Raw genomic sequence first — 56,349 nt, forward strand, 5'->3', positions numbered from 1 at the left:
TCTTTTGCCTTCAGCTTCCTGCCCGTGATGTTCGCCATTGCTATTCCATTGGGCATGGCGCGTGAAAACAAGGGCGTCGCCGCCTTCTCCGGTTTTGTCGGGTTCGCCGTATTGAACCTGGCTACCAACTTCTACCTGACCACGACCGGCATTTTGCCTACGACCGATCCGTTAGTGTTGAAAGCCAACAATATCCAGAACATCCTCGGCATTCAGTCGATCGATACCGGGATCCTGGGCGCAGTGATCGTCGGGATTATCGTTTATCTGTTGCATGAGCGCTTCAATACCATTCGCTTGCCGGATGCGCTGGCGTTCTTCGGAGGCACTCGCTTTGTGCCGATCGTCACGACCGTTGTGCTGGGCCTGTGTGGGCTGATTATTCCGTTGATCTGGCCGTGGTTTGCTGCGGGTATCAACGGCCTGGGCTGGGTGATTAACGGGGCCGGCGCTTTTGGACCGATGATCTTCGGCACTGGCGAGCGGCTGCTGTTGCCATTTGGGCTGCATCATATTCTGGTGGCGCTGATCCGCTTTACCGAAGCAGGCGGCACGCTGGATGTCTGCGGTCATACCGTTAGCGGCGCACTGACGATCTTCCAGGCACAGCTGTCCTGCCCAACCACGACCGGCTTTGCCGAAAGCGCGACGCGCTTCCTGTCACAAGGCAAAATGCCGGCCTTCCTCGGCGGGCTACCAGGCGCGGCACTGGCGATGTACCACTGTGCCAAACCTGAAAACCGCCATAAAATTAAAGGGCTGCTGATTTCTGGTGTGGTGGCCTGCGTGGTCGGCGGTACGACTGAACCGATCGAGTTCTTGTTCCTGTTTGTCGCGCCTTTCCTGTATCTCATCCACGCCATTCTCACCGGGCTGGGCTTTACCGTAATGGCACTGCTGGGGGTAACCATCGGCAATACTGACGGCAATATTATCGACTTTGTCGTCTTCGGCATCCTGCACGGCACCGCCACCAAGTGGTATCTGGTGCCGATCGTCGCCGCCATTTGGTTCGCCGCCTATTACGCCATTTTCCGCTTCTCCATCCAGCGCTTTAACATCAAGACGCCGGGCCGTGAGAGCGAGTCTGCCGGCAGCCAGAGCGCACCTGTCGGCGCGGTCGGCAAATCAGGCTATAACGTGCCGGCTATCCTGGCAGCGCTGGGTGGCAGTGAGAATATTATTTCACTGGATAACTGCATCACCCGTTTGCGCCTGTCGGTTGACGACATGAGCAAAGTGGATGACGCCGCGTTAAAAGCCAATCGCGCCATTGGTGTGGTGCACCTTAACGAGCACAATCTGCAGGTGGTGATCGGGCCACAGGTGCAATCAGTGAAAGATGAATTAGACTCACTGATAGCTGCAGCACAACCTGCTGCACCCTTGCAGGGAGCATCACATGTTTGATTTTTCTACCCCGGTTGACCGGCACGGCACATGGTGCACGCAATGGGATTACATCGCCGACCGTTTTGGCCGCGATGATCTCCTGCCGTTCACCATCTCCGATATGGATTTTGCCACCGCCCCCTGCATTATCGAGGCGCTGCAACAGCGCCTGCAGCATGGCGTACTTGGCTACAGCCGCTGGCAGCATGAGGATTTCCTTGGTGCAGTACGCCACTGGTATCAACAGCGGTTTAATACCGCCATTGACACCCGCATGGCGGTCTATGGGCCATCGGTGATTTACATGGTGGCGCAATTGATCCGCCAGTGGTCAGCACCGGGTGAATGCGTGGTCACTCATACCCCCGCTTATGACGCTTTTTATAAAGTGATCCTCGGCAATCAGCGCCAACTGCTGGCCTGTCCCCTGCATAAGGACGGCAATGATTGGCGGTGTGACATGGCACACCTGGAAGCCTTGTTGGCACGGCCGCAAACCAAAGTTTTGTTGCTGTGCAGCCCGCATAACCCTACCGGAAAAGTGTGGCGCGTAGAGGAACTGCAACAGATGGCCGAGCTGTGTGAACGCCACGGTGTGCGCGTGATCAGCGATGAGATCCATATGGATATGGTATGGGGAGAACAGCGCCATACGCCATGGAGCCAGGTTGCCACCACCCCCTGGGCCTTGCTGACGTCGGGTTCCAAAACCTTCAATATACCGGCATTGACCGGCGCCTACGGTTTTATCAGTGAGGACGCTGCACGCGACGCTTACACGCAACAGTTAAAAGCCCGCGATGGATTGTCTTCACCCGCGGTGTTAGCCGTGGCGGCGCATGTTGCCGCTTATCGCCACAGTGAACCCTGGTTGGACGCATTGCGCGATTACCTGCAGGATAACCTGACCTACGTTGCCGAACGGTTGAATCAGGCATTCCCTGCACTGGGGTGGCAACCGCCACAGGCAACCTATCTGGCCTGGATCGATCTGCGGCCATTGGGCATTGACGATCGTCAGTTGCAACAGGTACTGATTGAGCGCGAGAAGGTCGCCATCATGCCCGGTTTCACCTACGGTGAGGAAGGCCGTGGTTTCCTGCGCTTAAACGTTGGCTGTCCGCGCAGTAAGGTCGAGGCCGGAATGGACAAGTTGATCGATGGGCTCACGTTTGTGTTGGACGAGGCATGATCTGACCGACCGGAAGGCAGGTAGTAAGCCGAATGTCGATCGGTAAGGTCCGATTGGCATTTTTTTATTCGGCCTCTGTAGGCTCAGTGACCCAAGGCCGTGAACATGATGAGATAAGCAGGGTCTTGGGCGCCCTTGAAGACGTCGAACGCAAGAACAACGCATAGGCGAAACCGCCATGGACGGCGGTTTCAGGCGAGACAGGCAGGGACGCCTGTCGTAGCCGGCCGTGATGCGGCGTGATGAAGTGAGAGCCGTTGGCGCAGCCAACCGTCTGAGTGGGCAAAGGCGCGGGTTGCAAGGGACCCCGCCTTGGGTCCCTTACTCGGTCGAGGCGCATGAGCTGCATAGTGCGCTGTTTGTTTATCGACCGAAAAGAACGGTGAGCTCGCTAAAAATCACCTTACGTGACCAGCATCAGGTATAAGCCTGCCTTTTCTCCTACTTACTGCGCCAACTGCGGGATATCGTCCAAACGGTAATACACCGACAATCCCCGCTCATTTGCCAGGCGCACGTCGTTATCCGCACCCGCTGAGGCACCTTCGATGCGGTAAATGGCCTGGCACTGGGCAATCAGCCGGTGGGCCACCGGATACAGATATTCTTCGCAAATAGCGTCACCATGCTGCGTGGAACCGGCCGCTGCGGCCAAGGGTAATGCCAACCACTCACCGATCACTGGCACGTGACCACGCCGGTAGACCGCAAGCGCAGCTTGTTCCAACCGCTGCAAATTCGCGGCAATTCGCTGCGGTTCGCCCTCCGTGCCGCTACGATAAGGACCGGCAATCAAAATCAGTTGAGACTTCATCGTGTATTATCCAACGTGTGATGTAGAGCAACGAACTGCAATAGCATGATGGTTTTGGCATCAACGATTATCCCCTGCCGAATGGCCTGCAACGCTTCCGTTAACGGCAGTTCCAGCACTTCAAGATCCTCGCCTTCGGCTTCCACGCCCCCCCCGTCACTGACCCGGCTGTTTGCGTGGTATTCACCGACAAAGAAATGTAATTTCTCAGTGACCGAACCGGGGCTCATATAAGCCTCGAAGACCTTCTGCACGTGTTGCACGAAATAGCCGGTTTCCTCTTCTGCTTCGGCACGGATGCGTTCTTCCGGTGACGCATTGTCCAGCAGACCGGCAGCGGCTTCGATCAACATCCCATCATGACCGTTGACGAACACCGGAAAACGGAACTGGCGTGTTAACACCACGGTTTGCGCTTGCCGGTTAAACAGCAAAATGGTCGCACCGTCACCGCGATCGTAGGTTTCACGGCTCTGTCTTTGCCATACGCCATCACGTCGTAAAAAATCGAAGGTGGTTTTTTTCAGCAGATACCAGTCATCGGACAGCACTCGGGTTTCGACAATACGAACCCGATCTTGGGTAGCAGTCATGTTGGTTAACTCCACAACCAGGAAAGGAAATTGATACTATCGTGCACTTTCGTGTATGATCAAGATATTTCGTGCAGTGCAAATTTAACGGGAAAAACCATGCTCACCAGCCAACGTAAAAAAATCATTCTGGAAAAACTGGCCCAAGACGGACAGGTGCTGGCCAAACAGCTCAGCGAGATGTTTGGGCTATCTGAAGACACGCTACGACGCGATCTGCGTGAATTGGACAGCGAAGGTTTGCTGCAACGGGTACATGGCGGCGCACTGCCCGTTTCCCCGGCCATTGCCCCCTTTGCCGAAAGGAATGGGCAGGAGTCTGCCGCCAAACGGGCCATTGCCAAAGCAGCAGCAGCGATGATATCCCCCGGGCAAGTCGTGATCCTGGATGGCGGCACCACCTCCGCCGAATTGGTGAAGCAACTGCCCCCCACGCTGGAGGCCACCATTGTCACCCACAGTCCCAGCGTGGCCGTTGGCCTGGTCGAACACCCCAAGGTTGAGGTGATACTGATCGGCGGGCGGCTGTACAAACATTCGATCGTCAGCGTGGGAGCCGCGGCCGTGGAGGCGATGTCGCATATCCGCGCTGACATCTACTTTATGGGTGTGACCGGCGTACACCCCACCGCGGGCTTGAGCACCGGCGATCTTGAAGAAGCCTATATAAAACGCGCGTTGGCGGCACGAGCGGCAGAAACCGTCGTGTTGGCTTCTGCGGCTAAACTCAATGCCGCCTCACAATATGCCATTGGCGATATCACGCTGGCGCAAAGCGTTATCGTCGAACGTTCAACCGACACTGCACTGACAGGTCCGTTGGAACAGGCCGGATTGACGGTGATAAGAGCATGAATAAACGTCACCCTTAAAGGACTTAATAAATACGTGGTTATTCAGGCTCGCCACGTATTTATTCGCGTTATTCTCTGCACGTCGGATAAAAATGCGAGAGTTATCACATTTCATTAAACTTATTTTTTGCTGCATCGTCGTTGATGATGAAATAAACCGCTTTAGAGAAAAACAAACATAACGCATTGATTCTTAATTAATAGTAATCACGCACTCGCTAAAAGCGCCAAATACAAATGAGACCTCCCTCTCAAAACCATCCCCCTCACTCTACCTGTCAAGCCTAATGACAAAAATATTTGTGATTGTTTTGTGATATCCATTGCAAATTTTACCGATGCCAAAAATGACAATGAGTTCCACAGAACAGGCTGGGGACGGATATATGAAAATTGGTGTAGTAATAAGCGGCGGCGATGTGACAGGTATCAATAGTTTTATTTTTCAGGTCGCAAGGCTAGCGCAGGCCGATATTATTCTGTTTGACGGCGGCATACCCGGATTATTGGCCAACCAGCATCATCCTATTGCCCAGCGTGACTTGGTTGACTTCTCGATTTCATCGATGCCAATAATGTCTTCCGGCCGTACGGCCAAGAAATTGGCTGCTGACGAATATGAAACCATTCATAAGCAGCTTAAGGCTTTGCACATAGACGTGCTTATTATGGCCGGTGGCGATGGATCGCTGCAGTTTTTGAATACACTCAGCGAGTTTGGCGTTAACTGTTTCGGCGTAGGGATGACTATCGACAATGACGTTTTCGGCAGTCATTACAGCATTGGTTTTTCTACTGCCTGCGAACAGGTGATAAAAGAAGTCGCCAAACTGAGGAACACCGGGCGTGCCCTGCCTGGGCGGGTGTTTATGATAGAGCTGCTGGGCGGTTATTGCGGGGAATTGACACTGCAATCGGCGATCAAGTCCAATGCGGACTTTGCCCTTATCCCGGAATGCCAATATGCCTTAAATCAGCTGGCAGAAAAAATAACTCAGCGGTTGGAACAACAAAACAGCGTCATTATTTTGTGTTCCGAGGGTTATACCAAAGAATACTCACCCGGTTTTCAAGGCGCCATCGATACCATGATTAAGCAGCTGGAACCCAAGATTGGTGTGCGCATTCGTAAAACTATTATGGGCTACGGTCTGCGCAATGGAGACCCGACCGGTGAAGAAATTTACCAGGGCACTATTATGGCCAGTGAAGTGGTCAGGTGCATTAATTCAGGCATGAAGAACAAGGCAATCATTATTAATGCCAGCAATCAACCCATTCCCATTGATCTAATCAGTATGCAAAAACGTTTGGTTGATACAGAAGGACACCATTACAAACTCGCCAGGCAATTAAATATAATCTGAGGAGATACCCATGCTTAAAATACTGTGCGTATGTGGCTGTGGCCTCGGCTCCAGCTTTGCCATCGAAATGAGCGCAAGAGCGGTGCTGAAAAAATTAGAGATTGAGGCGGATATTGATCACACCACTATCTCCGAGGCCAGTGCCTTTAAATCAGATATTATTCTTACCCAAAAAACCTTCGCCGATATTTTAAATGCCGATGCCAGCGAAGAAGAAAAGAAACGCGTTATTATTCTGCACCGGCTCACCGATAAGGCAGAAATTGAGCAAAAGATTGTGGCCTTCCTGAAAGAACGCGACATGAAGGAAGCCCACCATGAATAGCCTGATTGACTTTATCGTCAAAGACTTATTGGGCCAGGCGTCTATCTTGGTGGCCTTTATCGCCATGCTGGGGCTATTGCTGCAGAAGAAGTCCGTCGGCAAAGTGGCCGAAGGCACCTTCAAAACCCTGCTGGGCTTCCTGATCATGATGGCAGGCATCAACATTATTGTCGGCGCTCTGACCTATTTGAACAGCATCTTCACTCAGGGTTTCGGCATGACCGGCTATATCACCGACGTCGCCGCCATCGCCGGCCTGGCCAACCGCGAGTTGGGCTCAGAGGTCGCGTTAACCCTGATGGTGATTTTCGCGGTGAATATCATCATTGCGCGCATTACCCCGTTCAAATACATCTTTCTGACCGGACAAGCATTGCTGTGGATGGCCACCATTGGTGCGGTAATCGGCTACAAGGCCGGGCTCACCGGCTTGCCGCTGGTTTTGACCGGCGGCATATTTGGTGGCGTGATGGCCGTGTTGATGCCTGCGCTGGCCCAGCCGGTGGTACGCAAAATCACCGGTTCAGACGACGTGGCGTTGGGGCATTTTTGCACCATCGGCTACCTGGTACAGGCCGCCGTCGCCAAGGTGGTCGGTAAGGGCTCCCGCTCAACCGAGGACTTGGAGCTGCCCGATAACTTCAAATTCCTGCAGGACACCTACCTGTCGATGGCAGTGGTGATGATCCCGATGTATCTGATCCCGGCGCTGGCTGCCGGTCCGCAGTATATCGCTCAGTATGCCGGCGGCATGAACTACTTGATGTATTCCTTTATGCAGGCCATCCAGTTTGTCGCCGGCGTATTTATCCTCTACAGCGGCGTACGCCTGCTGCTCAATGAGCTGGTACCCGCCTTCCGGGGCATCGCCCTACGGGTTGTGCCGGATGCCAAACCGGCGCTGGACTGCCCGGTGTTGTTCCCCTACGCACCCAATGCGGTGATCGTCGGCTTTCTGGCCACCACCCTTGGCTCAATCATCGGCATGATCGTTTTCCCGATGTTCGGCCTGGCGATGATCCTCCCAGGCCTGCTGACCAACTTCTTCGCCGGCGGCACCGCAGGCATCTTCGGCAATGCGCTGGGGGGGCGTCGTGGCGCCATGATTGGTGGCGTGGTTCACGGTCTGTTTATCACCTTCCTGCCGGCCATTCTGGTACCGATGCTGGAAAGTTATGGCTTTGTCGGCGTGACCTTCAGCGACTCCGACGTCATCAGCAGTGGGCTGGTGATGGGACATGCTTTCCAGGGCAATTGGTTGTTCATCGCCCTGTTCATCGTCTTCGTCACGCTGATTGCGTGGTTTGTTAACGGTAAATCAACCAAGCACCATGAGGAAAAAATCCATGAAACTCTATAATTTCAACGAGCTGTTGTCCGTGGCCAAAGCCCGTGATTTTAAGGCGATAGGTTCATTTAATCTCCACTGCCTGGAGATGTTACCGGCCTTTTTCAAAGCGGCCAAAAACATGCACAGCCCGTTGATGATCCAGATTTCGACCGGTACCGCCGAGTATTTAGGCTATAAATTGCTGGTTGATTCAGTACGCTCACTGGCTCAAAGCGAGGATGTTCCCACCTGTCTGCATTTGGATCACTGCTCTGACATTGCCTCCATCGAGACGGCGATTGACGCCGGTTTCAGTTCGGTAATGTATGACGGTTCGCACCTGGAAATGGATGAGAATATCGCCAATACCCGTCGCGTGATCGACATTGCACGTCAGCGCAACGTGTCGGTGGAGGCCGAGTTGGGTGCCATAGGCGGCTCTGAAGACGGCAAAGCCGTGGCAGAAGAAGACATTTGTTTTACCACGGTGGAGGATGCCAAACGCTTTGTTGATGAAACCGGGGTCGATATGCTGGCGGTGTCGGTAGGTACCGTTCACGGGCTCTATACCGGCAAAGCACATATTCAGCATCAGCGTCTGGCGGAAATCACCGCGGCCACCGGTACCCCTCTGGTGTTGCACGGCGGCACCGGCGTCAGCGATGAAGATATGCGGCGCGCAGTGGCCGGGGGCATAGAGAAAGTTAATGTGGGTACCGAGATGAACGTGCAATGGGTCGATCGATGCAAACACACATTTGAAAAAGGCAAGGTCAATGACAGCGTGCGAAAATTCCTGATCCCCGCCAATAATGCCGTTACCCAGGTATTAACGGAAAAGATCGGTCTGTTTAAATAATCACTGCCCCGCTTTCTTTTTTATAAAACCCACAACCCTGGTGCCCCGGCGCCCGTCGGGGCTGGAATCTTTATGCCTAATTTCTGGAGATGGTTATGTTTAATTTTATGAAAAGCCGGCGGGATAAAGAACCTAATCCCCATCAACAAGATCATGAAGCCAATGAAATATCAGCCGAAATTGACGCATTGGAGCGGCGACTGGCAACAACACCGGCGGACAGCGAAATTCATAAGACGTTAATGCTGACCTATAATCGCGCGCTAAAGATTTATGCCAAAAATAAAAACCATCGCCAACATATCGATGCTGTTTTTATTAAAATGGATGAGCTGCGCAATATTATCAGGAAGTCTCTCTGAGGGAACATGATGACGATTAAACAACTGTTGATAGAGGCCGGTGCGATACAGGTCGGTGTGCAGGAAACCGACTGGAAAAAGGTCATAGCGTTGGCGGCACGCCCCTTGATCGATAACGGCTATATCCACGCATCCTATTATCAGGCGGTGATCAGTAATACGCTGGCCCATGGTGCGTATTACGTGTTCGACGAAGGCATTGCCATTCCTCATGCGCGGCCAGAGTGCGGCGTGATAAAGAATTGTTTCAGCATGGTGTTGCTCGAGCAACCTATCACCTTCCAGGACAGCGAGGAGGCCGACATTGTCATCTTGTTCGGCGCGACCGACAGTAACAGCCATATCGAAGAAGGCCTGCGCGCAATCGTGGACTTGCTGGATAACAAGCAGCGTCTCGACCAGCTACGCGCCGCAAAACTTTGGCAAGACGTGGTGGAGATATTATGACTTCGACAACAGTGACCGGCGGCAAAACCGTTATTTTGGTCAATGGGGTTCCGGCTTCCGGGAAAAGCACCCTTGCCCACGCGTTGGCACAGCATTTTACTTTGCCTTATCTCTCCCTCGACGGTATCAAAGAGCCTTTTATGGCACGGTTGGGTGACGTTGACCGCGAGCTTAACCGGCAACTGGGTTACGCCGCTTATCAGGCCATCTGGTCGATGGTGGCGCAGGCGCCACTGCGCTGCATCTATGTTATTGATGCCTGGTTCGGCTTTCAGCCCAGAGAACAGCTGAACCAGTACCTGCGCGAGGCGGGCGTGGCCCAGGTATTGGAGGTGTGGAACCAAATATCCGGTGAATTGGCAGCCGAACGCTATGCAGCACGTGCCGGGCAGCGCCCTAAAGGCCACCCCGGAGTGGAATACCTGCCCGAACTGCGTGCGCTGGCCGATCGCGCCATGCCGTTGGCCCTGGGACCGGTGCTCCGTATTGATCAGGCGCAGCCGTTGGATATCAGTCGGGTTAAGCATTGGTTGGCACAGCATGGCATCGGCGAGCATCATGATGAACGCCTCTCAGCATTGAAGGTGGGCTGAAATCTGTTACCTCTATCAACGCGGGGGCTTTTTCTTCAACCTCAGCGCAGAAAAATGGCAATCACTCTCATTAATGTGATTGCCGTCACTTTTTTATGCAACGATATGGAAATTTTCATCAATTTGTTTTTATACTGATCTGCACTTTACCTACAACAAAATAACGAGTGCACATCATGATTGACTCCCGCTTACCGCTGACCGACATCCACCGTCACCTTGACGGTAACATCCGCGCGCAAACCATTCTCGACCTGGGGCGTCAATTTAACCTTGCTCTGCCCGCCAACGAACTTGACGCACTGCGCCCACACGTGCAAATCACCCATGCAGAACCGGATCTGATCAGCTTTTTGCAAAAGCTGGACTGGGGCGTAGCGGTCTTGGGCGATGTAGACGCCTGTCGTCGCGTCGCTTACGAAAACGTTGAAGATGCAGCAAATGCCGGCCTGCACTATGCCGAGCTGCGCTTTTCGCCGTATTACATGGCGATGAAGCACCAGTTGCCCGTGGCTGGCGTAGTCGAGGCCGTCATTGATGGCATTCGTTCAGGAACACGAGATTTTGGCATTGATGTGCGTCTGATCGGCATCATGAGCCGCACCTTTGGCGAAGCCGCCTGCTTGCAAGAGTTGGACGGTTTATTGGCACATCGCGACGGCATCACAGCGCTGGATCTGGCCGGTGACGAGCTGGGTTTCCCTGGCAGTCTGTTCCTCAATCACTTCAACCGCGCCCGTGATGCGGGTCTACGCATCACCGTGCACGCAGGCGAAGCCGCCGGCCCGGAAAGCATCTGGCAGGCGATCCGTGAGCTGGGTGCCGAGCGTATCGGCCACGGGGTAAAAGCGATTGAAGATCCGGCGTTGATGGACTTTCTGGCGGAACACGGCATTGGGATCGAATCCTGCCTGACGTCCAACATTCAGACCAGCACCGTGCATTCTCTGGCGCAACATCCGCTGGCCAAATTCTTGCGTCACGGCGTCATGGCGTCGATCAATACCGACGATCCGGCGGTTCAGGGCATCGAAATTGAACACGAGTACCTTGTGGCGGCGCCACAAGCGGGCCTGACCCCGGCTGAAATCCGTACCGCTCAGGAAAACGGCCTGAAAATGGCGTTCCTCAGCGAGCAGGAAAAACAAGCGCTGCGCGATAAAGTTCGGGCTAATTGAATTGAGCGATGGGCGCTATTTCGCGCCCATTGTGGCTGCTGATAAACCCGCTTAAGGGCTAAACCGGTAGGGGTCGAACATGTTCGACCCGATTTAACCCATTGATTATACAAATGGGCCCAGCATGCAGCGCCACTTCAATGAAACAACGGAGCATTTTACCCACGTCCTCATTTTTTATTTCGCCGTCAGCACGTCCGCCCGCTGCTTGGCGGTTTTGCGCGCATAGCGCTGCGCTAACACGGCGCACACCATCAATTGCACCTGATGGAAAATCATCAGCGGCAACACCATTGCCCCCACTGCCGCCGCCGGGAACAACACGTTGGCCATCGGGATGCCGTTTGCCAGGCTCTTTTTCGAACCGCAGAACACAATAGTGATCTCGTCAGCCGTACTGAAGCCTAACCAGCGCGCAGCATAGGTATTGATAACCAACACCACCGTCAGCAGCACCAATGACATCACCAAGATGGTCAACAGTGACCAGCCGTCGATCTTGTGCCAAATGCCTTCCACCACCGCTGCGCTAAAGGCGGTATATACCACCAACAGAATCGATGAACGGTCAGTGAGATTGATGAGTTTACGGTGACGATCGACCCATTTGCCGATCAACGGTCTTGCCAGATGCCCCACCACAAACGGCACCATCAATTGCAAAATGATGGAACCAATGGCGTGCAACACGTCAGTATCCCCCCCTTGCGTATGCATCAACGCCCCCACCAGCAACGGCGAGAGAAAAACGCCAAGAATACTGGATGCCGAAGCGCTGCATACTGCCGCAGCCACGTTTCCACCCGCTGCCGAGGTAAAAGCAATCGCCGACTGGACCGTCGCCGGCAGCGCACACAAGTAAAGGAAGCCCAAATACACCGTGGGTGTCATCAAGCCTGGCACCATCAGGTTCATCGCCACACCCAGCAATGGGAACAGCGCAAAGGTGCTGAGAAACACCATCAAATGCAGCTTCCAGTGGCTCATCCCGGCGATGATCGCCTCACGTGATAACTTGGCGCCATGCATGAAGAACAACAACGCGATAGCCGCAGTGGTCAGGTGATCAAAGAAGGTTTTCCATACGCCTTCACAGGGGAAAACCGAAGCGATAATCACGACCAGAATCAATACCAGCAAAAATTTATCAATACGCAGACGCTGCAACCAGGACATGGATCGGGATCCCTCGAAGAGTAAAGCGGGTTCAGCACGCCGAACCCGGAGAATGAAACGCGACAGTTAGGCTACCGGCAGCGCTTTTTGTTGTTTCGCCGACTCAATGCCCAACTCAATCATTTCCATCACTTTGATGGCATCGGCAGCCGGTACCGGGTTGTCACCCTCACCGTTAATCGCATCGCGGATTGCCGCGTAATACGCCGGGTAGTTACCAGGGAGGCTCAGCAAGGGTTTTTCCGCCAACACCCCATCGCGTGACAATGTCACGACGCCGTCACGCATATCGTAACCCCAGTCAGCCTGCGGCAGACGCTCGCCTGCCTTCAAACGGTCTTCCTGCGGATCCAGCCCAAATTTGATAAAGCTGCCTTGAGTACCGTGCACGATATAGCGTGCAGTTTCCGCTGCCGCCAGCACCGTGCCATGCAAGACCACGCGACGTTTCCCGTAATTAAGCACCGCGTGGAAATAATCCACCGATTGCGCGCCTGGACGCAGTTCCCCCAGGTCGACAAACAAGGTGTCCGGCTTGCCGAACAATTGCAGTGCCTGGTCGATCAAATGCGGCCCTAAGTCATACCAGATGCCGCTGCCGGCACCGCCTGACTCACGCCAGCGCTGGCGAACCTCCGGCCGGAAGCGATCAAAATGAGACTCGAAGTAAACCACGTCGCCAAGTACACCTTCTTTCAGCAGCGCTTTAAGCGTCAGGAAATCACTGTCCCATCGGCGGTTGTGAAACACTGACAACAACTTGCCGCTTTGCTCCGCCTGTTGTTTCAGTTCCTGTGCCTGTGACAACGTCACGGTAAACGGTTTGTCCACCACCACATGCTTGCCGGCGGCCATGGCCTGCTGTGCCAGCGGGAAGTGAGTATCATTGGGGGTAGGAATGACGATCAGGTCGATAGACGGGTCGTTGAACAGCGCCTGCGGATCGCTGACCACCGTCATAGACGGCCAATCAGCGTGCACTTTACCGGCATCGCTGCTGGATACGGCAGCCAGCTCTACGCCCGGCGTACCGACGATCAATGGCGCATGAAAGGTTTTGCTGGCATAGCCGTAACCGACCAATCCAACCCGAATTTTCTCTGCCATGGTGTTTCCTCTTACTGGCTCGCAAAATACTCTTCATCTTTCAAACCACAACCTTGTTGGCTGCTCGTGCTCAACCCCGTCACTTACTTGAGTATGCGCTTGGGAATTCACACGCTTGCCGCCTGGTTGAACGTGAAATCTATCGAGTAGGGACCCATCAGATTTGACACCATGATGCTGGCAGGAACAAGAAGTAAATTTAATGTTAACTTGTAACCGCCAGAGGAGCCGATTCACGCTCATTTCTGGCCGGATAATTAATCTCCAGGCTGCGACGGCGGAAATCACTCGGGCTCACACCCACGCGTTTGCGAAACACACGGGAAAAATAGAGCTGATCGTCATAGCCCACCACCCGCCCGATCGTGGCTATAGATTCTTGTGTGGTCTGCAACAGTAACTTGGCACGGATCACCCGCTGATCTTCCCGCCAACGCAGAATGTTGATGCCCACCTGCTCACGGAATAAGTGCGCCAGCCGTGAAGGCGACAGGCAGACGTGGCGCGCCACCTCATCAATACGTAACTCCCCGGCCAGGTTGCCGGTAATAAACTGACAGGCTTCAATCACTCGCGGGTCCATGATCCTCTGGGGGCTCAGTGGATCTTCCTCCATCGCACGCAGTAATAGACGCTCCAGCAAGTTCATCCCCAGTTCCTCGGCAAACCGACGGCCAGAACGTTGGGTTTGCTCGATATTGGCGAACAGCCGGTCGAACTCCAGCAACAGGTTATTGTTCGGCAGCGTCAACCGCCCGACCTCATGGGTCTTGCTGTGCCACTCCAGCCAGTCGGCCCAGTAGGCCCGTGGACGGAAATACACCCAACGGTGGTACCAGCAATCGCTGTCCGGTGAACGGCCGTAGTAATGCGCCGCTTTGGGCGGGAACAGCAGGAGATCGCCGGGATTACAGTGAAAGGTGTCTTCGCCGTCAAATACCTTGCCCTGACCTTTGATGGTCAGGTTAAGAATATAACCCTTCATGCCGCCTGGGCGGTCGATAAAGAAGTCCAGTGGGCCGTCGGCCATGATCGGCGTCAACCCCGCTACCAAATAGGCGTTAAAGGTATAACCCGGTAACAACGGGTTTGGCTGCGGTTCCTGTGCCATACGATGATACATCTGTCCTCCCGGAACGGCTTAGGTAACGATCCTATAGCTTAGATGCCCGGTGGAAAACGACCCGGGCAGTTAACAGAACTGTGAACAGGGTTCTCGATTTTCTAGACCGTACGTTTGGCCTGTTGTTTGTACCGGTCGAAAATCACCGCGGCCAGCAAGATGACGCCACGTACCACGTACTGCGAGAACGGCGAGATGTTCAACAGGTTCATGGCGTTTTCTACCGTGCCAAGAATCAAGATACCTGCAATCACATAGGAAATTTTGCCAATGCCCCCTTTCAATGACACGCCACCCAGCACGCAGGCGGAGATCACGATCAACTCATAACCGATCGATGTCATCGGCTGGCCGCTGGTCATGCGTGATGCCAGGATGATGCCGGCAGCGGCGGAAACCAGCCCAGACAGCATAAAAATCACGATCTTGGTGCGGACGACGGGTACCCCGGCCAGACGTGCGGCCTCTTCATTGCCGCCAATCGCCAGCGTATTGCGGCCAAAGGTGGTTTTATTGAGCAAGAAACCAAACAAGATCAGGCAGGCGACGGTGATCCAAATCGGCGCAGGTAATCCCAGCCAGTTGGCGTACCCCAAGGTAAAGAAGCGTTCGTCTTCGATACCCACCGCCTTGCCGTCAGAAATGATGTAGGCCAGCCCGCGAAAAATCTGCATGGTTGCCAAGGTGGTGATCAGCGCGTTGATTTTCAGCCGGGCGATCACAAAACCGTTAATCAACCCAGAGACCATGCCCAACAGCAGGCCGGCCGCTACGCCGATCCACAGGCTTTCGGTCATGTTGATCACCACCGCGGTGGTGACGCCTGCACAGGCGATAACTGACGCGACAGACAGGTCAAAATCACCGGAAGCCAGGCAAAACAGCATGCCACAGGCCACCATGCCGGACATGGAAATTGCCAGCCCCAGCCCCTTCATATTGATAAAGGAACCGAAGTTGGGCACAAAGAGCACGCAGGCGATAAACAGCGCCGCGAACACCACCAGCATGCCGTAGCTGTCCCAAATCCGCGCCAGCCCTTGGCCGCTGCGGTTTTTTACGGAATCGGTCGTTAGGGTCGACATCTCTTTCTCCTTCACAATCAGGCCACCGCCGCAGCGGCATCAGGGGCAATATCAGGGGTGCGCAGCATTGCCAGGCTGAGGGCTTTTTCCTCGCTGGCCGTGTTATGCAGTAATTCGCCAGACAAGGCGCCTTCCCGCATCACCAGAATGCGGTCCGCCAATCCCAGTACTTCGGGCAAATCACTGGAAGCGAACAACACCGCAATGCCCTGCTGCGCCAGTTGATAAATAACGTTGTAAATTTCATGCTTGGCACCGACGTCTATGCCACGCGTCGGCTCGTCCAGCAGGATCACTTTCATCTCTTCGGATAACCAACGGCCGAGAATGGCTTTCTGCTGATTACCGCCAGACAGATTCATAATGAGCTGCTCGGCACTTGGGGTTTTGATGTTCAACGCACGGATGTGGTGTTCGGCATTACTGGCTTCCCAGCCGTTGTTGATCAAACACCCAGCGCGGATGCTGTTACGTCGCGCGCTGATATTGATGTTGTCGCGGACCGAGTGCACCGGGATGATGCCATCTGCTTTACGATCTTCCGGGCACAGCATGATGCCTGCACGGATGGCATCAATCGGTGAACGAATGGCGATCGGTTGTCCATCAAGCATCAGTTGACCACCGCTGATGCGCGTAGCACCAAAAATGCCCTTCATCAGTTCACTGCGCCCCGCGCCAACCAGACCGAACAACCCGACAATCTCCCCAGCCCGTACGCTCAAGTCGATCGGGGTTCTGACACCCGGCGCTTTAAGCCCTTTAAGCACTAAACGCTCCGGGCCCAGTTCACGTGGCTGATAGCCATACACATCGCCCAGATCGCGCCCGACCATCGCCTGCACCAGCTGTGCGTTATCGACCTGCCGCATATCATCAAAGGTGCGCACATAGCGGCCATCTTTGAATACCGTAATGGCGTCGCTGAGGGCAAAGATCTCCTCCATACGGTGCGAAACGTACAGGATCACCCGCCCTTCGGCGCGTAACTCACGGATCACGCGGAACAGTTGTTCAATCTCTCTGGCGGACAGCGAACTGGTGGGTTCGTCAAAAGCGATCACCTTGGCATTACGCGCCAGCGCTTTGGCGATTTCCACCATCTGCCACTGGCCGATCGACAGGTATTTCAACGGCGTATCCGGATCGATATCCAGCCCGAGGTGCTCCAGCTGTAGCCGGGATTCGTAGCGCAACAGTTTGCGATCCACCAGCCCGCGCTTGGTCGGTAACTGGCCAAGATAAATGTTCTCCGCCACCGTCATTTCCGGCACCAGATGCAGTTCCTGATAAATAATCGCGACCCCTGCATTCAAGGCGTCGGTGGTGTTGGTGAACTGTACCGCCCGGCCTTGCAGCTGAATTTCCCCTTGGGTCGGCGCGTAATTGCCGCTGAGAATTTTCAGCAGCGTGGATTTCCCGGCGCCATTTTCTCCCATTAGCGCGTGGATCTGCCCGGCCTGACAGCTAAAGCTGATGTCATCCAGTGCCTTCACGCCCGGGAAGGTCTTACCTATGCCTTTAAATGCCAGATACGGCAATGCGGCGCTCATAGCGTTTTCCTCCTGCAGTCAACAATGCCGCCCGGCGTAATGCTGCGGGCGGCTCGGGGATTACATCAGGCCTTTTTTCTGCAGTTCGGTTTTGAAGTTGTCACGGGTGATCAACACCACATCCGTCACTTCGGTGAATTTCTGCGGTTCTACGCCTTTTTCGACCCAGTCATGCAACATCTGAATACTCTTGTAACCGTGGATATCCGGGCTTGGCAGCAGTGAACCGTAGAAGCCGGTCGCCTGCCCCTTGGACAATTCACTGACCGCATCCACGCCGTTGATACCAATGCCGATCACGTTCGGCGCTTTGAACCCCTGGCCTTCGGTAGCGCGCACGCCGCCCAGCACGGTGTTGTCATTCATCCCGACAATCAGCCAGTTTTTTACTTCCGGATGCTGCACCAACATTGAGTTGGCGGCGTCAAACGCCCCCGGAATGTCGTTAGATTTGGTCGGTACCCTATAAATCTGCTTTTCTGGGAAGCCGGCAGCCTTTAACGCCGCAATGGAACCCCCGGTACGACGACGGGCGGTGTCCAGCTCATCGGCGGTGATCGCCATCACGGCGGTATCCGGCAGTGTCCAACCGCGCTTGTTCATCTCTTTCCACAGCTCCTGGCCCTGGCGCTCACCGATTTTTGTGGCGGCCATCATCACCAAGGGCACTGTGTCCATAGGTTTGCCCTTCGCGTTGACAAACTGGTCGTCCACGGCAATCACCTTCAGGTTGTAACTGCGCGCTTTGGCAACGATCGCCGATCCAAGCTTCGGATCCGGCGTACAAATCACGAAGCCCTTGGCTCCGCTGGCCGCCAGACTGTCGATGGCATTCAGGGTTTTTTCCCCATCCGGCACGGCGATTTTGATCACCTCAAAACCCAGATCTTTACCGGCCTTGTCCGCAAACTTCCATTCTGTCTGGAACCACGGCTCCTCCGGCTGCTTGACCAAAAAACCCAGTTTCATCGTTTCGGCGATAGCTGAATGTGACATAACGGCCGCCAGACCCAGTGTCGCCAGCGCCTTAGTGAATTTATGCATGATGCTCTCCGCTATTTTGTTCTCTTTGGCGACGAAACCCGCTCGCGGTGAAAACGTTATCATTAGGTTTTATACCGTCGGTATGTCGCATATATCGCGGCACTCACCCACGGCAAGGGTAAGACGGCTTAAGTTTTAGCGGGTATTTGTTACTTAAATGTAGAGCGCTATCACATCCGTGGAATACAGCAGATATGTGCATATATTTAGCGAGTTTCGCCAAGCGCTAACTTATGACAGCCATCACAAAACCACTGCGTGAAGCAGAAAAGTGCATACTTCCAGCCAACGGCTCCTCACCTGCCCACCGCTTCGGCTCCTATGGTTGTCACAGCGTGTTAACACATCAGGAGTCACATCATGACGGCAGGTGCTATTGCCCTGGGATTGGATTTCGGTAGCGATTCGGTACGGGTTTTGGCGGTTGACTGCCAGGACGGTGCGGAGCTGGATACCGAGGTGGTTTATTATCCCCGCTGGCAACGCGGTGAATTCTGCAATGCGGCGGAGAACCGTTTCCGCCATCACCCACTCGACTATATTGAAACCCTGGAACAGGCCATTGTCGGTCTGGTACAACGTATGACCCCGCAGCAACGGTTGCAGGTGATTGGCATTGGCGTCGACTCAACAGGCTCCACGCCGGCGCCGATAGACGAGCAAGGCCAGGTATTGGCGCTGCGGCCAGAATTTGCCGACAACCCAAACGCCATGTTTGTCCTGTGGAAAGATCACACCGCCCTCGAAGAAGCCGACGCCATCAATCGGCTGTGCCGCAGCGGTGAATTCCCCGACTATTCCCGCTATATCGGCGGCGTCTACTCGGCCGAATGGTTCTGGGCCAAGATCCTGCATGTCACGCGCCAAGACGCCGAGGTTCGCCGGGCGGCCGCTTCCTGGGTGGAACTGTGCGATTGGGTACCGGCGCTTTTGTCCGGCACCACCGCACCACATCAGCTAAAACGCGGGCGTTGCAGCGTGGGCCACAAGACATTGTGGCACCCCGACTGGGGCGGTCTGCCACCAAAAGCCTTTTTTGCTGCCCTCGACCCCATGTTGGTTGAGCACTTGCCTTGGCCACTGTTTGAAGATTGTTACACCGCCGACCTGCCGGTGGGTACCTTGAGCCCTGAATGGGCCACACGCCTTGGATTACCGACGACAGTGGTCTTGTCCGGTGGTGCCTTTGACTGTCATATGGGTGCCGTCGGTGCGGGTGCCCAACCTTATACCTTGGTAAAAGTGATTGGCACCTCTACCTGCGACATCTTGATCGCCGATCGCAAACGGGCAGACGGGCGTGCCATTCAAGGCATTTGTGGCCAGGTCGATGGCAGCGTGGTGCCGGGGTTGATCGGCATGGAGGCCGGACAATCAGCCTTTGGCGATATGTATGCGTGGTTCAGCCGTTTGCTCAGTTGGCCGCTGCGTGAAGCCGCAAAAAATCACCCTCAATTGCGGCCACAGCTGCAAGACATTGAAACGGGGTTACTGGCGGCACTGACCGACGCTTGGGCCAAGGCTCCTTCACTGGACCATCTGCCGGTGGTGCTGGACTGGTTTAACGGCCGTCGCACCCCTTACGCTAACCAGCGGTTGAAAGGTGTGATAGCCGATCTCAATCTCGGTACCGATGCGCCGACCCTGTTTGGCGGGTTTATTGCCGCCACCGCCTTTGGCGCCCGCGCCATTATGGAGTGCTTTGAACAGCAGGAGATCCCGGTCGATAACGTGCTGGCCTTGGGCGGTATTGCGCGTAAATCCACGGCGATCATGCAGGTCTGCGCCGACGTAATGAACCGGCCGCTGCACATTGTTGCCTCTGATCAGTGCTGTGCGTTGGGCGCGGCGATCTTCGCCGCCGTGGCCGCGGGCCGTTTTGGCAGTGTGCCCGACGCCCAACGCCAAATGGCCTGTGACATCGAACGCACCTTACAGCCAGACGCACAGCGTGTCGCTCGCTACCAACAACTTTATCAGCGTTATCAGCAATGGTGCCAGGCCGCCGAGCCACGCTACGCCCAAGATACGTGACGTGGCCCCCCGTTGGCTTCCTGCGCATTCCCGGTCACCTCACCGGGAATGCGCTTAGATACCGACGCAACGCCAACTATTACGGGTATCCGTCCCAACCCGCGGTTCAGCAAATCAGTCCCAATACACAATTCAGGAGTTTTTAATGGACGCATTTAAACAGCGCGAAGTCTGGTTCGCCATCGGCAGCCAACACCTTTATGGCCCGCAAACGTTGCAACAGGTCAGAACTCACGCCGAGCAGGTGGTTGATAGCCTTAACCGCGAAGCCGGGTTGCCGGTAAAACTGGTGCTGAAACCGTTGGTCACCACACCGGATGAAATCACCGCTCTGTGCCGTGACGCCAACTATCAGCCACAGTGCATCGGCATTCTGACCTGGCTTCACACTTTCTCACCGGCAAAAATGTGGATCGCAGGATTATCCATCCTCCACAAGCCCCTGCTGCAGTTCCATACCCAGTTCAACGCCCAGGTCCCTTGGGACAGCATGGATATGGACTTTATGAACCTTAACCAAACGGCTCACGGCGGCCGTGAGTTTGGTTTCATTGGCGCCCGTATGCGTCAACAGCACAGCGTGATTGCCGGCCACTGGCAGGATCCCGAGGCACACCGACGCATCAGCCAATGGATGCGCGCAGCCGCAGCCAAACAGGCCAGCCAGCAGCTGAAAGTGGCTCGCTTTGGTGACAACATGCGTGAAGTGGCGGTGACAGAGGGCGACAAGGTCGGCGCCCAGATCCAGTTTGGCTACTCGGTCAATGCCTATGGTATCGGCGATTTGGTCAGCGTCATCAATGAAGTCAGCCGTGGCGATGTGGATGCGCTGATTGAAGAGTATGAAGCCAGCTATGTGTTAAGTGACGCAGCGAAGATCAACGGGGCAAAGCGAGAGAACCTGATCGATGCCGCGCGGATCGAACTGGGCATGAAGCGATTCCTTGAACAGGGCAACTTCCAGGCTTTCACCACCAATTTTGAAGACCTGCATGGCATGAAACAGCTGCCGGGGCTGGCGGTGCAGCGCCTAATGCAACAAGGTTACGGCTTTGGCGGCGAAGGCGATTGGAAAACTGCGGCCTTGCTGCGCATTCTCAAGGTCATGGCCAGCGGATTAAACGGTGGCACGTCGTTTATGGAGGATTACACCTACCACTTCCAACCCGGTAACGATTTAGTGGTCGGCTCACACATGCTGGAGGTCTGTCCGTCGATCGCCAAAGAACACAAACCGCTGCTGGATATCCACCCTCTCGGAATCGGCGGCAAGGCCGACCCGGCGCGGCTGATTTTCTCCACCCCGGCCGGCCCTGCCGTTAACGCGAGCCTGATTGACCTGGGCGATCGCTTCCGTTTGCTGGTCAATCAGGTGGACACGGTGGAACAGCCGCATCCACTGCCAAAACTGCCGGTGGCACGTGCCATTTGGCGGGCTCAACCCACGCTGGCCACTGCCGCTGAAGCCTGGATCCTGGCGGGGGGAGCACACCATACCGTATTCTCACAGGCGCTGGATGCCGAACTGTTACAGCTGTATGCCGAAATGCATAACATCGAGTTTTTGTTAATCGATCAGGCAACCACCCTTCCGGCATTCAAAAATGCGCTGCGCTGGAACGACGCCTACTACCAACTTAACCGCCGTTAGTCTTCCCGCTACCGGCAGCAAAACAGTCTGCCGGTAGCCAAACGCTCCCTGACATCTGTACCCCAAATAATTGAAATTGCATCGCGGCGGCAACTCAGCGCATCCCCCGGAGCCAACAAGCAGTATGTGACCGGGGTAAGCGCAGGAGACCAACAAAGAGGCAGCTTCAAGTATGCAGGGTATAATGTGATATTGATGACTAAGCCCGCATTACCCGCTAAGCTATGCGGCTGTCTCATTGAATCATGTCTTACCCAGGAAGCCGTTTATGTCTCAAGCTGAATACACCCGTATCGGCGGTTGGTTGCTGGCCCCAATGGCCTATCTGATCGTCACCCTGCTTAGTGCCAGCCTGATGCTGCTCCTGTATGCCATGGCCATTTTCATGCCGGAATCGCGCGAATACCTGCTGACCAACGCCCAGGCCTTTAGCATGCAGTGGTATTTTTCGGTGCTGACGACGCTGGCGATGTGGTGCTTTACCCTGTGGCTGCTTTGGTTGTTCTGCCACCGATCACTGCGGTTCCCCAAACTCTTCCTCTTGTGGCTGTTGATCACCGTGTTGCTGGCGGTGAAAGCCTTTGCCTTTGCGCCGGTACCGGATGAGTTGGCTGTGCGCAGTTTGGGTTGGCCATTGTTAATGGCGGCGCTGCTGGTGCCTTATATGAAGCGTTCACAACGGGTCAAAGGTACCTTTACCGAGCGCTAACCTCGGCTGTGGCACGTTTTGTGCGAGTTATTGTGTAAATATTCGCCAAAAATGGGCAAAAAGGGCAATAACCCTGCTATCCCTATGTTGTGGTCAGGCCGCCAATTCCCGATAATAGGCGGCTTTTATTTTTTTAGGCATCGCAATGACCGAATACCTGCTCCTGTTTGTCGGCACCGTACTGGTGAATAACTTCGTCCTGGTGAAGTTTCTTGGCCTGTGCCCGTTCCTCGGCGTTTCCAAAAAGCTGGAAAGCGCCATTGGTATGGGGATGGCTACCACGTTTGTTATGACGCTGGCCTCCGTCAGCGCCTGGGTGATCAACACCTTTATCCTGGTTCCGTTGGATCTGGTGTATCTGCGCACGCTGTCATTTATTCTGGTGATCGCCGTCGTGGTGCAATTTACCGAGATGGTTGTGCGCAAAACCAGCCCGGCGCTGTATCGCCTGCTGGGCATTTTCCTGCCGTTGATCACCACCAATTGCGCGGTACTGGGCGTTGCGCTGCTTAACGTCAACCTCGGCTACAATTTCCTGCAGTCTGCGGTCTATGGCTTCAGCGCCGCCGCAGGTTTCTCGCTGGTGATGGTATTGTTCGCTGCGATCCGTGAACGCTTGGCTGTCGCCGACGTACCGGCCCCTTTCCGCGGTTCGTCCATCGCGCTGATCACCGCCGGGCTGATGTCACTGGCCTTTATGGGCTTTACCGGGCTGGTGAAATTCTAATGACCGCGTTATGGATTGCGATTGCGGCATTGAGCGCGCTCGGCCTGTTGTTTGGCCTGGTGCTGGGCTTTGCCGCACGCCGTTTTGAAGTAGAAGAAGACCCCGTGGCCGAGCAGGTCGATGAGATCCTGCCCCAGAGTCAGTGTGGCCAATGCGGTTACCCCGGTTGCCGCCCTTATGCCGAAGCCGTGGCTAACGGTGAGATGATCAACAAATGCGCGCCGGGTGGCGAGCAAGTGATGCTGAAATTAGCCGAGCTGCTCAACGTCGAACCACAGCCGCTGGGTAGCGAAGCCGCTGTCGAGCCTGTACGTCAGATCGCCTATATCGACGAAGCCAACTGTATCGGCTGCACCAAGTGTATTCAGGCTTGCCCGGTGGACGCCATCGTCGGTGCCACCCGCGCCATGCATACCGTCATTACCGATCTTTGTACCGGCTGCGACCTGTGTGTTGCGCCGTGCCCTACCGATTGTATTGAAATGAGACCGGTCGCCACCACTACCGCCAACTGGAAGTGGGATATGAAGACGATCCCGGTGCAAGTGATTCACGTGGAGCAACATGCTTAATTTGTTCGCCGCCTTCAAAAAAGACCGGATTTGGGATTTCGACGGCGGGATCCATCCACCGGAAATGAAGACGCTGTCCAGCGGAGTGCCGCTGCGTGTCGCTCCACTGCCTGACACCTTTGTTATCCCGCTGCAACAACATCTGGGGCCGGAAGGTGAGCTGTGCGTCAAAACGGGCGATCGGGTACTTAAAGGCCAACCGCTGACCGTCGGCCGTGGCCGTACTGTCCCCGTGCACGCCCCCACCTCCGGTACCGTTAGCGCCATCAAACCGCATATCACGGCTCACCCATCAGGGTTGGCAGAGCTGTGCGTGATCATTGAGCCTGACGGCGAAGACCGCTGGTGCGAGCGCACGCCGGTGGCGGATTACCGCCAACTGGCAACGAACGAATTGATCCAACGTATTCATCAGGCCGGCATCGCCGGGCTGGGCGGTGCCGGTTTCCCGACCGCCAGCAAGCTGCAAGGGGGGATGAACGGGGTGGAAACCCTGATCCTGAATGCCGCAGAATGTGAACCTTATATCACTGCCGATGATCGTCTGATGCAGGAACATGCCGATCAAATTATCGAAGGCACGCAAATCCTGCGTCACCTGCTGCAACCCAAGGTCACCCTGATCGGTATCGAGGACAATAAACCCGAAGCGATCGACGCGTTAAAACATGCGTTACGTGACCAGCCCGGCATTGCCCTGCGCGTGATCCCGACCAAGTACCCTTCCGGTGGCGCCAAGCAGCTCACCAAGATCCTGACAGGCAAAGAAGTGCCGCACGGCAAGCACTCCTCCGCGATTGGCGTGCTCATGCAAAACGTCGGCACCGCCTTTGCGATCAAACGCGCCATTGTCGACGGTGAGCCCCTGATCGAACGCGTGGTGACCCTGACCGGCGAAGCCCTGAGCCAACCGGGCAACCTGTGGGCACGCATTGGTACGCCAGTGCAACACCTGCTGAAGTTTGCCGGTTTTCAGTCCCAGCCCCAGCAAATGGTGGTGATGGGCGGTCCGCTAATGGGCTTTACCCTCCCCGCGCTTAACGTGCCGATCGTGAAGATCAGCAACTGTATTCTGGCACCGTCCGTCAGTGAAATGGCGCCACAGGAACCCGAACAATCCTGCATTCGCTGTGGCTTGTGCGTTGACGCTTGCCCGGCAGGCCTGTTACCGCAACAGCTTTACTGGTTCAGCCGCGGCGAAGAACACGAAAAAGCCCGCAATCATAATCTGTTCGACTGCATTGAATGTGGTGCCTGTGCGTTTGTTTGCCCAAGCAATATTCCGCTGGTGCAGTACTACCGCCAGGAAAAGGCCGAGATCAAAGCCATCGATCAGGAAGCGGCACGCACGGCGGAAGCCAAGGCACGTTATGAAGCCAAGCTGGCGCGTCTGGAACGTGAGAAACTGGCACGCGAAGAGCGCCACAAGAAAGCGGCGGTCAAATTAACCGATGGCGATCAGGATGCCGTTCAGGCTGCCTTGGCACGGGTTCGCAGTAAGAATGCTGCACCGGCGACGGGCACTATTCGCGGTGACGCGCCGGACAACAGCGAGATGATTGCTGCCCGCGAGGCTCGCAAGGCGCAGGCTCGCGAACGCCGCGCCCAGCAGGAAATAACCCCTACACCGAGTGCCGCTGCAGAAGGCGATGATCCGCGCAAGGCGGCAGTGGCTGCGGCATTAGCGCGAGTCAAAGCCAAGAAGGCCGCCCAGCAGGCGGACCCGGTTGACGCACCGGCCGAGTCCGTTACCACTGTGACAGAAGAGGATCCGCGCAAGGCGGCGGTTGCGGCGGCATTGGCACGGGTCAAAGCCAAGAAAGCCGCGCAGCAGGCAGCCCCGGTTGACACACCGGCCGAGCCCGTTGCCACAGTGACAGAAGAGGATCCGCGCAAGGCGGCGGTTGCAGCGGCCATCGCCCGTGCCAAAGCCAAGAAAGCCGCGCAGCAGGCAGCCCCGGTTGACGCACCGGCCGAGCCCGTTGCCACAGTGACAGAAGAGGATCCGCGCAAGGCGGCGGTTGCGGCGGCCATCGCCCGTGCCAAAGCCAAGAAAGCCGTGCAGCAGACCGCCCCGGTTGACACACCGGCCGAGCCCGTTGCCACAGTGACAGAAGAGGATCCGCGCAAGGCAGCGGTTGCGGCGGCCATCGCCCGTGCCAAAGCCAAGAAAGCCGCGCAGCAGGCAGCCCCGGTTGACACACCGGCCGAACCCGCTGCCACAGTGACAGAAGAGGATCCGCGCAAGGCGGCGGTTGCGGCGGCCATCGCACGCGTCAAAGCTAAAAAAGCCGCGCAGAGTCTGACCACGGCAGAAATGGATAAAGAGTGACGAAATGAGGCGCCTTGCAGGATCCAGGGCGCCTCAATGCCTTATTATACGTCAGTGTCGCTGGCGACCATGATGAGGCTAGCTGAACCCAATTGACGGCTCCGCTTACAGGGGCGCCCTCTAGTCGATAGAAATCAGATAGGTGTAATCAACGTCGATCTGACGCATTTTCGAATCCTGATTCCATTCTTTGGTTTGAATAATTTCCATTTCAATGCTGCCTTTCACCTCATGCCGGAGTCCTGGCATCACATGGGTGCTCAGATAGGCAAAGAACTGTGAACACTCTTTCGCGGTGCCCAAATGATTGATGGAGATATACTCACGCCCGGCAATAGGGATATTATCAATATGGTAACCTGACAAAATGTCTTTTTTATTCTCAGGATCCACCGCCATGATGTGCGTCGCGGAACATTCGCTGCCCCCTCGATTACGGACAGAGTGAATACTGTAAACACGGTGGCAATCGACATTAAGCCCGCGGAAGAAATCGGTAAAGATTTCATCTTTCATCGCCATACAAGACGAATGTTCGATCTCCGTCTCTCCGACAAAATCCAACTGACGTGAGTAGCCAACCAATTGCATATCCGGCAGGGTCAGGCGCTTGACCTCTGGGTAGTAGTCAGCCGCAAAGTTGGCATCAAAACTAAAGCGCGGCATCAGGTTCTTCACATCCCACCGCTCCATCGAACGGTAACGGTTAGGCGTGGTGTCGAAACGCTGTTTGAACATCCGAGTGAAGGTTTGCTGGGAATCGAAACCCAGTTCGTCTGAAATATCGATAATAGAACGATGGGTAATACGTAACGCTACCGCGGCGCGCGTCAGAATGCGTGAGCGAATATAGGTGGCAAGTTGAATACCGGTGATACGTTTGAACTTACGTTGCAGGTGCCACTTGGAATAGCCGGAAATGCGCGCTACTTCGTCCAGGTTTGGCCGTTTCTCCAGATGTATCTCAACCCACTCAATTAACTCTTCAATAAAAAATACATCTTCATTAGTCATTAATATACATTCACTAACTTAATAATACTCGGGATAATAACCCACATAGATTATGCAAAAGTTGTTATTTTGTGCGAAAAACGGGGCCTAATCCCCCCGATTAATCCAGTGGATATTGCCTGTCGCCGGTCAGTGATGACGACTATTTCACGATTGCTGCACCAAGCTATCCCGGTTTTATCACCAAGAAAAATCCAATCGCGCCATTTGCCTGCCAACCCCAGGCACACGCGCAGTGCTAAAAGCTTAATAGCCCTACAATTAAGACGTATTACCCTTGCAGTGATTCAGGTAGAATGCAGCGCTATAATTTTCCCTGCGCCTCCGTTGAGAGGCGCGTTGAACTTGCCAATATACGGTAAAGATAGGTGTAGTTATTCTATGAAGTTCAGGCCGGTACAACCCGCAACCACCAAAGGCTTGCACATCGCCAGCTCTCCTTTCACCCACAACCAGCAAAGCACCCGCCGTATTATGCTGTGGGTGATGTTGGCCTGTATTCCCGGTATTGCGGCGCAGGTAGTTTTTTTTGGCTATGGCACCCTGGTGCAAACCGCTCTGGCAATGATCGTCGCGCTGTTGGCGGAAGGCGCCATTCTCGCCTTGCGTAAATTGCCGGTACGCACCCGGCTGGCGGATAACTCTGCCCTGCTAACCGCCCTGCTACTGGGGATCAGTTTGCCACCGTTAGCACCCTGGTGGATGATTGTGATCGGTACCTTCTTCGCCATTGTCATTGCTAAACAGCTGTATGGCGGCCTTGGACAAAATCCGTTCAACCCGGCAATGGTGGGCTATGTCGTCTTGCTGATCGCTTTCCCGGTACAGATGACCAGCTGGCTGCCGCCGGATGAGCTACGTGCGACCGCACTGTCATTCCAGGATACGCTGTTGGCTATTTTCAGCGGCCATACTGCACAAGGTGCAACCATCCATGAATTGCAAATGGGCATTGATGGCATCAGCCAGGCGACGCCATTGGACGGATTCAAAACCGGCCTGCGCAGCGGTCATAGCGTCGAACAGGTCTTGCAGCAGCCGCTGTTCGGTGGTGCGTTAGCCGGCATCGGTTGGCAATGGGTCAACCTCGGTTTTCTGGCCGGTGGCCTGTTTATGTTGGCCCGCCGCCTGATTCACTGGCAGATCCCGTTCAGCATGCTGGCAGCCATCGCGGTGTGTTCCGGTCTGGCCTGGTGGCTTGATCCGGCGCAGCAAGCTTCACCCCTGATTCATCTGTTCTCCGGTGCCAGCATGTTGGGTGCATTCTTTATTGCCACCGACCCAGTCAGCGCGTCTACTACGCCGAGAGGCCGCCTTATTTATGGCGCGTTGGTTGGCGTTCTGGTGTGGCTTATCCGCGTTTACGGGGGTTATCCCGACGGCGTCGCCTTTGCCGTACTGCTGGCCAACATTACCGTACCGCTTATCGACCATTACACGCAGCCCCGCGTGTATGGCCATCGCTAAGGAGCCATGATGCTTAATTCAATGAGAAAGCATGGCACCACGCTGGCGGTGTTTGCCGCAGTGACCACCGGCCTGACCGCTGTGGTGCATAGTCTGACGCAGAAAACCATCGCCCACCAGGCGGCCTTGCAGCAAAAGGCGCTGCTTGACCAGGTGGTTCCGCCTGAACACTACGACAACAACATGCAAACCGAGTGTTTCCTGATCAGCGATCCGGCACTGGGTAATGGTGCCCCGCATCGATTGTACCTGGCGCGCAAAAACGGTCAGCCCACCGCGGCCGCGGTAGAAACCACCGCGCCGGACGGCTATTCCGGCGCGATTCAGCTGCTGGTCGGGGCTGATTTCAGCGGCACCGTGCTGGGCACTCGCGTGGTCGAACACCATGAAACCCCAGGACTGGGCGATAAAATTGAATTACGTATCTCGAATTGGATCTCGTTCTTCAGCGGCAAAAAAATTGAAGGCCCAGACGATAAACGCTGGGCGGTGAAGAAGGACGGCGGTATGTTCGATCAATTCACCGGTGCCACCATCACCCCCCGCGCAGTGGTCAACGCCGTTCGCCGCACGGCATTGTATATGGAAACGCTGCCGCCTAAACTTGATAGCTTACCTGCCTGTGGAGCCAGCGAATGAGTGAAGCCAAAGATCTGATTGTCCAAGGGTTGTGGAAGAACAACTCCGCCCTGGTGCAATTGCTGGGGATGTGCCCACTGTTGGCCGTGACCTCCACCGTGACCAATGCCCTTGGGCTTGGGCTGGCAACCACCCTGGTATTGACGCTGACCAACGGATCCATTTCAGCCGTGCGCCGCTGGGTGCCAAATGAAGTGCGTATCCCGATTTACGTAATGATCATTGCCGCAGCCGTGAGCATCGTACAAATGCTGATCAACGCCTATGCCTTCGGCCTGTATCAGTCGTTGGGGATCTTTATTCCGTTGATCGTCACCAACTGTATTGTGGTCGGCCGTGCTGAAGCGGTAGCCTCTAAAAAACCGATTGGCCTATCCGCGCTGGATGGTTTGGCGATTGGCCTGGGCGCTACCGGTGTGATGGTTACTCTGGGTGCCATGCGTGAACTCCTGGGCAACGGCACCCTGTTCGACGGCGCCGACATGCTGTTGGGGAGCTGGGCCAAAGTATTGCGCATTGAAGTCGTTCACTTCGACAGCCCTTTCCTGCTGGCTATGCTGCCACCCGGCGCCTTCATCGGGTTGGGATTGTTGCTGGCCGTAAAATACCTGATTGATGAACGGATGAAAGCACGCACGGCGAAAGCGTTAACCACCGAAGCGGTGCTGGGACAAGGACAGGCAGAGAAAGCATAATGAACAAGCAGAAACGGCTGGAAATTCTTACCCGGCTGCGCGACAACAACCCGCAGCCGACCACCGAACTGGTGTACACCACGCCGTTTGAACTGTTGATCTCCGTGCTACTTTCCGCACAGGCTACCGATGTCAGCGTTAATAAAGCGACCGCCAAGCTTTATCCGGTCGCCAATACGCCGGCGGCGATGCTGGCATTAGGCGTTGACGGCGTTAAAAACTATATCAAGACCATCGGCCTGTTTAACAGCAAGGCTGAGAACGTGATCAAAACCTGTCGCATGCTGCTGGAGCTGCACAACGGTGAAGTGCCGGAAGATCGCGCCGCGTTAGAGGCTCTGCCCGGCGTTGGCCGAAAAACGGCTAACGTGGTGCTTAATACGGCCTTTGGCTGGCCAACCATTGCCGTAGATACCCATATCTTCCGCGTCTGCAACCGCACGCACTTTGCGCCAGGCAAGAATGTGGATCTGGTTGAAGAGAAGCTATTAAAGGTCGTGCCCGCAGAATTTAAGGTTGATTGCCATCACTGGCTGATTCTGCACGGCCGCTACACCTGTATTGCACGTAAACCGCGCTGCGGTTCCTGCATCATTGAAGATCTCTGTGAGTTTAAAGAGAAGGTTTATCCCGACGCCTGATCCTGTTGGGCGCCAACATTGCGCCCGTCCCTCATCCCCCCGATACCATCAGCCTATTTTTTATCAGAAATGTGATATCAAACAGCAGTAACCTTGGTCTTATCGAGGATTTCAGTGGAAAACGCACTTCCCGCTTATTTTCAAGCGAAAAATTAGTCAAAAATTGCGGCAAACCTCACGTTTTAAAGATCACATTACCGTCACAAGCGCCAGCCCTGTTTTCCTAAATTTCTATAATTTTACAAAATCCACCATATGCACAACAATCCAATGGATTAATCACCCCACCTGTTAATATGAACCATCAAAATCCAATTCAGCAGAATATATCACTGTTTAAATTCCGTATAGCTTTTAATCAAAACAAAAACTCGGCAAAGCAAATAAAGTCGAAAGTTAATGCTGCATAACATTTGCAACATGGTTGTTTCACTTCGCGAACGTTATATGTAACAGGATATGACAAACAGCTTGCCTCGCTGACAAAGATAGTGAACATTAACCGCCGTCATCCCATCCTATAACAACGCAGAAGGATGCAGTCCTGCATCACCTTTTGCAATTTCTCGTCTCTCTGGGACGGGGCAGTGAAAAATCAGAGGTACCAGTGTCAACAGCAAACAACAACAGCAAACACCCTGAAAGCGTCAGTTTGAACGCATTCAAACAGCCTAAGGCGTTTTATCTGATCTTCTCGATCGAGCTTTGGGAACGTTTTGGTTATTACGGCCTGCAAGGCATCATGGCGGTTTACCTGGTCAAAATGCTTGGCCTGAGTGAAGCCGACTCCATTACCCTGTTCTCCTCCTTCAGTGCACTGGTCTATGGCTTTGTCGCCATCGGTGGTTGGCTTGGGGATAAAGTGCTGGGCTCCAAACGCGTAATCGTGTTGGGTGCACTGGTGCTGGCTATCGGCTACGCCATGGTGGCTTACTCTGGCCACGACATCTTCTGGGTCTATCTGGGTATGGCGACTATCGCCGTGGGCAGTGGCCTGTTCAAGGCTAACCCATCCTCCTTGCTGTCAACCTGCTACGAGAAAGACGACCCGCGTCTCGATGGCGCTTTCACCATGTACTATATGTCGGTGAACATCGGTTCCTTCTTCTCTATGCTGGCAACGCCATGGCTGGCAGCCAAATATGGCTGGAGCGTGGCGTTCTCTCTGAGCGTAGTGGGTATGTTGATCACCCTGGTCAACTTTATGATGTGCAATAAATGGGTAAAAAATCAGGGATCCAAGCCTGACTTTAAACCGCTGCAGGTGAAAAAACTGCTGATGGTATTGGTTGGCGTAGTCGCGCTGGTCGCTATTTCCAGCTGGCTGCTGCACAACCAGATTATTGCACGCTGGGCACTGGCTATCGTTTCCATCGGTATCGTCATTGTGTTCGCCAAAGAAACTTTTGCGCTGCACGGTGCCGCACGCCGCAAGATGATCGTCGCCTTCCTGCTGATGCTGGAAGCGGTGGTGTTCTTCGTGTTGTACAGCCAGATGCCAACCTCGCTGAATTTCTTCGCCATCCATAATGTTGAGCACAACATCCTGGGCATTGCCTTTGAACCTGAACAGTATCAGGCGCTGAACCCGTTCTGGATCATGCTGGCCAGCCCAATTCTGGCGGCGCTGTATAACAAGATGGGCGACCGTCTGCCAATGCCGCACAAGTTCGCTTTCGGTATGATCCTGTGCTCCGGTGCCTTCCTGGTGCTGCCTTGGGGCGCCAGCTTCGCCAACGAACAGGGTATCGTTTCGGTTAACTGGCTGATCCTGAGCTATGCACTGCAGAGCATCGGTGAGCTGATGATCTCCGGCCTGGGCCTTGCAATGGTCGCTCAGTTGGTTCCACAGCGCCTGATGGGCTTTATCATGGGCTCCTGGTTCCTGACCACCGCCGCTGCTGCGCTGATTGCCGGTAAAGTCGCAGGTCTGACCGCTGTGCCAAGCGACGTCAACGACGCCCACGCGTCACTGGCTATCTACAGCCACGTGTTTATGCAAATTGGTATTGCTACCGCCGTGATCGCCATCCTGATGATGCTGACGGCGCCGAAGCTGTATCGCATGACGCTGGACACCGCAGAAGATACCAACAAGAAAGCGCAGGCTGCCGCTGCAGCCAATTAATCGCTGACGACGGTTTCCAATCGTAAAAAAGCCGGGGCAATAATTTGCACCGGCTTTTTTTATACCGCGTCGTTGGTGATTCAGACCGAAGATTTGCCGCTCAGATTAGTCCACATGAACTCGCTGACCAATGCCCCATGAAACGCGGATTGTTTTTTATCCGCCGCCGCACTGTGCCCACCTTCGGTATTTTCATAGAAGTAGACCTGCTGGTAGCCCATCTTCTGCATGCGTGCCGCCATCTTACGCGCATGGGATGGGTTAACCCGGTCGTCACTGGTGGCGGTGTAAAACAACACTGGCGGGTAGGCCACATCAGCCTTAATGTTGTGGTAAGGCGAGAATGTTTTGATATAGGCCCACTCTTCCGGTTTGCTTGGGTCGCCGTATTCAGCAATCCATGATGCACCCGCAGACAGCTGGGTATAGCGTTGCATATCCAGCAGCGGCACTTCGCAGACAATACAGCCGAACAACTGCGGGTAAAGTGTCAGCATATTGCCCACCAGTAACCCACCATTGCTGCCGCCACGGGCACCCAGGTGCTGTGACGATGTCACTTTCCGCGAAATCAAATCCTGTGCCACGGCGGCAAAATCTTCGTAAGCACAGTGGCGGTTTTGTTTTAGCGCCGCCTGATGCCAGGCGGGGCCATATTCGCCCCCGCCACGGATATTCGCCACCACATACACGCCGCCGCGCTCAAGCCAGGTCGGCGCCTTGGCCCCCAGGTAGCCCGGTAATAACGACACTTCAAATCCGCCATAGCCGTACAGCAACGTTGGGTTGCTGCCGTCTAATTTGATGCCCTTGGCGGCTATCTGGAAATACGGCACCTGCGTCCCGTCTTTAGAGGCAGTGAAATGCTGGCTGACCTGATAGCCGCTGGCATCAAAGTCTTGTGGCCCCTGCTTGAGCAGCTCTGCCTCAGCGCCATCAAGATTACCCAGATACAGTGAGGTTGGCTGCAGGAAACCGCTGATGGTCAGGAAATAATCATTGGTTTCATCATCAATACCGCCGGCTGAAATGGTACTGATCGTACCAGGCTTGCCCAGCGGCTTGCGTTGCCAGGTGGTGCCCTGCGGCGTCAGCACTTCCAGTCGGTTGACCACGTTGTCCATGATACTGAGGATCAAATGATCGCGCGTGGCGCTGTAACCACTCAGCGCAGCCTGAGCCGTCGGGGTGAATAATGCCGTCAGCTCACGCTTGCCCGCTAAATAATCATCGAAATGCGCCGCCAGCAGTGAACCGGAGGGATAACGCACACCGCCAACGTCCCAGTCACTGCTCGGTTTAATCAACAACCATTCGCGATGTGTGCTGAACTCGGCGTCAGCCGGAATATCAATTTTGACCTGTTGATCTTGCGCGGTCAGCAGATAGGTTTCACGACGGTAAAAATCCAGGCTACGGCCCACGTAGTTCCGTTCAAACCCCGGCGTGTGGTCGTGATAGGCAAACACCGCCATGTCCTGCGGTTGCGCTTCATACAGCGTTTGGGCGGCACTCAAGGGTGTACCGCGCTGCCAGCGCTTGGCAATGCGCGCATAGCCGGATTGGGTCATCGATCCTGCGCCAAAATCGGTGGCGACAAACAGCGTGTCTTTATCAATCCACGACGCCTGGCTTTTCGCCACAGGCAAGACAAAGCCATCCTTCACAAACTGCTTGCTGACCAGATCAAACTCGCGAATTTCGGTGGCGTCACCCCCGTCCGGTGACAGTTCCACCAGGCAATAACGGTATTCTGGTGCCAGTGATTGTGAACCGTGGAACACCCAGTCTTTGCCCTCGGCCTTGCCCAGTGCGTCGATATCCAATACCGTTTCCCAGGCGGGTTTTTCTTTGCGGTACTCCTGAAGCGTGGTCCGTCGCCATAAGCCCCGTGGATTGGTTTGATCCTGCCAAAAGTTGTAATAGTAATTCCCGCGCTTGGCGACCCACGGAATTTGACTGTCTTTGTTCAGAATGTCCAACACCTGCTTTTCCACCTGCTTGAACGCTGCGCTTTGCGCAAAGCGTGCAGTGGTACGCTGGTTTTCCTGCTTGATCCACGCCTGCGCGGCCTTGCCCTGCAACGCTTCCAGCCACAGGAATTCATCGGTGGCATGAGCGCCCCCTTCTGCCGCCATCGCCAGGCGGATACTGTTGGGTAATGAAGTCATCGCAAATACGGCTCCTGCGGTTTGTACACTGAGTTTAATAAACTGGCGTCGATGAGTTACCGTCAAAATCAAGCTCCCTCTCTTGGATAAATAAGACTCATTTTCAATAAAGTAGGTCTTTGACAACGCTGAGTCAAAGCTTGTGCCCCAACCGTTGAGTCAAAATTTAGGATAGTGGATCAGATCGTGGATACGCACCGTCTGTTGGCTGGCATTGCGGTAAGCATGGGGGCGATCGGCCTGGAAGCGCATTGCCTCGCCCGTCGCCAGCGAATACCACTGCCCATCAACCGCCAACTCAAGTTCACCGCTGATGACAATCACATGCTCAATCACCCCCGGTTCATGCGCTGAAGACTCGCTGAGAGCCCCCGGGGCCAGATCGATAACAAACATATCAAAGCCCAGTTGACGATCGAACGGAAACAGCGGTACGACGCGCATATCGGCGCTGTTCTGATTAAACACCGGCGCGTCACCATAGCGGTGGAGCGTCGCCTGCTGTTGCAGCGGTGATATTTCCAAAAAAGCAGAAAATGCCACATTAAAGCCCGTGGCTATCTTCCACAGTGTCGCCACCGTCGGGCTGGATTCGCCGCGTTCTATCTGTCCCAGCATTGCCTTGCTGACACCGGTGTTTTCAGCTGCCTGTGCCAGGCTCCAGCCGCGATGCATACGCAACGAACGGAGCGTCTGAGCCAGATGACTGGACAGTTCCTGCATGTTTTTCTCCCCTGAAATTCCGGTTGATTATAGCCACTTGTGCGCTATAGCGCACGATGCTATGCTCATTTCTTCTCGTGCGCTATAACGCACAACTGCTGCCGGAGTGTGTTATGCGCCCTGCCATCTCTCTGCGTCACCTTTCTTTACCCGCCGTTATGGCCGGGTTTGTAGCGGTATTGGTGGGCTACACCAGTTCCGCCGCCATTATCTTCCAGGCAGCCGCTGCCGCAGGCGCGACGCCGTTACAGATCGGCGGTTGGCTGAGCATGTTAGGCCTGGGGATGGGGATAACGTCTCTGGGGCTTTCACTGTATTACCGCACCCCCATTTTGACCGCCTGGTCGACTCCCGGTGCGGCACTGCTGGTAACCAGCCTGCCTGGTACTCCGATCAACGAAGCCATTGGCGTGTTTATCTTTGCATCAGGACTGATCCTGCTGTGCGGCGTCACTGGGTTGTTCGCCCGGCTCATGGATTATATTCCCCAGGCTATTTCAGCGGCGATGCTGGCAGGGATCCTCCTGCGCTTTGGACTCGACGCCTTCGCCTCATTACAGGTCAATTTCGTGCTCAGCGCGGGCATGGGATTGGTGTATTTGATCGCCCGCCGCTATTTGGCGCGTTATGCGATTGTGTTGACGCTGCTGGCCGGACTGGCGATTGCAGCGCTGCAAGGCAATATTCACCTTTCACAACAACCACTGACTTTCGCCGTACCGGAATTTATTGCACCGCATTTTACCTGGTCAACGTTATTAGGCATTGGCGTCCCGTTCTTCGTTGTCACCATGGCATCACAAAACGCCCCGGGCATTGCAACGCTGAAGGCAGCCGGCTACAACGTGCCCACGTCACCACTGATCAGTTGGACGGCGCTGGTCGCTCTGCTGTTAGCCCCCTTTGGCGGGTTTTCGGTGTGTATTGCCGCGATTACCGCCGCCATCTGCATGGGCCCGGACGTGCACGCTGATCCACAGCGTCGCTATATGGCTGCCGTGGCCGCAGGTGGGTTTTATCTGCTGGCTGGGGTATTCGGCGCTGTTATCAGCATGCTGTTCAGCGCATTACCTGCGGCACTCATCCATACCATTGCCGGGCTTGCACTGCTGGGCACTATCGCAGGCAGTTTGCAGCGCGCCCTGCAAGATGAAAGACAGCGCGATGCCGCACTGATTGCCTTCCTGATCACCGCGTCCGGCGTGACATTGCTCGGTGTGGGTTCTGCATTCTGGGGAATTATCGGGGGGGCTATCGCCCATCTCATCCTCTCGTTACCGCAGCGTAAGCGCCTACCGGGAGGTTAAACCAACAGGGCGACCTTCGCACATGGGTTAATGTGGCAATTTTTTTCCCCTTCGGTGATCTTCTGCTTAACTGAAAGTGGGAAAGCTCGTTGCCCATAATGGACCGTTAAGGGAGCCGCCATGCCATCTTCCGTGCAAATTGATCTGATTCAGCAAATTGACGCCGCTTACCGCCATTGGACAGGCGATGGATTACCCGGCCCGCAGGCGGCCGCTGACGAGCGGCTCGCCTGGTTACATCAGCAAGCGCCTTACAGCTTGTTGGCTCACGCGGACGGCGACGACCCGTTGTTTACCTATGCCAATCACTGTGCTCAGCACTGCTTTGGCTATTCCTTTGATGAATTTATCGCGCTGCCTTCACGACTGAGTGCTTCACCGGCGGATCGCGCGGAGCGTCAGCAATTGCTGGATAAAGTCACGCTGAAAGGGATTGCACAAGGATATTGTGGTCTACGCGTGGATAAATTTGGGGATGCCTTCACCATTTATGACTGCGCGGTGTGGCAAATCCCCGGCGGCGGCCAAGGTGCCCTGTTCTGGCCGCAACCCAAACGCCGGCCGGGCTGGTATAGCCAACAACATCAGGTGAACCATGCAAGGCAATAACCGCTGGGCGCAGGTTGACGCTTATCTCGTCGACAAACTGGTCGAACAGGATGACGCTCTGTTGCAGGCGCTGGCTGCCAACGGCGCAGCAGGATTACCCGACCACGACGTCGCGCCAAATCAGGGCAAATTGCTGCATCTGTTTGCCCTGATGGTGAATGCCAAGCGTATTCTGGAGATCGGGACCTTAGGCGGTTACAGCACCATTTGGTTGGCGCGTGCATTAGCACCGGGCGGCTTAGTGGTGTCGCTGGAGGCCGATCCACGCCATGCTGAGATAGCCAGACACAATATTGCCCGCGCAGGGCTGAGTGAATGCGTTGCGTTACGGGTCGGACCGGCGCTCAACAGCCTGCCGCAATTGCAGCAAGAAGCCCCTTTCGATCTGATCTTTATTGATGCCGACAAACCCAATAATCCTGATTATTTACGATGGGCGCTGGCGTTGTCTCGCCCCGGAACGGTGATTATCGGCGATAACGTCGTACGTGACGGCGCAGTTACCGACTCAACAAGCCGTGACGAGCGGGTTCAGGGTGTAAGGCGTTTTTTTGACATGATGGCCAATGAACCTCGTCTCAGCGCTACCGCATTGCAGACCGTAGGGAGTAAGGGGTGGGATGGTTTTTCCATCGCCATAGTTAACTATTAGGTTACACCGTCACGAGAAAACTCATGAATGACCACGCCACGCTGTTAGCTCAGCGTCTGATCCGCAATATCGAACAGGTTGAAAAAACGCACGACCAGCGCCCACCTCTTTATGACAGCGTCGGCGCCCGCTTGGCTACTGGCACCGCTGCCAGCAAGTTGGGTGCATCCATAGACATCGTGGCGCCGGGCATGCGCTCCTGCCCTTATCATTTTCACTATGCACAGGAAGAAATGTTCATTGTACTTGAGGGGACAGGCAGCTTACGGGTTGCGGGTGAACAACTGCAGATCAAAACCGGCGACGTTATTTTTATCCCGCCGGGGCCGGAATACCCGCATCAGATCATCAACACGTCAGACACGCCGTTGAAATACCTTTCCATCAGCACTCGCGAACAACCCGAACTGGTGGAATATCCGGACTCGGGCAAGTTTTTGGCGTCAGCCCTGCGTGAAGATGCTCAACCGGTGCGTTACATGCAACGCCCTTCAGCGTCGCTCGATTATTGGCAGGATGAACCCTGAGTCGCCTTCAGGTATCGCGAGCCCCAATGCTCGCGCGGCCTGCTCGGCTACTCGGAAATCAATATCCGCCGCCTCGCCGTCCTCCATGAACCAGGCCGCGGACAATCCTGCCCAGGCGAGGATCCACTGCAACAGTCGCTGCCGTTCGAACCCCGCCAATTGGCAGACCTGTTCAACCCGGCGGGAAAAAATGTCAGGATCGGTCGCGACACCGTAATTAGGGTTGCAGAAGATATTGGCGTAGTCGAAGGCACGTTCGCCATAGAGACGTTTGGGATCGATCACCAACCAACCGCGGTCACCGAAGTCCAACACGTTGTCATGGTGGATATCACCATGCAATACGCTCTGTTCGCGCGGGCTGGTCAGTAATTCAGCCGCCACGTTAGCGCTCAGGCGCAGCATGCCACCGTGAGCCTGAGCCGCTGGCCACAAAGAGCTAAACCACTGGTGTAGAGGGATAAGATCCGGCAATGGCTGCGAACGCGGTACATGCAGGCGGGCAACCACCTGACAAAGAATTGCCGTCGCCTGCTGATCGTCACCTTCACGGACCATCTGGGCCAGCGAACGCGTCCCTTGCGCGCGCTCTAACAAGATGCCATCGTCGTGCCGTGCGAGAACTTGCGCAGCGCCTTCGCCCTGCCACCAGCACATTAATAGCCCGCCGAATTTTTCTTCCTCTTCGCGTGCGATTTTCAACATCGCAGGAGCCCCTTGATAGCGCACCGGCATCAGCAGGCTGCTGTGGGTTTCAAAAGCCTGTCCGTCGGGCTGCAACTGCCAACGTTGCATATAGGGAATTAAGGCTTGATTCATTACCCTGAAATATCCTTCACAGTTATAAATGAATGTTAGTGATACTATTAGAAATCAATAGATCTCAGCGTACTTCCGATGTTCTTCGCTCTATCCTAACCAAGTTTGTTTATTTTTTTAATTAATCTCTCGGGGTTTTAATCATGACATCATTGAAGCGCATTAATTATCCGCACTTGCCGACACCTGGCGGCCCCTATGTCCATGCTGTGCGCCATGGAGATACATTGTATGTGTCCGGGCTGACGGCATTTGCCACTGAGGCTCAGGGGCAAGCAACGCAACAACAAGCACAGGCTATTTTGGAGCAGTTGGCGACCATCACCGCGGCGGAAGGTGCGAACCTAAAAGCGCTGATTAAAATAACGGTATTTTTAACCAATATCGGCGATCTGCAGACCCTTCGGCCCGTGCTGTTTGACTACTTTGATGGTGCGCTACCAGCCTGTTCACTGGTTGAGGTCAGCGCACTCTTCTCACCGCAGGTTAGCGTGGAGATCGAGGCCGTGGTGGCATTATGAGTTTGGGGCGCTACAACGCGCCAAAATTGAATAAACAATCCATTATGCTGCATAAATATACCAACGCGCATTACAAAGAATTCGCCAGTCAGTACGCAAGTTTTCAATGAGGGAGCTGCCGACAAGAAAAACAGGGCCGCGCATGCGTTAAGCTTTGCCGCTATCAGGAATATTCTGCTAATTTACCGCTAAGAAATTTATTACCGACGAGACGTTATGCAACAAAAGCCGGTTATGCACGAAGCCAGACAATTAAAGCGCCTCAACGCCGCCACGCGACGACAATCCCATATGTACAAATGGATTGCCTTTATCGCGGCGATGGACGCTGTGTTGGTGTTTTTTTATGACCGGGATATGCGCAACATCACCTTTTCAGGCGCCGTTGCGCTGGTATGCGGGTATTTGTGGATCCGCGATCGCAACAAGGCGCGCGGTTACCGGCGGGAGTACGATCGCAAATTTGGCAAGCACAGTGGCCATTAGCCCTGCATGGCCTCCAGCACTTTTGCACTGTCTACGATTTGCACAAATTTCACGATTTTCCCCGCACGTAGCTGATAAATATGCGCAAAGGATGCGGTGAAAGACTTACCGGTGGCGCCATAGGTACCATGATAGAACCCTTGGGCAATCACGTTATCACCTGCATCATAAAAATGGTCAACATCCGCGCGGTAACCCTGCCACTCCGTTCCTAAACGCTGATGAACATTTTTAAAGATCGCCTGTGGGCCAATATAGGTACCGGCATAGGGAAACCCTGCAGCTTCCGTCCATTCCGCGTCGGGCGCTAACGCCGCCAGCAGGTTGCGACCATTCTCTTCTGCACTGCCACCCTCATAAGTAGCGCGTACAATTTCAAGATTCGTTGGCATGACATTTCTCCGGTGGCGTGAGCGGGATATTCCGGCCATACCCCACGGACACAGGTTTACACCAAGCGGGGATGACCGGAATAAGACCATTGTAGGTTGCTTATTCCGGTACAAAAACCGCAATTGCGGCAATAGTCCGTTGCAGTATAGTAAACAATTCTTTTACCGCATTGTCATAACCGGCTCATTGACGGCTGTTATAATCTGTTGCTTTCCGACAACAAGGAACACAACGTGCATTCTTCCCTGCCGCAAGCCCTACTGCAGCCTTTCTCGCCCTATCAGGAACTGGCGCAGGCATTGCTGCCACTGACGCTCGATTCCGATGATGGCTCGCATGATGTGGCCCATTTGCACCGGGTGTGGAAAAACACCTGTAAGATCAGTCAACATGAAGGCGGTGACCGCCGCATTCTGTGTGCTGCCGTCTTGCTGCATGACTGTGTGGCCGTGGAAAAGAATTCGCCCCAGCGGCACCTGGCCTCACGCATGGCGGCCGAAAAAGCCGGTTTACTGCTGACGCAGCTGGGTTGGGCCGCGCAAGACATCGCCAAAACCGCTCACGCTATTGAGGCGCACAGTTTTTCCGCCGCCATTACGCCAGAGACGCTTGAAGCAAAGATCATGCAAGACGCAGACCGTCTGGACGCCATCGGTATGGTTGGCGTCGCACGTTGCTTCTATATTGGTGGACGCATGCGCAGCGCACTGTACGATGCAGCCGATCCGCTGGCACACCATCGTCAGTATGACGATAAACGTTTTACACTGGACCACTTCGAAACCAAGCTGTTCAAACTCCAGGACGATTTCCAAACCGTCACCGGTAAAACAATGGCGCAAGAGCGCACCGAGCGCATGCGACGCTTCCTTAGCGACTTGCTGGACGAGGTGTGAACGGATAATTTCCCCTGCCCGGTCGTTCCGTTAAGCCAGCGGCATCTTCGGCTCGCTAATTGCTGTACACTGACTGTCATCTTCACTGACCAGGCTATGACGATAATGAAAAAATTGACGCTGAAAGACATGACGGAAAGCGAGCAACGTGAAGTTAAAACCGAGCTGGACAAGGCACGCAAAAGTCTCGGCCGCGCATTGACCAATGCTGAAAATAACAAGATCAAGGATGAAGTCGTGGCACGTATCACCGCCGCCCGTGCAAAAATTGAAAAAGCGACGCGTGCCGAGCGCAAAGCCAATCGCATTCAGCCCACTGGGGAAACCTATAGCTGGACAGCCTCAATGAACAGCACACGTCGCCCTCGCTAAACCTCCGCCCCAAAACCCCGTATTGACGGGGTTTTACTCCCCCATTGTTGATTAGCCAAACTCATCAGCCCGTCTTAATCATGAATAACCGTGTTATCAAGCGGTTGTAAATTGACAGCATCATGCAGAATATTCATTATCACCGCATATCCACTTTTCATGAGACTGCTATGGCCAACCTCAACAACAATGACGCTCCTCAGATGCCGACATTGCGCCTTGCGGGTTTGCTCGCGGTTAATTCGAAGAAACAGACGCTTATTTGACTGGGGCGTAGGGTCCCGTCAGATGAGCTGACAGGGCGGTACGCAACTCGTCTCCTCTCTTGTTTTCTCATCTGGCTTCTTATTGCACGCATTGAAGGAAATTAATATGGCCTCATTCTCCGGTATTTGGGTTGCGCTGGTGACCCCATTCAATAACAGCGCCGTCGACCTGCCTGCGACTCAACGGCTGGCTCAACACCTGATCGCCTCTGGGGTCGATGGGTTGGTGGTCTGCGGTACTACCGGAGAAGCGGCGGCATTGAGCACCGACGAACAGCTGGCAGTGCTCGACGCGGTACTGGCCGTGACACCGGCTCATCAAGTGGTTATGGGGCTGTCCGGTAATAACATGCGTGACACACTGCAAATGCAGCAGGCGATCCAACTGCGCGACATTGCTGGTGTACTGATCCCCGCGCCCTATTACATTCGCCCGTCGCAATGTGGTCTGGTGGACTATTTCACCCAGCTTGCCGATGCCTCAAACGTGCCGGTAATCCTGTACAACATTCCGCAACGCACCGGCGTGGTGATCGAGCTGGCCACCCTTCGCCAGATCGCACGCCATCCGCAGGTAAAAGCCATTAAGGACTGCGGCGGTAATCCGGACACCACCATGGCACTCATTAGCGATGGTGAGATCGACGTTCTGACAGGCGAAGATAATCTGATCCTCACCACGCTGTGCCTCGGCGGCACGGGCGCCATTTCCGCCTCAGCGCATATTCACCCGGAGCGCTTTGTGCAGCTGGTGCAACAGGTTGCCAACGGTGATCTGATCGCCGCACGCGCCAACTTCTACTCGCTGTTGCCGATGATCCACCAGATGTTCAGTTTCCCTAACCCCGCGCCGGTCAAGGCTGCACTGGCTCTGCAAGGGTTGATCCGCAATGAGTTGCGCTCGCCAATGCAAAGCGTGCCGCAGGCGTTGCAGCAGCAAATTGCCACTACCCTGGCACAGCTTGAACCCGAAGAAGCATTGATAAGTTAATTTTGTCGGTTAACCCGCTGTAATTTTGACGTTATGGAGCTAGGATCAGAGGTTAAGCATGCCTGTCACTTATCACTCTCAAGGAGCTTTCGATGAAACTGTTCTATAAAGCCGGTGCCTGTTCTCTGTCCCCTCATATCGTTCTGCGTGAGGCGGGCCTGGATTTTACGGCGGAAAAGGTTGATCTCGCGCTGAAGAAAACCGAAAGCGGCGCAGATTACCTGACCATCAACCCAAAAGGACAGGTGCCGGCGTTACTGCTTGATGATGGCAGCCTGCTGACTGAAGGCGTAGCGATTGTGCAATATCTTGCCGACCGCGTTCCGGATCGCGGGCTGATCCCGGCGGCGGGCACATTGTCACGCTACCACGCTATTGAATGGTTAAACTATATTGCGACGGAGCTGCATAAAGGCTTCAGTCCGCTGTTTAACCCGAAAACGCCGGAAGAATACAAAACCTTTTCGCGGGAGAAACTGGATAAGCAGTTCGACTACCTGGATTCGGTGCTGGCGAAGCAGCATTTCTTGTTAGGGGCGCGCTTTAGCGTCGCTGACGCTTACTTGTTCACCATCTTGCGGTGGGCAATTGCTATGCAGTTTGATCTCAAAAAACGCGCGCACTTATCCGCTTATTTTGAGCGCGTAGCGGCACGACCGGCGGTGGATGCAACGTTAAGTGCCGAAGGGCTGAAATAATACCCACGCCCCGGCAGGTTTTCTTGCCGGGGCGCTGAATCTGACTTAAACCTTTACCGCTTTAAATTCACACGTCGGTTGTACAATGCGGTCTTGCGCCGCCACGACCTGCAACTCATACTCACCCATTGCCTGCGTGGTCAGCATGACCTCATAGACTGCTGCCGTAACGTGTTCCAACGCGTTATCCAGCGCCTCACCCTTCAGCAAATTAACCAACAACAGGCCGCTGGTCAGATCGCCCACGCCCACAGGCTGCCGAGAACCAAAATCCACTAGCGGGCGGCTAATGTGCCAAGCCTGATCGACCGTAACCAACAGCATCTCAAAACAGTCGCTATGATAGCCAGCACGGCTCAAATGCTTGACCAACACCACTTTTGGCCCTTTGGCAATTAATTCGCGCGCAGCGCTTACCGCTTGATCAACATCAGCGATGGTACGCTGGCTCAATAACTCCAGCTCCAGCAGGTTGGGTGCGATCATGTCACTGCATGGCAATGCCTGCTGGCAATGAAACTCCGCCACGCCCGGCGCGACTATGCACCCCTTCTCCGGGTGACCCATAACGGGATCGCAGAAGTACCACGCGTTCGGATTAGCCTGCTTAACCTGACGCACGATCTCCAGAATATGGCTACCCTGTTCCGGCGAACCTATGTAGCCACTCAGCACAGCATCGCAATGCTTCAGTTGGTTAATATCGGCAATACCTTGCGCAATCTCAGTCAGGTGGCTGGCTGGCATCACGCAGCCGGTCCATTTGCCATATTGAGTATGATTGGAAAACTGTACGGTATTGAGTGGCCAAACGTTTACACCCATGCGGCGCATCGGAAATTCTGCAGCGCTATTACCTGCATGGCCAAAAACAACATGAGATTGAATAGAAAGAATGTTTTTCATCAAAGACCTGCCCTGACGCCTTAAAAATAAAGGGGCCGCTGAGGGCCCCTTTGCTGCAATTTTGATTACTTCCAATCCACCAGGCAGTAATGCTTTTTACCACGACGCAGAAGCGTGTAGCGACCAAACAGGCGATCGGTATCGCTGAAGGTGTATTCGGCGTTGGACTGTTTCTCACCGTTGATGGTCACCGCATTGGAACCGATCATGGTGCGCGCCTGGCCGCGTGAAGGCACCAATTCGGCATTCACCAGCGCCTGTTGCAGATCGGCGTCGCCGTCAAGTTTAATTGTCGGCATACCGTCCTGCGCCAACTGGGCAAAGTCCGCTTCCGTCATGTCGTGCAGCGCGCCGGAGAACAGGCTTTGCGTGATGCGCTTGGCCGCAGCCAGGCCTTCAGCACCGTGCACCATACCGGTCACTTCTTCCGCCAACACATATTGCGCACGTGGTGCCTTGCCGCTGTTCTTGTCTTCTTCTTCCAGCGCGTTGATGTCTGCCAGATCCATAAAGGTGAAGAACTTCAGGAAACGGTATACGTCAGCATCGGCCGTGTTAATCCAGAACTGGTAGAACTTGTAAGGACTGGTTTTTTCTGGTGCCAGCCAGACTGCGCCGCCTTCCGTCTTACCGAACTTGGTCCCGTCGGCTTTGGTGATCAATGGCACCGTCAGGCCGAAGACCTGTTGCTGGTGCATACGACGGGTCAAGTCGATGCCGGAGGTGATATTGCCCCACTGATCGGAACCACCGATCTGCAGTTCAACCTGATGACGGTTGTACAGCTCGGAGAAGTCAAAACCCTGCAACAGGTTGTAGGAGAACTCAGTGAAAGAAATACCCGAGTCGTCACGGTTCAGACGCTGCTTCACCGCTTCCTTGTTGATCATTTGGTTGACCGAGAAATGCTTACCAATATCACGCAGGAAGGTCAGCACATTCATGCCACCAAACCAGTCGTAGTTGTTGGCGGCAATCGCGCTGTTGCTACCACAGTCAAAATCGAGGAACGGGGAAACCTGCTTGCGGATTTTATCCACCCACTCGTTCACCGTTTCGGTGGTGTTCAACTTACGCTCGGCCGCTTTGAAGCTCGGATCACCGATCAAACCGGTGGCACCGCCCACCAACGCTACCGGCTTGTGACCGGCAAGCTGGAAGCGCTTCAGGCACAACAGAGGAACCAGATGGCCCAAATGCAAGCTGTCAGCGGTCGGATCGAAACCGCAATACAGTGCAATTGGCCCTTGCGCCAGTCGCTCTGCTAACGCTTCCTCATCCGTAACCTGGGCAACGAGGCCCCGCTCTTGCAGTTGTTTAATCAAGTTGCTGCTTGCCATCAATGACTCCATGTATAAACGAATGCACCTTTGTCGGTACACGACCTTTCGCCCACTGGCGAAATATTAAATTCAGAATAACGCATATAGTCTAACCCGTTCGAGCCGCAGGAAGGCTGCCGCTTGAAATATGACGGGTATAGAATAAAGCGCCGGCGGCATCAGTACCAGCGCTTAAGGGGGATTTTCGGTCTTCAGGGTGCCAGTCGGTCAATTTTCCAGTCATTCCCGTCCCGTTGATACAGGAAACGGTCATGCAGACGGTTGGCGCCGCCCTGCCAAAACTCGACGGAGTCGAAATTAACCCGGAACCCGCCCCAGAAACTTGGCAGCGGTACTTCGCCCTGTTGGAATTTTTGCTTCAGCTCGAGGAATTTACTTTCCAGCACACCACGCGCGGAAATGCGCGATGACTGTTGCGACACCCACGCGCCAATCTGGCTGTCTTTTGGCCGGCTGGCGAAGTACTTCATAACCTCTAAAGTGGATAACCGCTCCGCTTTGCCGAGGAAAATCACTTGTCGCTCAAGCATGTGCCATGGGAACAGCAGGCTAATATGTGGGTTCTGTGCTAACTGTTGTGCCTTGCGGCTGCCCAGATTGGTGTAGAACACCAACCCTTTGTCATCATAATGTTTCAGCAGCACAATACGCTGATAGGGCTGCCCGTTCTCGTCCACCGTCGCTACACACATCGCCGTGGGATCGGCCAAGCGCGCGTCGCACGCCTGTTTCAGCCAGCGTTCAAACAGCGTTAACGGATTAGCAGTCAGATCGTTGCGGCGCAAGCCACCCCGAGTGTATTCACGGCGCAAGTCCGCGACATCAAACTCATTATTTTCAATCATCCGGTTATCAACCAACTGAAAAATCGTGATTCTATTCTGCGCCAGCGGCGTCAGGATCTCAATCGCTCTGACGCCGCACCCGCTGGATCAATTAGCCAGCGTACAGTCGCTCATGATCACTTTGCCATTACGCTCAAGGTAGGCGTTTTGACCCTTCGACCAAAAGGTGTATTTGCCGTCGCTGTATTTGGCACCGGACATGGCCAACACCTGTTTCAGCTTCAGCTGTTCGCCGTCCATCAACATGCTGACGGTGCTCTCCTTACCGTCCAGCGACACCGTCAACGGCGTGGTGCCACATTGGTAATGCAACGTCTGGCTGCCTTGCGGTAAAACGTAGCTACAGCCAGCCAATGCCAGTACCCCGGCGGAAATAATGACTTTTTTCATGCGATTGCTCCTTAGGAAAACCTGTCGATTTCTATCCTAACAGAGCTAACGCCCCCCCAAAGGCAAAACCGGATAAATCCCACCCAGCAGCGTTTCACAACTTGCCCCCGTTACTGAAGGCAGGTTGCCGGGCTGCCCAGACAACGTACGGAACGCCAGCCAGGCAAAGGCTAACGCTTCCATATCATCACCACTGATCCCGAAATCATCCGTCAGGCACACTTCTGTACCGGGCAACAATGCCGACATCCGCGCCATCAGCAACGTGTTACGAGCCCCGCCGCCACACACCAGCAGGCGCTCGCAGCCTCCCGCTAACTGAACCTGTTCACAGATGGTGATCGCCGTCAGTTCCGCCAACGTCGTTTGTACATCGACGGGACTGACCACGGCCAATCCCGCCAGTTGACGTTCAAGCCAGGCCGCATTGAAATACTCGCGTCCCGTGCTTTTTGGCGCAGGCAGCGCAAAATAGGGATCGGACAGCATTTGCTGCAACAAAGGCAGGCAGACCCGCCCTTCCATAGCCCAGCCGCCGTCTTTATCGTAAGCCTGGGAACGGTGACGCCATATCCAGGCATCCATAAGCATATTGCCCGGCCCGGTGTCAAAACCACGCACCGGCGCCCCCGGCAATAGCATCGAGAGATTGGCGATCCCACCAATATTCAGCACCATACGGCGCTCGACCGGATGCGCCAACAGTGCCTGATGGAAGGCGGGCACTAATGGGGCACCCTGGCCACCATAAGCCATGTCACGACGACGAAAATCGCCAACGGTGGTGATATTGGTTAGCGCAGCGATACGATTATTGTCACCCAATTGCATTGAGAAACGTGCATCGCCGTCGGGCTCATGCCATACCGTCTGCCCATGGCAACCAACGGCAGTAATGTCTTGAGCCGTCAGACCGGTTTGTTTCAGCAGGCCAAGCACCGCCTCCCCAAAGAGTGTGCCAAGCTGAGCATCCAGCCTGCCTACCGCAGAAAGTGTGGTCTGCTGTCCCTGGCACATGCCGAGGATGTCTTGCTTTAGTTGAATCGGTATCGGATGGCTGTAGCTGGCCTGTTGCGCGACCACTCGTCCGTCGATCGCAGCAAGCACCACGTCGACGCCATCCAGACTGGTGCCAGACATAACACCTATATAGCGGCCTGACTTCATAGCAACATCCCTTACCCCAGACGGGGAAGCAAAATTTTAACTTGATAAATAAACCAGAATTGAAACATTAACGCCATGAATTATGATGTCTTTTTTCACCTCTGTGAGCAATGCGCCTGTTTACTCGCCTATTCTCCATAGCGATAACCTCGGCTAAACAACAGCTCAATATGCGACGGAATTTCTTCCTATACTGTTATAAAGCTAAACCACCGTTTATTATTGGTTGAACAGTGCAAAGTTAAGCTGCGTGCAGTAACAGGTCATGGTGATATCCGCACGTTTACGCCATACTTTATCTATCTTTTTCACTGAATATGGCCTGGAAAGGTTCCCCAGGTTATGGACTACTACCAACAGGAGTTTTATATGATCAAGCGTCTTCTCGTCGTTGCTATCGCCGCAGTTACGCTGGCAGGGTGTGCTAATGATTCCATGTCAGGCGACGTGTATTCCGCTTCGCAGGCCAAACAGGTGCAAACCGTGACTTACGGTACGCTGGTTTCAGTGCGTCCAGTCAAGATCCAGGGTAGTGAAACGTCGAATACCATTGGCGCGATCGGGGGTGCCGTTTTGGGTGGCTTCCTTGGTAATACCGTGGGTGGCGGTACGGGTCGTAGCTTGGCGACGGCTGCAGGCGCAGTGGCAGGTGGTGTAGCAGGTAACAGCATCGGTGAAGCGGCCGGTCGTACTTCAGGCTACGAGCTGGAAATCAAGACAGACCAGAAAGAGAACATCGTGGTGGTTCAGAAGGCTGGAGACACCAAGTTCAGCCCGGGTCAACGTGTTCGTATGGCTCGCACCGGCGACACCATTACCGTATCCCCGCTGTAAACTCAGCGTATCAGGTAAAACCGGAGGCTTTAGGCCTCCGGTTTCATTTCCGATGCTGTGAAATCTAATCGTAAAAAATAAAGAAAATCTTATTGTTTGTTTTGCAGTTCAGTTATGTTTTGTTCCAGCTTATCAATCAAACCAACCAACAGCTGCACTTCATCAATGCTAATGCCACTCAGAATCTCACCACGCGTAGAGCTGATGACGCTGTCCACTTCCCTGATAATGGGGTCGGCCGCTTCAGTCAGTTTGATACGCTTAGCACGCCGGTCGTTGGCGCAGGTGTGGCGAGTAATCAGCCCCTTCTCTTCCAGCTGGTCCAACGTACGAACCAATGATGGTTGCTCAATACCGATCGCCTTGGCCAGTTGGATCTGCGACTGCTCCGGCGGCAAACGATTGATACTGTGCAGAGTAACCCAGTGTGTTTGCGTAAGCGCCAACGGCTTGAGCCGATGATCGATAAGCGCGCGCCAAACACGAACTAATCGTGCTAGATCTGAACCTAATGTTGACTCCACTTCCCCCTCCTTATAATTAGCATGCTAATATACCCTCCCAGAGCTTAGACTATTTTGAGTAACTCACATTAAAAACACAAATGTATATAATGTATATTGTGGAAATAGCCACCATTTTGAGCGGTTATTGTTTATTATCTATGCAAACACTCAACATATTCACTCATCGGGATTGTTAATGTGAATACTTCATGGCTCCATGCCTCGTCCCCTTTGCCCGATTTGGTCTTGGGCGCCTCACTTTATTTTCCGCCCATATTTAAGGCTTTTCTGCTCGGACTCGTTTTATGGCTGCTGGTACACCAGTTGTTGCGAGACTGGATTTATTCTGGTGAAATTTGGCACCCCATGCTGATGGACTTGTCTATTTTCGTCATCGCCGTCAGCGGCTCCCTGTGGATTTTAGCGAGTTGGTAACCCATGACGCGTAAAACATTAAAATACTTTTCTACGGTAATCGTCTGCGCCATTGCCATCTGTGCCGGTTGGTGGCTCTGGAATTATTATATGCAATCCCCGTGGACCCGTGATGGAAAGGTGCGTGCCGAGCTCGTCAATATCACACCAGAAGTTTCTGGAAGATTAGAGAAAATAACGGTTCATGACAATCAGTTCATACCTGCGGGAAGTCTGATTTTTACGATCGACCCGGTGCCATACCAGATTGCACTCGACAATGCTGAGGCCGCATTGGCAAAAGCACAATCCGACATGGCCAAGGCTGACCACGAGGCGGCGCGACGCCGAGGTCTGCCGAAGAATGTTATTTCGGCTGAAGACATGGACGAGTCAAATTTAGCGGCCCAGGCAATGAAAGCCGCATATAAAGCTGCCCAAGCGAATCTTGAACAGGCTAAATGGAATTTAAGTAAAACTAAAATCTACGCCCCTACCGATGGCTATATCACCAATTTACAAACTCGGGTTGGAAACTATGCCAGCGTAGGTACGCCGTTGGTCGCACTGGTCGATGTACACTCGTTTTATGTGCTCGGTTATTTTGAAGAAACCAAGCTAAAACATATAAAAGAAGGCAATAAAGCGGATATCGTTTTATATAATGGCAACATACCACTTCAAGGCGAGGTGGAGAGTATTGGCCGCGCTATTTACGATCAGAGTGTTGAAAGCAGCAGCGATTTATTAATGGATGTAAAACCCAACGTGCCTTGGGTTCGCTTGGCGCAACGCGTGCCGGTACGGATAAAACTACTGAATGTCCCCACTGATTTACCGTTAGTGGCCGGTACAACCTGTACCATCTCGATTCATCAGTAAGGCTAACGAGTGAACCTGCCCTTTTTGGAATGGAACCGTACCCCCTGGGGGAAAGCCACCGGTGGACAATGGCGTTATGCGCTGCGCAACTCGCTGGCAATGTGCCTGTCGCTTTGGGTGGCCTTCGTCCTGAATCTTGACGAACCCTATTGGGCGTTAACCTCGGCGGCGGTGGTCAGTTTCCCCACCGTGGGCGGTGTAATAAGTAAAAGTATTGGCCGCGTTTTCGGTAGCCTGGTGGGAGCGGCCGCTTCGGTCGCCATCGCCGGTCATTGCCTGAACGACCCTTGGTTATTCACGCTGTTTATCGCGGCGTGGATCGGTCTGTGCACATACATTTCAAATCATTATCAGAATAACGTCTCTTACGCCTTTGCCCTGGCGGGCTATACCGCCGCTATCATTGCATTCAGCACGGTCAACGTCACGGATACCCAGCAAATCTTCGATATCGCGCAGGCCCGCGTTTGCGAAGTGATCACCGGTATTCTGTGCGGTGGCCTGATGATGATGATCTTGCCCAGCACCTCGGACGGTGAAGCACTCTTGACCTCATTAAGGCGCATGCATTTACGTCTGCTGGAACATGCAGCAATGCTATGGCAACCGGAAATCACCCTGCAGATGCGCACATCACATGAAGGGGTGATCGGCCAGATTCTGACCATGAATCTGTTGCGTATTCAGGCCTTCTGGAGTCACTACCGACTGCGTCGACAAAATAACCTCCTCAATTATATGTTGCATCAGCAGCTACGCATTACCAGCGTCATCTCCAGCCTGCGCCGTATGCTGCTGAACTGGCCGGACCGCCCTGCGAACCTGGCGGCCGTTTTGGATCAATTGCTGACCGAACTCCGTCATCCCGACACCGACAAATACCGTCTTGCACGCATCCTGCAGCAGATCGCCCCGCAGGATCCGGCAGATTACCGCCACCGCGCCTTTTGGCTACGCCTGCGGCATTTTTGCTGGTTATACCTGAACTGCAGCCGTTGGTTATTGCGGCTCGAGAGCGCAACACCCGTCAGCGATATCCAACCGCCACGCGTGACCTCGCTGGCTCGCCATACCGACAGTTATGAGGCCGCCTATAACGGCCTGCGCACCTTCTTATGCATCGTCCTCGGTTGTGCCTACTGGATTAACACTCAGTGGGACGCGGGGAGCTCAGCCCTGACGCTGATCGCTATCAGCTGCGTGCTGTATTCCTCCACACCGTCCCCCATCAACAGCATCAAGACGTTGTTAAAAGCCGTGCTATTGCTGTCAATTGCCTGTTTCGTGGTGAAATTCGGCTTGATGATTCAGATTGATGATTTTTGGTTGTTCTGCGCGTTTCTGTTCCCGGTGCTGGTCACGATGCAGATGTTCAAACTGCAACATCCATCCTACGCGGCATTATGGGGACAACTGATTGTATTTATGGGCTCTTTCCTTTCCGTCACCAATCCACCAAGCTACGATTATCAGTCTTTTATTAACGACAGTATCGGTAAAATTGTTGGGGTGCTGCTGGCCGGCCTGGCATTCCAGATCTTACGGCCCAGTTCGGACAAACGTAAAAGCCGGCGGATTATTCGTGCCCTGCGACGCGACTTTATCGATCAGTTAAGCAAAAAGCCGCAGCAGAGCGAAAGCCAGTTTGAATCGCTGATTTATCACCGCATCAGTCAATTGAACCAAAGTCAGGATCAAGAAGCGCGTAGTTGGTTATTGCGCTGGGGTGTCGTGTTACTTAACTGCAGCCATATCGTCTGGCAATTACGCGGCTGGCAAACACGATCCGATCCGCTCTCAGCGGTACGTGACGTCTGCATTCACTGCCTGCGAGGCATTATGACGGAGAAAGGTGTGCAGCACAGCTCGCTAGACGCCACGTTGCAGGAGTTGCTGCGAATGAGCAATGCATTGGCGCACCACCCGGATCAGGCGGCACGCGATCTTGCCGGACTCATTTGGCGGCTGTACTGCTCGTTGCAACAGCTACAGCAGGCGATTACGCCACCAGACACGACAATAGCGGTGCCCGCAGCCCACTGACCGACGTTACGATTTAATGACGCCGCAGGCGAAACGTTCCCCTCCGCCCCCCAGCGGTTTCGGATGGTCGGCGTTATTATCGCCCCCCGCATGGACCATCAGTGCTTTGCCGGTTATTTCGCTGATTTTCTTCAGCCGGGGGGCCAACACCGGATACGTAGCCATACCGTCGTCTGTCACATAGAGCGCCGGCAGGTCGCCCAAATGGCCATCAGCATAAGGGCCAAGGTGCTTGCCGGTTTTTTGCGGATCAAAGTGCCCGCCCGCTGCCAGCGCAGCAACCGCCTTGCCCTCTTTCATGCCCGGCTCGCAGCTGCCATTTTCATGAACATGAAAACCATGCACGCCGGGCGGCAACGCTTTTAGTTGCGGTGTAAACATCAGGCCGTAAGGCGTTTCACTGATTGTCACCTTGCCAATGTCCTGGCCAATTCCCTGTCCGGTCACCAGATTCATGTCAACATCTACCGTTGCCGCCTGAGCGACTCCGCAGGCCATCAGGCCGAAGGCCGCATACCAATAATGTTTCATTCATCAATCTCCTTTGAATAACTGTGAGTATTCAGTATAGGGGAATGTGTGACGCCACCACTCAAAACAGGCACATTTTCGACCATCAAGTTCGCATTATTAATAATTATTACTAATAATAATTCTACCGATGTCGGTCCTCTGACCAGATATCGGTAGATACACTCTGCTTACCTGCAACCGCTGCAAAGGCTATTCAAAGATCACCCCGGCAATGCAGCAAATTCATAAGGAACTGATATGGGAATCTTTAATTATCAAGGCCTCGATGAGGCAAAGTCCAAAGTGTTATTTACCGATGCCATGGCGATTTCTACCTATGCCTATCACAATATCGATAATGGTTTTGACGAAGGCTACCATACGACCGGTTTTGGATTGGGCTTGCCGTTGACGCTGGTGACTGCGTTGATTGGCAGCACACAGTCACAAGGCGGGTTGCCTGGTATTCCGTGGAATCCGGATTCGGAAAAGGCAGCACTGGCAGCGGTAAATAGCGCCGGTTGGTCCTTGATAAGCGCCGATCAATTAGGTTATCAGGGGAAGACTGATGCCCGAGGTACCTATTATGGTGAGACGCTGGGCTATACCACGGCCCAAGCCGAGGTGCTGGGAAAATATGACGACGCGGGTCATCTGACCGGCATTGGCATTGCTTTTCGTGGCACCAGTGGCCCGCGAGAGTCATTAGTCACCGATACCATCGGTGACGTGATCAACGATGTGCTGGCCGGGTTCGGGCCAAAGGGTTATGCGGACAACTACAGTCTGAAGGCCTTTGGCAACCTGTTGGCCGATGTGGCCAAATTTGCCCAGGCGCAGGGCCTAAGCGGGGATGATGTGACCATCAGCGGCCATAGTCTTGGCGGATTGGCGGTGAACAGCATGGCGGCACTCAGCGACAACAACTGGGGTGGTTTCTATGCGCAATCCAGCTATGTGGCATTTGCCTCGCCGACGCAATACGAGACGGGCGGCAAAGTGATCAACATCGGTTACGAAAATGACCCGGTATTCCGCGCGCTTGATGGCACAACGCTCACGCCTTCCTCGTTAGGGGTACACGATGCGCCACAAGAGTCTGCCACCAATAATATCGTTAACTTTAACGATCACTATGCCTCCGCAGCCTGGAACATCCTGCCCTTCTCCATTCTGAATATTCCAACCTGGCTATCTCATCTGCCGTTCTTTTATCAAGATGGGTTAATGCGGGTGCTAAACTCCGAGTTTTACTCGCTGACCAGTAAAGATTCGACGGTGATCGTCTCAAACCTCTCCGATGTCACCCGTGGTAATACCTGGGTGGAGGATCTCAACCGCAACGCAGAGAAACACAGCGGTCCGACGTTTATCGTGGGTAGCGACGGTAATGATTTAATTAAAGGCGGTGCAGGCAATGATTATCTTGAGGGCCGTGCCGGTAATGATACTTTCCGCGACAGTGGCGGCTTTAACATCATTTCCGGTGGTGAAGGCAACAACACACTGGATCTGCAACACGCCTTGAAAAAGACTGAAGTTGCCTACGACGGTAATACCCTCTACTTGCGCAACGCTAACGGCGACATCACCCAGGCAACCTCGATTAATACGCTGAAAAGTACAGAGTCGTCACTGCTGATTTTCACCAAAGACGTTGCGCATCAGGTAACCGACAGTGGGTTACTCTCGGAGAAAGGACTGACTGCCTATGCCAGCTCGGAAAAAGGGGGAGCAACCAATGACATCCTGACAGCCAAAGACGCCGGCTCTTGGTTATTCGGCCTTGACGGTGATGACCAACTCTTCGGCGGCAAAGGCAACGATGTGTTTGTCGGAGGCGCCGGCAACGACATCATGTACAGTCAGGGCGGCAGCAACACTTTCTTGTTCAGCGGTAACTTTGGACAAGATCAGATTTATGGCTATCAGGCACAAGACAAACTGGTCTTTATGGGGACACCGGGCAGCAGTTCGGGCGGCGATTACCGCGATTTTGTGTCCGAAGTGAACGACAATCTGGTGTTTAACTTTGGCGGCAATACGGTCACGCTGGTCGGGCTAGGGTTGAA

At 54.3% G+C, this 56,349-nt stretch carries 57 protein-coding genes (1 of these 57 only partly in view); 37 read left to right on the forward strand and 20 right to left on the reverse strand.

The features are described from left to right. Positions 1-1,410: maltose/glucose-specific PTS transporter subunit IIBC (gene malX / locus AC2FCQ_RS03565; protein WP_490658442.1), on the forward strand; the 1,410-nt coding region annotated here is incomplete at its 5' end. After that, positions 1,403-2,584, forward strand: coding sequence for a MalY/PatB family protein (locus AC2FCQ_RS03570; RefSeq protein ID WP_490307582.1), 1,182 nt, complete (start codon positions 1,403-1,405; stop codon positions 2,582-2,584). The genes malX and AC2FCQ_RS03570, both read left to right, overlap by 8 nt. A gap of 445 nt (positions 2,585-3,029) precedes the next feature. Here the strand turns inward: AC2FCQ_RS03570 and AC2FCQ_RS03575 are convergent, their stop codons facing one another. Then, positions 3,030-3,398 carry an NUDIX hydrolase gene (locus tag AC2FCQ_RS03575; protein ID WP_490307583.1) on the reverse strand — a complete coding sequence of 123 codons (369 nt, stop codon included), beginning with the start codon at positions 3,396-3,398 and terminating at the stop codon, positions 3,030-3,032. Beyond that, the gene (locus tag AC2FCQ_RS03580) at positions 3,395-3,991 is read right to left on the reverse strand and encodes an NUDIX hydrolase (RefSeq protein WP_209633132.1); all 597 of its coding nucleotides are present in this window, start codon (positions 3,989-3,991) and stop codon (positions 3,395-3,397) included. Before AC2FCQ_RS03580 ends, AC2FCQ_RS03575 begins: the two co-directional genes overlap by 4 nt. A 99-nt stretch (positions 3,992-4,090) precedes the next feature. Between AC2FCQ_RS03580 and AC2FCQ_RS03585 the strand changes: the two genes are divergently transcribed. The 9 genes from AC2FCQ_RS03585 (at position 4,091) to add (ending at position 11,306) form a co-directional block, all read left to right on the forward strand. Next, positions 4,091-4,846, forward strand: a complete 756-nt coding sequence (locus AC2FCQ_RS03585) for a DeoR/GlpR family DNA-binding transcription regulator (RefSeq protein WP_490307584.1) — start codon at positions 4,091-4,093, stop codon at positions 4,844-4,846. Positions 4,847-5,231: 385 nt separating this feature from the next. Next, entirely contained in the window at positions 5,232-6,212 is a 981-nt protein-coding gene (locus tag AC2FCQ_RS03590) for a 6-phosphofructokinase (protein ID WP_265556117.1), read from the forward strand. A 10-nt stretch (positions 6,213-6,222) separates the two neighbouring features. Beyond that, positions 6,223-6,537: a PTS sugar transporter subunit IIB gene (locus AC2FCQ_RS03595; RefSeq protein WP_012144987.1), complete on the forward strand. Its 315-nt coding sequence runs from the start codon at positions 6,223-6,225 to the stop codon at positions 6,535-6,537. After that, entirely contained in the window at positions 6,530-7,897 is a 1,368-nt protein-coding gene (locus AC2FCQ_RS03600) for a PTS sugar transporter subunit IIC (protein ID WP_490307585.1), read from the forward strand. Before AC2FCQ_RS03595 ends, AC2FCQ_RS03600 begins: the two co-directional genes overlap by 8 nt. Beyond that, complete coding sequence (locus AC2FCQ_RS03605) at positions 7,884-8,726, forward strand: class II fructose-bisphosphate aldolase (RefSeq protein WP_209633123.1); 843 nt, start codon at positions 7,884-7,886, stop codon at positions 8,724-8,726. Before AC2FCQ_RS03600 ends, AC2FCQ_RS03605 begins: the two co-directional genes overlap by 14 nt. Positions 8,727-8,821: 95 nt before the next feature. Continuing rightward, positions 8,822-9,088 carry a hypothetical protein gene (locus AC2FCQ_RS03610; protein WP_490307586.1) on the forward strand — a complete coding sequence of 89 codons (267 nt, stop codon included), beginning with the start codon at positions 8,822-8,824 and terminating at the stop codon, positions 9,086-9,088. A 9-nt stretch (positions 9,089-9,097) separates the two neighbouring features. Then, positions 9,098-9,535, forward strand: a complete 438-nt coding sequence (locus AC2FCQ_RS03615) for a PTS sugar transporter subunit IIA (protein WP_209633119.1) — start codon at positions 9,098-9,100, stop codon at positions 9,533-9,535. Next, positions 9,532-10,128 carry a P-loop nucleotide/nucleoside kinase family protein gene (locus AC2FCQ_RS03620; protein ID WP_209633117.1) on the forward strand — a complete coding sequence of 199 codons (597 nt, stop codon included), beginning with the start codon at positions 9,532-9,534 and terminating at the stop codon, positions 10,126-10,128. Before AC2FCQ_RS03615 ends, AC2FCQ_RS03620 begins: the two co-directional genes overlap by 4 nt. Positions 10,129-10,304: 176 nt before the next feature. Continuing rightward, positions 10,305-11,306 carry an adenosine deaminase gene (add, locus tag AC2FCQ_RS03625; protein WP_490307587.1) on the forward strand — a complete coding sequence of 334 codons (1,002 nt, stop codon included), beginning with the start codon at positions 10,305-10,307 and terminating at the stop codon, positions 11,304-11,306. A gap of 177 nt (positions 11,307-11,483) precedes the next feature. Here the strand turns inward: add and AC2FCQ_RS03630 are convergent, their stop codons facing one another. The 6 genes from AC2FCQ_RS03630 to AC2FCQ_RS03655 all read right to left on the reverse strand — a co-directional run bounded on the left by AC2FCQ_RS03630 (position 11,484) and on the right by AC2FCQ_RS03655 (position 18,394). Next, positions 11,484-12,482, reverse strand: a complete 999-nt coding sequence (locus AC2FCQ_RS03630; RefSeq protein WP_209633114.1) for a bile acid:sodium symporter family protein — start codon at positions 12,480-12,482, stop codon at positions 11,484-11,486. Positions 12,483-12,548: 66 nt separating this feature from the next. Continuing rightward, complete coding sequence (locus AC2FCQ_RS03635) at positions 12,549-13,589, reverse strand: oxidoreductase (protein WP_209633112.1); 1,041 nt, start codon at positions 13,587-13,589, stop codon at positions 12,549-12,551. A 205-nt stretch (positions 13,590-13,794) separates the two neighbouring features. Then, on the reverse strand, positions 13,795-14,712 hold the full coding sequence (gene araC / locus AC2FCQ_RS03640; RefSeq protein WP_209633111.1) for an arabinose operon transcriptional regulator AraC: 918 nt from the start codon (positions 14,710-14,712) through the stop codon (positions 13,795-13,797). A gap of 101 nt (positions 14,713-14,813) precedes the next feature. After that, positions 14,814-15,797, reverse strand: coding sequence for an L-arabinose ABC transporter permease AraH (gene araH / locus AC2FCQ_RS03645; RefSeq protein WP_209633109.1), 984 nt, complete (start codon positions 15,795-15,797; stop codon positions 14,814-14,816). A gap of 17 nt (positions 15,798-15,814) precedes the next feature. Continuing rightward, complete coding sequence (gene araG / locus AC2FCQ_RS03650) at positions 15,815-17,350, reverse strand: L-arabinose ABC transporter ATP-binding protein AraG (RefSeq protein WP_209633107.1); 1,536 nt, start codon at positions 17,348-17,350, stop codon at positions 15,815-15,817. Positions 17,351-17,410: 60 nt separating this feature from the next. Further along, positions 17,411-18,394, reverse strand: coding sequence for an arabinose ABC transporter substrate-binding protein (locus AC2FCQ_RS03655; protein ID WP_209633105.1), 984 nt, complete (start codon positions 18,392-18,394; stop codon positions 17,411-17,413). Positions 18,395-18,754: 360 nt separating this feature from the next. Between AC2FCQ_RS03655 and AC2FCQ_RS03660 the strand changes: the two genes are divergently transcribed. From AC2FCQ_RS03660 to rsxC, 6 genes are all read left to right on the forward strand, one after another. Continuing rightward, positions 18,755-20,428 (forward strand): ribulokinase, encoded by a 1,674-nt coding sequence (locus AC2FCQ_RS03660; RefSeq protein WP_209633103.1) that lies wholly within the window; start codon positions 18,755-18,757, stop codon positions 20,426-20,428. Between the two features lie 145 nt (positions 20,429-20,573). Further along, the gene (araA, locus tag AC2FCQ_RS03665) at positions 20,574-22,079 is read left to right on the forward strand and encodes an L-arabinose isomerase (protein WP_490307588.1); all 1,506 of its coding nucleotides are present in this window, start codon (positions 20,574-20,576) and stop codon (positions 22,077-22,079) included. Positions 22,080-22,347: 268 nt separating this feature from the next. Further along, on the forward strand, positions 22,348-22,788 hold the full coding sequence (locus AC2FCQ_RS03670) for a DUF2569 domain-containing protein (RefSeq protein ID WP_037414760.1): 441 nt from the start codon (positions 22,348-22,350) through the stop codon (positions 22,786-22,788). Positions 22,789-22,933: 145 nt separating this feature from the next. After that, the gene (gene rsxA / locus AC2FCQ_RS03675; protein WP_004938443.1) at positions 22,934-23,515 is read left to right on the forward strand and encodes an electron transport complex subunit RsxA; all 582 of its coding nucleotides are present in this window, start codon (positions 22,934-22,936) and stop codon (positions 23,513-23,515) included. Further along, positions 23,515-24,087, forward strand: a complete 573-nt coding sequence (gene rsxB / locus AC2FCQ_RS03680; protein ID WP_209633099.1) for an electron transport complex subunit RsxB — start codon at positions 23,515-23,517, stop codon at positions 24,085-24,087. The genes rsxA and rsxB overlap by 1 nt, the downstream gene beginning before the upstream one ends. Next, positions 24,080-26,419 carry an electron transport complex subunit RsxC gene (rsxC, locus tag AC2FCQ_RS03685; protein ID WP_490307589.1) on the forward strand — a complete coding sequence of 780 codons (2,340 nt, stop codon included), beginning with the start codon at positions 24,080-24,082 and terminating at the stop codon, positions 26,417-26,419. The genes rsxB and rsxC overlap by 8 nt, the downstream gene beginning before the upstream one ends. Positions 26,420-26,539: 120 nt before the next feature. Here rsxC and AC2FCQ_RS03690 read toward each other — a convergent pair whose 3' ends face one another. Then, on the reverse strand, positions 26,540-27,433 hold the full coding sequence (locus AC2FCQ_RS03690; RefSeq protein ID WP_209633094.1) for a helix-turn-helix domain-containing protein: 894 nt from the start codon (positions 27,431-27,433) through the stop codon (positions 26,540-26,542). A 381-nt stretch (positions 27,434-27,814) separates the two neighbouring features. Between AC2FCQ_RS03690 and rsxD the strand changes: the two genes are divergently transcribed. The 5 genes from rsxD to dtpA all read left to right on the forward strand — a co-directional run bounded on the left by rsxD (position 27,815) and on the right by dtpA (position 33,003). Continuing rightward, entirely contained in the window at positions 27,815-28,900 is a 1,086-nt protein-coding gene (gene rsxD / locus AC2FCQ_RS03695; protein ID WP_265556123.1) for an electron transport complex subunit RsxD, read from the forward strand. Positions 28,901-28,909: 9 nt separating this feature from the next. Next, positions 28,910-29,539: an electron transport complex subunit RsxG gene (gene rsxG / locus AC2FCQ_RS03700; protein ID WP_209633090.1), complete on the forward strand. Its 630-nt coding sequence runs from the start codon at positions 28,910-28,912 to the stop codon at positions 29,537-29,539. Then, positions 29,536-30,234: an electron transport complex subunit E gene (locus AC2FCQ_RS03705; RefSeq protein WP_209633088.1), complete on the forward strand. Its 699-nt coding sequence runs from the start codon at positions 29,536-29,538 to the stop codon at positions 30,232-30,234. The genes rsxG and AC2FCQ_RS03705 overlap by 4 nt, the downstream gene beginning before the upstream one ends. Next, on the forward strand, positions 30,234-30,875 hold the full coding sequence (gene nth, locus AC2FCQ_RS03710; RefSeq protein WP_209633087.1) for an endonuclease III: 642 nt from the start codon (positions 30,234-30,236) through the stop codon (positions 30,873-30,875). The genes AC2FCQ_RS03705 and nth overlap by 1 nt, the downstream gene beginning before the upstream one ends. Before the next feature lie 607 nt (positions 30,876-31,482). Continuing rightward, the gene (dtpA, locus tag AC2FCQ_RS03715) at positions 31,483-33,003 is read left to right on the forward strand and encodes a dipeptide/tripeptide permease DtpA (RefSeq protein WP_209633086.1); all 1,521 of its coding nucleotides are present in this window, start codon (positions 31,483-31,485) and stop codon (positions 33,001-33,003) included. 80 nt (positions 33,004-33,083) lie between these two features. On the opposite strand, the gene AC2FCQ_RS03720 is transcribed toward dtpA, so the two are convergent. Then, positions 33,084-35,174 carry a prolyl oligopeptidase family serine peptidase gene (locus tag AC2FCQ_RS03720; protein WP_490307590.1) on the reverse strand — a complete coding sequence of 697 codons (2,091 nt, stop codon included), beginning with the start codon at positions 35,172-35,174 and terminating at the stop codon, positions 33,084-33,086. Positions 35,175-35,333: 159 nt separating this feature from the next. Beyond that, positions 35,334-35,897, reverse strand: a complete 564-nt coding sequence (locus AC2FCQ_RS03725; RefSeq protein ID WP_209633084.1) for a helix-turn-helix domain-containing protein — start codon at positions 35,895-35,897, stop codon at positions 35,334-35,336. Positions 35,898-36,010: 113 nt separating this feature from the next. Here AC2FCQ_RS03725 and AC2FCQ_RS03730 point away from each other — a divergent pair, with 113 nt between their 5' ends. The 4 genes from AC2FCQ_RS03730 to AC2FCQ_RS03745 all read left to right on the forward strand — a co-directional run bounded on the left by AC2FCQ_RS03730 (position 36,011) and on the right by AC2FCQ_RS03745 (position 38,992). Beyond that, positions 36,011-37,204 carry a benzoate/H(+) symporter BenE family transporter gene (locus tag AC2FCQ_RS03730; RefSeq protein ID WP_490307591.1) on the forward strand — a complete coding sequence of 398 codons (1,194 nt, stop codon included), beginning with the start codon at positions 36,011-36,013 and terminating at the stop codon, positions 37,202-37,204. Positions 37,205-37,324: 120 nt separating this feature from the next. Next, positions 37,325-37,813, forward strand: coding sequence for an MEKHLA domain-containing protein (locus AC2FCQ_RS03735; RefSeq protein ID WP_404759702.1), 489 nt, complete (start codon positions 37,325-37,327; stop codon positions 37,811-37,813). Beyond that, complete coding sequence (locus tag AC2FCQ_RS03740; protein WP_490307592.1) at positions 37,800-38,465, forward strand: O-methyltransferase; 666 nt, start codon at positions 37,800-37,802, stop codon at positions 38,463-38,465. The genes AC2FCQ_RS03735 and AC2FCQ_RS03740 overlap by 14 nt, the downstream gene beginning before the upstream one ends. Positions 38,466-38,488: 23 nt before the next feature. Further along, a complete protein-coding gene (locus AC2FCQ_RS03745; RefSeq protein WP_490307593.1) occupies positions 38,489-38,992 on the forward strand; it encodes a cupin domain-containing protein in 504 nt (167 codons plus the stop codon). On the opposite strand, the gene AC2FCQ_RS03750 is transcribed toward AC2FCQ_RS03745, so the two are convergent. After that, positions 38,957-39,811, reverse strand: a complete 855-nt coding sequence (locus AC2FCQ_RS03750; protein WP_209633079.1) for an aminoglycoside phosphotransferase family protein — start codon at positions 39,809-39,811, stop codon at positions 38,957-38,959. The genes AC2FCQ_RS03745 and AC2FCQ_RS03750 overlap by 36 nt on opposite strands. 143 nt (positions 39,812-39,954) lie before the next feature. On the opposite strand from AC2FCQ_RS03750, the gene AC2FCQ_RS03755 reads away from it, so the two are divergent. Both AC2FCQ_RS03755 and AC2FCQ_RS03760 read left to right on the forward strand, forming a co-directional pair. Further along, on the forward strand, positions 39,955-40,332 hold the full coding sequence (locus tag AC2FCQ_RS03755; protein ID WP_404759704.1) for a RidA family protein: 378 nt from the start codon (positions 39,955-39,957) through the stop codon (positions 40,330-40,332). A gap of 216 nt (positions 40,333-40,548) precedes the next feature. Continuing rightward, on the forward strand, positions 40,549-40,818 hold the full coding sequence (locus AC2FCQ_RS03760; RefSeq protein ID WP_209633077.1) for a hypothetical protein: 270 nt from the start codon (positions 40,549-40,551) through the stop codon (positions 40,816-40,818). Here the strand turns inward: AC2FCQ_RS03760 and AC2FCQ_RS03765 are convergent. Next, complete coding sequence (locus AC2FCQ_RS03765) at positions 40,815-41,210, reverse strand: nuclear transport factor 2 family protein (RefSeq protein WP_265556130.1); 396 nt, start codon at positions 41,208-41,210, stop codon at positions 40,815-40,817. The two genes, AC2FCQ_RS03760 and AC2FCQ_RS03765, sit on opposite strands and share 4 nt — an antisense overlap. Before the next feature lie 234 nt (positions 41,211-41,444). On the opposite strand from AC2FCQ_RS03765, the gene AC2FCQ_RS03770 reads away from it, so the two are divergent. The 4 genes from AC2FCQ_RS03770 to gstA all read left to right on the forward strand — a co-directional run bounded on the left by AC2FCQ_RS03770 (position 41,445) and on the right by gstA (position 44,434). Next, positions 41,445-42,107, forward strand: coding sequence for an HD domain-containing protein (locus tag AC2FCQ_RS03770; protein WP_209633075.1), 663 nt, complete (start codon positions 41,445-41,447; stop codon positions 42,105-42,107). Positions 42,108-42,212: 105 nt separating this feature from the next. Further along, positions 42,213-42,479: a DUF3811 domain-containing protein gene (yjbD, locus tag AC2FCQ_RS03775; RefSeq protein ID WP_209633074.1), complete on the forward strand. Its 267-nt coding sequence runs from the start codon at positions 42,213-42,215 to the stop codon at positions 42,477-42,479. Positions 42,480-42,851: 372 nt separating this feature from the next. Beyond that, complete coding sequence (gene dapA / locus AC2FCQ_RS03780; protein ID WP_209633073.1) at positions 42,852-43,736, forward strand: 4-hydroxy-tetrahydrodipicolinate synthase; 885 nt, start codon at positions 42,852-42,854, stop codon at positions 43,734-43,736. 92 nt (positions 43,737-43,828) lie between these two features. Next, a complete protein-coding gene (gene gstA / locus AC2FCQ_RS03785; RefSeq protein ID WP_209633072.1) occupies positions 43,829-44,434 on the forward strand; it encodes a glutathione transferase GstA in 606 nt (201 codons plus the stop codon). Positions 44,435-44,479: 45 nt separating this feature from the next. Here the strand turns inward: gstA and pdxY are convergent, their stop codons facing one another. From pdxY to anmK, 5 genes are all read right to left on the reverse strand, one after another. Beyond that, positions 44,480-45,340, reverse strand: coding sequence for a pyridoxal kinase PdxY (gene pdxY, locus AC2FCQ_RS03790; protein ID WP_404759706.1), 861 nt, complete (start codon positions 45,338-45,340; stop codon positions 44,480-44,482). A 65-nt stretch (positions 45,341-45,405) separates the two neighbouring features. Next, a complete protein-coding gene (tyrS, locus tag AC2FCQ_RS03795) occupies positions 45,406-46,680 on the reverse strand; it encodes a tyrosine--tRNA ligase (RefSeq protein ID WP_209633070.1) in 1,275 nt (424 codons plus the stop codon). Positions 46,681-46,874: 194 nt separating this feature from the next. Next, positions 46,875-47,528, reverse strand: a complete 654-nt coding sequence (gene pdxH, locus AC2FCQ_RS03800) for a pyridoxamine 5'-phosphate oxidase (RefSeq protein ID WP_209633069.1) — start codon at positions 47,526-47,528, stop codon at positions 46,875-46,877. An 87-nt stretch (positions 47,529-47,615) separates the two neighbouring features. After that, positions 47,616-47,918, reverse strand: a complete 303-nt coding sequence (locus AC2FCQ_RS03805; protein ID WP_490307594.1) for an MliC family protein — start codon at positions 47,916-47,918, stop codon at positions 47,616-47,618. A 45-nt stretch (positions 47,919-47,963) separates the two neighbouring features. Next, a complete protein-coding gene (gene anmK, locus AC2FCQ_RS03810) occupies positions 47,964-49,085 on the reverse strand; it encodes an anhydro-N-acetylmuramic acid kinase (protein ID WP_490307595.1) in 1,122 nt (373 codons plus the stop codon). Between the two features lie 369 nt (positions 49,086-49,454). Here anmK and AC2FCQ_RS03815 point away from each other — a divergent pair, with 369 nt between their 5' ends. Continuing rightward, complete coding sequence (locus tag AC2FCQ_RS03815) at positions 49,455-49,919, forward strand: outer membrane lipoprotein (protein ID WP_026142354.1); 465 nt, start codon at positions 49,455-49,457, stop codon at positions 49,917-49,919. A gap of 89 nt (positions 49,920-50,008) precedes the next feature. On the opposite strand, the gene slyA is transcribed toward AC2FCQ_RS03815, so the two are convergent. Beyond that, positions 50,009-50,443: a transcriptional regulator SlyA gene (gene slyA, locus AC2FCQ_RS03820; protein WP_037418732.1), complete on the reverse strand. Its 435-nt coding sequence runs from the start codon at positions 50,441-50,443 to the stop codon at positions 50,009-50,011. 180 nt (positions 50,444-50,623) lie between these two features. On the opposite strand from slyA, the gene AC2FCQ_RS03825 reads away from it, so the two are divergent. From AC2FCQ_RS03825 to AC2FCQ_RS03835, 3 genes are read left to right on the forward strand one after another with little or no spacing between them, the layout of a single operon-like run. Beyond that, positions 50,624-50,860, forward strand: coding sequence for a DUF1656 domain-containing protein (locus AC2FCQ_RS03825; RefSeq protein WP_073963435.1), 237 nt, complete (start codon positions 50,624-50,626; stop codon positions 50,858-50,860). Positions 50,861-50,863: 3 nt separating this feature from the next. Continuing rightward, a complete protein-coding gene (locus tag AC2FCQ_RS03830; RefSeq protein WP_209633066.1) occupies positions 50,864-51,721 on the forward strand; it encodes an efflux RND transporter periplasmic adaptor subunit in 858 nt (285 codons plus the stop codon). 9 nt (positions 51,722-51,730) lie between these two features. Next, complete coding sequence (locus AC2FCQ_RS03835) at positions 51,731-53,764, forward strand: FUSC family protein (protein WP_209633065.1); 2,034 nt, start codon at positions 51,731-51,733, stop codon at positions 53,762-53,764. A 6-nt stretch (positions 53,765-53,770) separates the two neighbouring features. Here AC2FCQ_RS03835 and sodC read toward each other — a convergent pair whose 3' ends face one another. Next, positions 53,771-54,295, reverse strand: coding sequence for a superoxide dismutase family protein (sodC, locus tag AC2FCQ_RS03840; RefSeq protein ID WP_209633064.1), 525 nt, complete (start codon positions 54,293-54,295; stop codon positions 53,771-53,773). A gap of 240 nt (positions 54,296-54,535) precedes the next feature. Here sodC and AC2FCQ_RS03845 point away from each other — a divergent pair, with 240 nt between their 5' ends. After that, positions 54,536-56,349: the 5' portion of a polyurethane esterase gene (locus AC2FCQ_RS03845; RefSeq protein WP_490307596.1), read on the forward strand. Its footprint extends 34 nt past the window's final position; 1,814 of the gene's 1,848 nt are visible here — the first part of the coding sequence; it begins with the start codon at positions 54,536-54,538; its stop codon lies off the right edge, out of view.

This window comes from Serratia sp. CoH_134_PS_4 (assembly GCF_058190535.1).

What these genes read in the sequence shown, in the direction of transcription:
- AC2FCQ_RS03570 (WP_490307582.1), top strand. Translation starts at nt 1,403, where the DNA reads ATGTTTGATTTTTCTACCCCGGTTGACCGGCACGGCACATGGTGCACG.
- AC2FCQ_RS03575 (WP_490307583.1), bottom strand. Translation starts at nt 3,398, where the DNA reads ATGAAGTCTCAACTGATTTTGATTGCCGGTCCTTATCGTAGCGGCACG.
- AC2FCQ_RS03580 (WP_209633132.1), bottom strand. Translation starts at nt 3,991, where the DNA reads ATGACTGCTACCCAAGATCGGGTTCGTATTGTCGAAACCCGAGTGCTG.
- AC2FCQ_RS03585 (WP_490307584.1), top strand. Translation starts at nt 4,091, where the DNA reads ATGCTCACCAGCCAACGTAAAAAAATCATTCTGGAAAAACTGGCCCAA.
- AC2FCQ_RS03590 (WP_265556117.1), top strand. Translation starts at nt 5,232, where the DNA reads ATGAAAATTGGTGTAGTAATAAGCGGCGGCGATGTGACAGGTATCAAT.
- AC2FCQ_RS03595 (WP_012144987.1), top strand. Translation starts at nt 6,223, where the DNA reads ATGCTTAAAATACTGTGCGTATGTGGCTGTGGCCTCGGCTCCAGCTTT.
- AC2FCQ_RS03600 (WP_490307585.1), top strand. Translation starts at nt 6,530, where the DNA reads ATGAATAGCCTGATTGACTTTATCGTCAAAGACTTATTGGGCCAGGCG.
- AC2FCQ_RS03605 (WP_209633123.1), top strand. Translation starts at nt 7,884, where the DNA reads ATGAAACTCTATAATTTCAACGAGCTGTTGTCCGTGGCCAAAGCCCGT.
- AC2FCQ_RS03610 (WP_490307586.1), top strand. Translation starts at nt 8,822, where the DNA reads ATGTTTAATTTTATGAAAAGCCGGCGGGATAAAGAACCTAATCCCCAT.
- AC2FCQ_RS03615 (WP_209633119.1), top strand. Translation starts at nt 9,098, where the DNA reads ATGACGATTAAACAACTGTTGATAGAGGCCGGTGCGATACAGGTCGGT.
- AC2FCQ_RS03620 (WP_209633117.1), top strand. Translation starts at nt 9,532, where the DNA reads ATGACTTCGACAACAGTGACCGGCGGCAAAACCGTTATTTTGGTCAAT.
- add (WP_490307587.1), top strand. Translation starts at nt 10,305, where the DNA reads ATGATTGACTCCCGCTTACCGCTGACCGACATCCACCGTCACCTTGAC.
- AC2FCQ_RS03630 (WP_209633114.1), bottom strand. Translation starts at nt 12,482, where the DNA reads ATGTCCTGGTTGCAGCGTCTGCGTATTGATAAATTTTTGCTGGTATTG.
- AC2FCQ_RS03635 (WP_209633112.1), bottom strand. Translation starts at nt 13,589, where the DNA reads ATGGCAGAGAAAATTCGGGTTGGATTGGTCGGTTACGGCTATGCCAGC.
- araC (WP_209633111.1), bottom strand. Translation starts at nt 14,712, where the DNA reads ATGTATCATCGTATGGCACAGGAACCGCAGCCAAACCCGTTGTTACCG.
- araH (WP_209633109.1), bottom strand. Translation starts at nt 15,797, where the DNA reads ATGTCGACCCTAACGACCGATTCCGTAAAAAACCGCAGCGGCCAAGGG.
- araG (WP_209633107.1), bottom strand. Translation starts at nt 17,350, where the DNA reads ATGAGCGCCGCATTGCCGTATCTGGCATTTAAAGGCATAGGTAAGACC.
- AC2FCQ_RS03655 (WP_209633105.1), bottom strand. Translation starts at nt 18,394, where the DNA reads ATGCATAAATTCACTAAGGCGCTGGCGACACTGGGTCTGGCGGCCGTT.
- AC2FCQ_RS03660 (WP_209633103.1), top strand. Translation starts at nt 18,755, where the DNA reads ATGACGGCAGGTGCTATTGCCCTGGGATTGGATTTCGGTAGCGATTCG.
- araA (WP_490307588.1), top strand. Translation starts at nt 20,574, where the DNA reads ATGGACGCATTTAAACAGCGCGAAGTCTGGTTCGCCATCGGCAGCCAA.
- AC2FCQ_RS03670 (WP_037414760.1), top strand. Translation starts at nt 22,348, where the DNA reads ATGTCTCAAGCTGAATACACCCGTATCGGCGGTTGGTTGCTGGCCCCA.
- rsxA (WP_004938443.1), top strand. Translation starts at nt 22,934, where the DNA reads ATGACCGAATACCTGCTCCTGTTTGTCGGCACCGTACTGGTGAATAAC.
- rsxB (WP_209633099.1), top strand. Translation starts at nt 23,515, where the DNA reads ATGACCGCGTTATGGATTGCGATTGCGGCATTGAGCGCGCTCGGCCTG.
- rsxC (WP_490307589.1), top strand. Translation starts at nt 24,080, where the DNA reads ATGCTTAATTTGTTCGCCGCCTTCAAAAAAGACCGGATTTGGGATTTC.
- AC2FCQ_RS03690 (WP_209633094.1), bottom strand. Translation starts at nt 27,433, where the DNA reads ATGACTAATGAAGATGTATTTTTTATTGAAGAGTTAATTGAGTGGGTT.
- rsxD (WP_265556123.1), top strand. Translation starts at nt 27,815, where the DNA reads ATGAAGTTCAGGCCGGTACAACCCGCAACCACCAAAGGCTTGCACATC.
- rsxG (WP_209633090.1), top strand. Translation starts at nt 28,910, where the DNA reads ATGCTTAATTCAATGAGAAAGCATGGCACCACGCTGGCGGTGTTTGCC.
- AC2FCQ_RS03705 (WP_209633088.1), top strand. Translation starts at nt 29,536, where the DNA reads ATGAGTGAAGCCAAAGATCTGATTGTCCAAGGGTTGTGGAAGAACAAC.
- nth (WP_209633087.1), top strand. Translation starts at nt 30,234, where the DNA reads ATGAACAAGCAGAAACGGCTGGAAATTCTTACCCGGCTGCGCGACAAC.
- AC2FCQ_RS03720 (WP_490307590.1), bottom strand. Translation starts at nt 35,174, where the DNA reads ATGACTTCATTACCCAACAGTATCCGCCTGGCGATGGCGGCAGAAGGG.
- AC2FCQ_RS03725 (WP_209633084.1), bottom strand. Translation starts at nt 35,897, where the DNA reads ATGCAGGAACTGTCCAGTCATCTGGCTCAGACGCTCCGTTCGTTGCGT.
- AC2FCQ_RS03730 (WP_490307591.1), top strand. Translation starts at nt 36,011, where the DNA reads ATGCGCCCTGCCATCTCTCTGCGTCACCTTTCTTTACCCGCCGTTATG.
- AC2FCQ_RS03735 (WP_404759702.1), top strand. Translation starts at nt 37,325, where the DNA reads ATGCCATCTTCCGTGCAAATTGATCTGATTCAGCAAATTGACGCCGCT.
- AC2FCQ_RS03740 (WP_490307592.1), top strand. Translation starts at nt 37,800, where the DNA reads ATGCAAGGCAATAACCGCTGGGCGCAGGTTGACGCTTATCTCGTCGAC.
- AC2FCQ_RS03745 (WP_490307593.1), top strand. Translation starts at nt 38,489, where the DNA reads ATGAATGACCACGCCACGCTGTTAGCTCAGCGTCTGATCCGCAATATC.
- AC2FCQ_RS03750 (WP_209633079.1), bottom strand. Translation starts at nt 39,811, where the DNA reads ATGAATCAAGCCTTAATTCCCTATATGCAACGTTGGCAGTTGCAGCCC.
- AC2FCQ_RS03755 (WP_404759704.1), top strand. Translation starts at nt 39,955, where the DNA reads ATGACATCATTGAAGCGCATTAATTATCCGCACTTGCCGACACCTGGC.
- AC2FCQ_RS03760 (WP_209633077.1), top strand. Translation starts at nt 40,549, where the DNA reads ATGCAACAAAAGCCGGTTATGCACGAAGCCAGACAATTAAAGCGCCTC.
- AC2FCQ_RS03765 (WP_265556130.1), bottom strand. Translation starts at nt 41,210, where the DNA reads ATGCCAACGAATCTTGAAATTGTACGCGCTACTTATGAGGGTGGCAGT.
- yjbD (WP_209633074.1), top strand. Translation starts at nt 42,213, where the DNA reads ATGAAAAAATTGACGCTGAAAGACATGACGGAAAGCGAGCAACGTGAA.
- dapA (WP_209633073.1), top strand. Translation starts at nt 42,852, where the DNA reads ATGGCCTCATTCTCCGGTATTTGGGTTGCGCTGGTGACCCCATTCAAT.
- gstA (WP_209633072.1), top strand. Translation starts at nt 43,829, where the DNA reads ATGAAACTGTTCTATAAAGCCGGTGCCTGTTCTCTGTCCCCTCATATC.
- pdxY (WP_404759706.1), bottom strand. Translation starts at nt 45,340, where the DNA reads ATGAAAAACATTCTTTCTATTCAATCTCATGTTGTTTTTGGCCATGCA.
- tyrS (WP_209633070.1), bottom strand. Translation starts at nt 46,680, where the DNA reads ATGGCAAGCAGCAACTTGATTAAACAACTGCAAGAGCGGGGCCTCGTT.
- pdxH (WP_209633069.1), bottom strand. Translation starts at nt 47,528, where the DNA reads ATGATTGAAAATAATGAGTTTGATGTCGCGGACTTGCGCCGTGAATAC.
- AC2FCQ_RS03805 (WP_490307594.1), bottom strand. Translation starts at nt 47,918, where the DNA reads ATGAAAAAAGTCATTATTTCCGCCGGGGTACTGGCATTGGCTGGCTGT.
- anmK (WP_490307595.1), bottom strand. Translation starts at nt 49,085, where the DNA reads ATGAAGTCAGGCCGCTATATAGGTGTTATGTCTGGCACCAGTCTGGAT.
- AC2FCQ_RS03815 (WP_026142354.1), top strand. Translation starts at nt 49,455, where the DNA reads ATGATCAAGCGTCTTCTCGTCGTTGCTATCGCCGCAGTTACGCTGGCA.
- AC2FCQ_RS03830 (WP_209633066.1), top strand. Translation starts at nt 50,864, where the DNA reads ATGACGCGTAAAACATTAAAATACTTTTCTACGGTAATCGTCTGCGCC.
- sodC (WP_209633064.1), bottom strand. Translation starts at nt 54,295, where the DNA reads ATGAAACATTATTGGTATGCGGCCTTCGGCCTGATGGCCTGCGGAGTC.